General features: G+C 69.3%; 52 protein-coding genes and 2 tRNA genes (2 of these 54 running past the window's edge). 21 read left to right on the plus strand and 33 right to left on the minus strand.

Features of this window, described 5'->3' with window-relative positions; genetic code table 11:
- Both WQO_RS17085 and pknB read left to right on the plus strand, forming a co-directional pair.
- Positions 1 to 964, plus strand: partial view of a peptidoglycan D,D-transpeptidase FtsI family protein gene (locus WQO_RS17085; protein ID WP_010060372.1) — the 3' portion only. Its footprint begins 494 nt before the window's first position; the window shows 964 of its 1,458 coding nt (coding positions 495-1,458); its start codon lies off the left edge, out of view; the stop codon is at positions 962 to 964.
- Positions 965 to 1,135: 171 nt separating this feature from the next.
- Positions 1,136 to 3,112 carry a Stk1 family PASTA domain-containing Ser/Thr kinase gene (gene pknB, locus WQO_RS17090; protein WP_010060373.1) on the plus strand — a complete coding sequence of 659 codons (1,977 nt, stop codon included), beginning with the start codon at positions 1,136 to 1,138 and terminating at the stop codon, positions 3,110 to 3,112.
- Between the two features lie 92 nt (positions 3,113 to 3,204).
- On the opposite strand, the gene WQO_RS17095 is transcribed toward pknB, so the two are convergent.
- The 6 genes from WQO_RS17095 to WQO_RS17120 all read right to left on the minus strand — a co-directional run bounded on the left by WQO_RS17095 (position 3,205) and on the right by WQO_RS17120 (position 7,725).
- A complete protein-coding gene (locus WQO_RS17095; protein ID WP_010060374.1) occupies positions 3,205 to 3,942 on the minus strand; it encodes a class E sortase in 738 nt (245 codons plus the stop codon).
- A 25-nt stretch (positions 3,943 to 3,967) separates the two neighbouring features.
- A complete protein-coding gene (locus WQO_RS17100) occupies positions 3,968 to 5,287 on the minus strand; it encodes a class E sortase (RefSeq protein ID WP_010060375.1) in 1,320 nt (439 codons plus the stop codon).
- Entirely contained in the window at positions 5,284 to 5,922 is a 639-nt protein-coding gene (locus WQO_RS17105; protein WP_010060376.1) for an aminodeoxychorismate/anthranilate synthase component II, read from the minus strand. Before WQO_RS17105 ends, WQO_RS17100 begins: the two co-directional genes overlap by 4 nt.
- A complete protein-coding gene (locus tag WQO_RS17110) occupies positions 5,919 to 6,107 on the minus strand; it encodes a hypothetical protein (protein WP_010060377.1) in 189 nt (62 codons plus the stop codon). Before WQO_RS17110 ends, WQO_RS17105 begins: the two co-directional genes overlap by 4 nt.
- 112 nt (positions 6,108 to 6,219) lie before the next feature.
- On the minus strand, positions 6,220 to 6,915 hold the full coding sequence (locus WQO_RS17115; protein WP_010060379.1) for a class E sortase: 696 nt from the start codon (positions 6,913 to 6,915) through the stop codon (positions 6,220 to 6,222).
- A gap of 42 nt (positions 6,916 to 6,957) precedes the next feature.
- The gene (locus WQO_RS17120; protein ID WP_193407202.1) at positions 6,958 to 7,725 is read right to left on the minus strand and encodes a DUF881 domain-containing protein; all 768 of its coding nucleotides are present in this window, start codon (positions 7,723 to 7,725) and stop codon (positions 6,958 to 6,960) included.
- 141 nt (positions 7,726 to 7,866) lie between these two features.
- On the opposite strand from WQO_RS17120, the gene crgA reads away from it, so the two are divergent.
- Positions 7,867 to 8,121 (plus strand): cell division protein CrgA, encoded by a 255-nt coding sequence (gene crgA / locus WQO_RS17125; RefSeq protein ID WP_003967902.1) that lies wholly within the window; start codon positions 7,867 to 7,869, stop codon positions 8,119 to 8,121.
- 337 nt (positions 8,122 to 8,458) lie between these two features.
- On the opposite strand, the gene WQO_RS17130 is transcribed toward crgA, so the two are convergent.
- Together WQO_RS17130 and WQO_RS17135 are read right to left on the minus strand one after the other, a co-directional pair.
- Entirely contained in the window at positions 8,459 to 9,364 is a 906-nt protein-coding gene (locus tag WQO_RS17130; RefSeq protein ID WP_010060384.1) for a rhomboid family intramembrane serine protease, read from the minus strand.
- Positions 9,365 to 9,540: 176 nt separating this feature from the next.
- On the minus strand, positions 9,541 to 10,068 hold the full coding sequence (locus WQO_RS17135; RefSeq protein WP_010060386.1) for a peptidylprolyl isomerase: 528 nt from the start codon (positions 10,066 to 10,068) through the stop codon (positions 9,541 to 9,543).
- A 280-nt stretch (positions 10,069 to 10,348) separates the two neighbouring features.
- On the opposite strand from WQO_RS17135, the gene WQO_RS17140 reads away from it, so the two are divergent.
- Positions 10,349 to 11,059, plus strand: coding sequence for a DUF5324 family protein (locus tag WQO_RS17140; protein ID WP_010060389.1), 711 nt, complete (start codon positions 10,349 to 10,351; stop codon positions 11,057 to 11,059).
- Positions 11,060 to 11,168: 109 nt separating this feature from the next.
- Here the strand turns inward: WQO_RS17140 and WQO_RS17145 are convergent, their stop codons facing one another.
- Positions 11,169 to 11,753, minus strand: a complete 585-nt coding sequence (locus tag WQO_RS17145; RefSeq protein WP_010060390.1) for a TerD family protein — start codon at positions 11,751 to 11,753, stop codon at positions 11,169 to 11,171.
- Positions 11,754 to 11,869: 116 nt separating this feature from the next.
- Positions 11,870 to 11,942, minus strand: a tRNA-Ala gene (locus WQO_RS17150).
- Between the two features lie 135 nt (positions 11,943 to 12,077).
- Here WQO_RS17150 and WQO_RS17155 point away from each other — a divergent pair.
- Both WQO_RS17155 and WQO_RS17160 read left to right on the plus strand, forming a co-directional pair.
- Positions 12,078 to 12,626, plus strand: coding sequence for a helix-turn-helix domain-containing protein (locus WQO_RS17155; RefSeq protein ID WP_010060391.1), 549 nt, complete (start codon positions 12,078 to 12,080; stop codon positions 12,624 to 12,626).
- Between the two features lie 147 nt (positions 12,627 to 12,773).
- Positions 12,774 to 14,201 (plus strand): serine/threonine protein kinase, encoded by a 1,428-nt coding sequence (locus WQO_RS17160; RefSeq protein WP_058954015.1) that lies wholly within the window; start codon positions 12,774 to 12,776, stop codon positions 14,199 to 14,201.
- Positions 14,202 to 14,240: 39 nt separating this feature from the next.
- Here WQO_RS17160 and WQO_RS17165 read toward each other — a convergent pair whose 3' ends face one another.
- From WQO_RS17165 to WQO_RS36810, 3 genes are all read right to left on the minus strand, one after another.
- Complete coding sequence (locus tag WQO_RS17165; RefSeq protein WP_029182260.1) at positions 14,241 to 15,569, minus strand: hypothetical protein; 1,329 nt, start codon at positions 15,567 to 15,569, stop codon at positions 14,241 to 14,243.
- Between the two features lie 44 nt (positions 15,570 to 15,613).
- Positions 15,614 to 15,808: a hypothetical protein gene (locus WQO_RS36135; protein ID WP_158514066.1), complete on the minus strand. Its 195-nt coding sequence runs from the start codon at positions 15,806 to 15,808 to the stop codon at positions 15,614 to 15,616.
- A 163-nt stretch (positions 15,809 to 15,971) separates the two neighbouring features.
- Entirely contained in the window at positions 15,972 to 16,106 is a 135-nt protein-coding gene (locus tag WQO_RS36810; protein WP_003958712.1) for a DLW-39 family protein, read from the minus strand.
- Between the two features lie 291 nt (positions 16,107 to 16,397).
- Between WQO_RS36810 and WQO_RS17170 the strand changes: the two genes are divergently transcribed.
- Positions 16,398 to 16,775, plus strand: coding sequence for a DUF6344 domain-containing protein (locus tag WQO_RS17170; protein ID WP_010060402.1), 378 nt, complete (start codon positions 16,398 to 16,400; stop codon positions 16,773 to 16,775).
- A gap of 147 nt (positions 16,776 to 16,922) precedes the next feature.
- Positions 16,923 to 17,624: a hypothetical protein gene (locus WQO_RS17175; protein WP_010060403.1), complete on the plus strand. Its 702-nt coding sequence runs from the start codon at positions 16,923 to 16,925 to the stop codon at positions 17,622 to 17,624.
- A 57-nt stretch (positions 17,625 to 17,681) separates the two neighbouring features.
- Here the strand turns inward: WQO_RS17175 and WQO_RS17180 are convergent.
- The 9 genes from WQO_RS17180 to dnaA all read right to left on the minus strand — a co-directional run bounded on the left by WQO_RS17180 (position 17,682) and on the right by dnaA (position 30,705).
- Positions 17,682 to 17,758 (minus strand) — tRNA-Ile (locus WQO_RS17180).
- A gap of 78 nt (positions 17,759 to 17,836) precedes the next feature.
- Positions 17,837 to 18,454 carry a DUF3566 domain-containing protein gene (locus WQO_RS17185; protein WP_010060404.1) on the minus strand — a complete coding sequence of 206 codons (618 nt, stop codon included), beginning with the start codon at positions 18,452 to 18,454 and terminating at the stop codon, positions 17,837 to 17,839.
- A gap of 94 nt (positions 18,455 to 18,548) precedes the next feature.
- Positions 18,549 to 21,191 (minus strand): DNA gyrase subunit A, encoded by a 2,643-nt coding sequence (gene gyrA, locus WQO_RS17190; protein WP_010060405.1) that lies wholly within the window; start codon positions 21,189 to 21,191, stop codon positions 18,549 to 18,551.
- Positions 21,192 to 21,238: 47 nt separating this feature from the next.
- Positions 21,239 to 23,311, minus strand: a complete 2,073-nt coding sequence (gene gyrB, locus WQO_RS17195; protein WP_029182261.1) for a DNA topoisomerase (ATP-hydrolyzing) subunit B — start codon at positions 23,309 to 23,311, stop codon at positions 21,239 to 21,241.
- Positions 23,312 to 23,747: 436 nt separating this feature from the next.
- Positions 23,748 to 24,332, minus strand: coding sequence for a DciA family protein (locus WQO_RS17200; RefSeq protein WP_010060408.1), 585 nt, complete (start codon positions 24,330 to 24,332; stop codon positions 23,748 to 23,750).
- Positions 24,329 to 25,459, minus strand: coding sequence for a DNA replication/repair protein RecF (recF, locus tag WQO_RS17205; protein WP_010060410.1), 1,131 nt, complete (start codon positions 25,457 to 25,459; stop codon positions 24,329 to 24,331). Before recF ends, WQO_RS17200 begins: the two co-directional genes overlap by 4 nt.
- A gap of 89 nt (positions 25,460 to 25,548) precedes the next feature.
- Positions 25,549 to 26,433 (minus strand): phosphogluconate dehydrogenase (NAD(+)-dependent, decarboxylating), encoded by an 885-nt coding sequence (gene gnd / locus WQO_RS17210; RefSeq protein WP_010060412.1) that lies wholly within the window; start codon positions 26,431 to 26,433, stop codon positions 25,549 to 25,551.
- A 161-nt stretch (positions 26,434 to 26,594) separates the two neighbouring features.
- Entirely contained in the window at positions 26,595 to 27,725 is a 1,131-nt protein-coding gene (dnaN, locus tag WQO_RS17215; protein ID WP_003967886.1) for a DNA polymerase III subunit beta, read from the minus strand.
- 904 nt (positions 27,726 to 28,629) lie between these two features.
- The gene (dnaA, locus tag WQO_RS17220) at positions 28,630 to 30,705 is read right to left on the minus strand and encodes a chromosomal replication initiator protein DnaA (RefSeq protein ID WP_418082112.1); all 2,076 of its coding nucleotides are present in this window, start codon (positions 30,703 to 30,705) and stop codon (positions 28,630 to 28,632) included.
- A 233-nt stretch (positions 30,706 to 30,938) separates the two neighbouring features.
- On the opposite strand from dnaA, the gene rpmH reads away from it, so the two are divergent.
- The 9 genes from rpmH to WQO_RS17260 all read left to right on the plus strand — a co-directional run bounded on the left by rpmH (position 30,939) and on the right by WQO_RS17260 (position 37,857).
- Complete coding sequence (gene rpmH, locus WQO_RS17225) at positions 30,939 to 31,076, plus strand: 50S ribosomal protein L34 (protein ID WP_003967884.1); 138 nt, start codon at positions 30,939 to 30,941, stop codon at positions 31,074 to 31,076.
- A gap of 19 nt (positions 31,077 to 31,095) precedes the next feature.
- Positions 31,096 to 31,467: a ribonuclease P protein component gene (rnpA, locus tag WQO_RS35105; protein WP_006125985.1), complete on the plus strand. Its 372-nt coding sequence runs from the start codon at positions 31,096 to 31,098 to the stop codon at positions 31,465 to 31,467.
- Positions 31,464 to 31,823, plus strand: coding sequence for a membrane protein insertion efficiency factor YidD (gene yidD, locus WQO_RS35110; RefSeq protein WP_006125986.1), 360 nt, complete (start codon positions 31,464 to 31,466; stop codon positions 31,821 to 31,823). The genes rnpA and yidD overlap by 4 nt, the downstream gene beginning before the upstream one ends.
- 3 nt (positions 31,824 to 31,826) lie before the next feature.
- The gene (gene yidC, locus WQO_RS17235; RefSeq protein WP_010060418.1) at positions 31,827 to 33,092 is read left to right on the plus strand and encodes a membrane protein insertase YidC; all 1,266 of its coding nucleotides are present in this window, start codon (positions 31,827 to 31,829) and stop codon (positions 33,090 to 33,092) included.
- Between the two features lie 14 nt (positions 33,093 to 33,106).
- Complete coding sequence (locus WQO_RS17240; RefSeq protein ID WP_010060419.1) at positions 33,107 to 33,622, plus strand: Jag family protein; 516 nt, start codon at positions 33,107 to 33,109, stop codon at positions 33,620 to 33,622.
- A gap of 109 nt (positions 33,623 to 33,731) precedes the next feature.
- Complete coding sequence (rsmG, locus tag WQO_RS17245) at positions 33,732 to 34,448, plus strand: 16S rRNA (guanine(527)-N(7))-methyltransferase RsmG (RefSeq protein WP_029182264.1); 717 nt, start codon at positions 33,732 to 33,734, stop codon at positions 34,446 to 34,448.
- A 325-nt stretch (positions 34,449 to 34,773) separates the two neighbouring features.
- Positions 34,774 to 35,847 carry a ParA family protein gene (locus WQO_RS17250; RefSeq protein ID WP_073822371.1) on the plus strand — a complete coding sequence of 358 codons (1,074 nt, stop codon included), beginning with the start codon at positions 34,774 to 34,776 and terminating at the stop codon, positions 35,845 to 35,847.
- Complete coding sequence (locus WQO_RS17255; protein WP_029182265.1) at positions 35,844 to 36,935, plus strand: ParB/RepB/Spo0J family partition protein; 1,092 nt, start codon at positions 35,844 to 35,846, stop codon at positions 36,933 to 36,935. The genes WQO_RS17250 and WQO_RS17255 overlap by 4 nt, the downstream gene beginning before the upstream one ends.
- A 304-nt stretch (positions 36,936 to 37,239) precedes the next feature.
- Positions 37,240 to 37,857, plus strand: a complete 618-nt coding sequence (locus WQO_RS17260; RefSeq protein ID WP_010060425.1) for a GNAT family N-acetyltransferase — start codon at positions 37,240 to 37,242, stop codon at positions 37,855 to 37,857.
- 97 nt (positions 37,858 to 37,954) lie between these two features.
- Here the strand turns inward: WQO_RS17260 and trxA are convergent, their stop codons facing one another.
- From trxA to WQO_RS17295, 7 genes are all read right to left on the minus strand, one after another.
- Entirely contained in the window at positions 37,955 to 38,284 is a 330-nt protein-coding gene (trxA, locus tag WQO_RS17265) for a thioredoxin (RefSeq protein WP_010060427.1), read from the minus strand.
- Between the two features lie 44 nt (positions 38,285 to 38,328).
- On the minus strand, positions 38,329 to 39,300 hold the full coding sequence (gene trxB, locus WQO_RS17270) for a thioredoxin-disulfide reductase (RefSeq protein WP_010060430.1): 972 nt from the start codon (positions 39,298 to 39,300) through the stop codon (positions 38,329 to 38,331).
- A 125-nt stretch (positions 39,301 to 39,425) separates the two neighbouring features.
- The gene (locus WQO_RS17275; protein ID WP_010060431.1) at positions 39,426 to 40,394 is read right to left on the minus strand and encodes an anti-sigma factor family protein; all 969 of its coding nucleotides are present in this window, start codon (positions 40,392 to 40,394) and stop codon (positions 39,426 to 39,428) included.
- Complete coding sequence (gene sigM, locus WQO_RS17280) at positions 40,391 to 41,107, minus strand: RNA polymerase sigma factor SigM (protein ID WP_058954016.1); 717 nt, start codon at positions 41,105 to 41,107, stop codon at positions 40,391 to 40,393. The genes WQO_RS17275 and sigM overlap by 4 nt, the downstream gene beginning before the upstream one ends.
- A gap of 211 nt (positions 41,108 to 41,318) precedes the next feature.
- Positions 41,319 to 43,049: a protein kinase family protein gene (locus WQO_RS17285; protein ID WP_010060433.1), complete on the minus strand. Its 1,731-nt coding sequence runs from the start codon at positions 43,047 to 43,049 to the stop codon at positions 41,319 to 41,321.
- 129 nt (positions 43,050 to 43,178) lie between these two features.
- Positions 43,179 to 45,341, minus strand: coding sequence for a murein biosynthesis integral membrane protein MurJ (gene murJ, locus WQO_RS17290; RefSeq protein WP_010060434.1), 2,163 nt, complete (start codon positions 45,339 to 45,341; stop codon positions 43,179 to 43,181).
- A 50-nt stretch (positions 45,342 to 45,391) separates the two neighbouring features.
- Positions 45,392 to 47,686: a DUF6049 family protein gene (locus tag WQO_RS17295; protein ID WP_029182266.1), complete on the minus strand. Its 2,295-nt coding sequence runs from the start codon at positions 47,684 to 47,686 to the stop codon at positions 45,392 to 45,394.
- Positions 47,687 to 47,866: 180 nt separating this feature from the next.
- Here WQO_RS17295 and WQO_RS17300 point away from each other — a divergent pair, with 180 nt between their 5' ends.
- Complete coding sequence (locus WQO_RS17300) at positions 47,867 to 49,309, plus strand: CCA tRNA nucleotidyltransferase (RefSeq protein WP_029182267.1); 1,443 nt, start codon at positions 47,867 to 47,869, stop codon at positions 49,307 to 49,309.
- Between the two features lie 99 nt (positions 49,310 to 49,408).
- Here WQO_RS17300 and WQO_RS17305 read toward each other — a convergent pair whose 3' ends face one another.
- The 3 genes from WQO_RS17305 to WQO_RS17315 all read right to left on the minus strand — a co-directional run bounded on the left by WQO_RS17305 (position 49,409) and on the right by WQO_RS17315 (position 52,699).
- Complete coding sequence (locus WQO_RS17305; protein WP_010060439.1) at positions 49,409 to 50,677, minus strand: MFS transporter; 1,269 nt, start codon at positions 50,675 to 50,677, stop codon at positions 49,409 to 49,411.
- A gap of 172 nt (positions 50,678 to 50,849) precedes the next feature.
- Positions 50,850 to 51,932, minus strand: a complete 1,083-nt coding sequence (locus WQO_RS17310; RefSeq protein WP_010060441.1) for an inositol-3-phosphate synthase — start codon at positions 51,930 to 51,932, stop codon at positions 50,850 to 50,852.
- A gap of 59 nt (positions 51,933 to 51,991) precedes the next feature.
- Positions 51,992 to 52,699: a PadR family transcriptional regulator gene (locus WQO_RS17315; RefSeq protein WP_010060443.1), complete on the minus strand. Its 708-nt coding sequence runs from the start codon at positions 52,697 to 52,699 to the stop codon at positions 51,992 to 51,994.
- A gap of 551 nt (positions 52,700 to 53,250) precedes the next feature.
- Here WQO_RS17315 and WQO_RS36555 point away from each other — a divergent pair.
- From WQO_RS36555 to WQO_RS17325, 3 genes are all read left to right on the plus strand, one after another.
- Positions 53,251 to 53,439, plus strand: a complete 189-nt coding sequence (locus tag WQO_RS36555) for a hypothetical protein (protein ID WP_148660119.1) — start codon at positions 53,251 to 53,253, stop codon at positions 53,437 to 53,439.
- Entirely contained in the window at positions 53,436 to 55,859 is a 2,424-nt protein-coding gene (locus tag WQO_RS17320; protein WP_010060445.1) for a transglycosylase domain-containing protein, read from the plus strand. The genes WQO_RS36555 and WQO_RS17320 overlap by 4 nt, the downstream gene beginning before the upstream one ends.
- Before the next feature lie 159 nt (positions 55,860 to 56,018).
- Positions 56,019 to 57,530 carry a glycosyltransferase family 87 protein gene (locus WQO_RS17325; protein ID WP_167552040.1) on the plus strand — a complete coding sequence of 504 codons (1,512 nt, stop codon included), beginning with the start codon at positions 56,019 to 56,021 and terminating at the stop codon, positions 57,528 to 57,530.
- A gap of 27 nt (positions 57,531 to 57,557) precedes the next feature.
- Here WQO_RS17325 and WQO_RS17330 read toward each other — a convergent pair whose 3' ends face one another.
- Positions 57,558 to 57,671: the final stretch of an alanine racemase gene (locus WQO_RS17330; RefSeq protein ID WP_003967862.1), read on the minus strand. It continues 918 nt past the right edge of the window; the window shows 114 of its 1,032 coding nt (coding positions 919-1,032); its start codon lies off the right edge, out of view — the gene reads right to left on this strand; it ends in the stop codon at positions 57,558 to 57,560.

Raw genomic sequence — 57,671 nt, forward strand, 5'->3', positions numbered from 1 at the left:
CGGCGCCATCCTCGCCCTCGCGAGCACCCCGTCCTACGACCCGTCGGTCTTCGCCGGGAACTCCATGAAGGACTCGGACAACCGGCAGAAGCTCCTGAAGGACAAGGACAAGCCGATGCTCAACCGGGCATTGCGCGAGACCTACCCCCCGGGCTCCACCTTCAAGGTCGTCACCGCCGCCGCCGCCCTGGAGAACGGGCTCTACGACGACATCGACGCCAAGACGAACTCCCCGCTGCCCTGGACGCTTCCGCAGTCCACCACGGAGCTCAAGAACGAGGGCAGCATCCCCTGCAAGGACGCCTCCCTGCGGGAGGCCCTGCGCTGGTCGTGCAACACCGTCTTCGGGAAGATGAGCGACGACCTCGGCAACCGGAAGATGATCGAGCAGACGGACAAGTTCGGCTTCAACAAGGAAGTCTTCACGCCCGTCCGCGCCGACGCGAGCATCTACCCCGAGGACAACAAGCCGCAGAACGCCATGGCCGGCATCGGTCAGGCGTCGAACCGCACCACCCCGCTCCAGATGGCCATGGTGGCCTCCGCGATCGCCAACGACGGCAAGCTGATGCAGCCGTACATGGTCGCCGAGCGCCAGGCGCCCAACCTGGACCCGGTCTACACCGCCGAGCCCGAGGAGCTCAGCCGCGCGCTCTCCGGTGAGAACGCCCAGAAGCTCCAGCAGATGATGGAGACCGTGGTCAAGGACGGCACGGGAACCAACGCGCAGATCCCCGGCGTCACAGTGGGCGGCAAGACCGGTACCGCCCAGCACGGTCTGAACAACAGCGAGAAGCCCTACGCCTGGTTCATCTCGTACGCGAAGACCGACAACGGCTCCCCGGTCGCCGTCGCCGTCGTGGTCGAGGACGGCAACGCCAACCGGGACGACATCTCCGGTGGCGGCCTGGCCGCCCCCATCGCGCGCGATGTGATGAAGGCGGTCCTCGACAGCAAGAAGTGAGACCTGTCACGGCTGCCGTACGTCATACCGGACATCGCATACCGGTCGGATATCGGCTGACGGGTGCGGGCTGATCACGTAACCCGTGCCCGGTAGCGTATGCGCGAACAGCGCACCGCCGCGGACCACACACGGGTGCGGTCGGGACTGACGGAGAGGGCTGGAACAGTTATGGAAGAGCCGCGTCGCCTCGGCGGCCGGTACGAGCTGGGCTCGGTGCTCGGCCGTGGTGGCATGGCCGAGGTCTACCTCGCCCACGACACCCGGCTCGGCCGCACCGTAGCTGTGAAGACGCTGCGGGCCGATCTGGCCCGTGACCCGTCGTTCCAGGCCCGGTTCCGCCGAGAGGCCCAGTCGGCCGCCTCGCTCAACCACCCCGCGATCGTCGCCGTGTACGACACCGGCGAGGACTACGTCGACGGGGTCTCCATCCCGTACATCGTGATGGAGTACGTCGACGGGTCGACGCTGCGGGAACTGCTGCACTCCGGCCGCAGACTGCTCCCCGAGCGCACGCTGGAGATGACGGTCGGCATCCTCCAGGCACTGGAGTACTCGCACCGCGCCCAGATCGTCCACCGCGACATCAAGCCGGCGAACGTCATGCTGACGCGCACCGGCCAGGTCAAGGTCATGGACTTCGGCATCGCCCGCGCCATGGGCGACTCCGGAATGACCATGACGCAGACCGCCGCGGTCATCGGGACCGCCCAGTACCTCTCCCCGGAGCAGGCCAAGGGCGAGCAGGTCGACGCACGCTCCGACCTCTACTCCACCGGCTGTCTGCTCTACGAGCTGCTCGCCGTGCGGCCCCCGTTCGTCGGGGACTCACCCGTCGCGGTGGCCTACCAGCACGTCCGCGAGGAGCCGCAGCCGCCGAGCAACTTCGACCCCGAGATCACGCCCGAGATGGACGCGATCGTGTTGAAGGCGCTCACCAAGGACCCGGACTACCGCTACCAGTCCGCCGACGAGATGCGCGCCGACATCGAGGCCTGCCTCGACGGCCAGCCGGTCGCGGCCACGGCGGCGATGGGCGCCGCGGGGTACGGGGGCTACGACGGCTACAACCCCGACCAGCCCACCACCGCCCTGCGCCCGACCGACCCGAACAACGCGCAGACCTCGATGCTGCCGCCGGTCAACCCGGACGACGGCGGCTACGGCTACGACGACCGCCAGGGCCGCCGCCGCCAGCAGAAGAAGAGCAACACCTCGACGATCCTGCTGGTCGTCGCGGGCATCCTGGTGCTCATCGGCGCGATCCTGATCGGCCGGGTGATCTTCTCCGGCAACGGGGGCGACGACCAGGTCAAGGCCCCGAACCTGGTGGGCTCCACGCTCGAGGAAGCGCAGACGCTCGCGTCCAGAACCGGCGTCACCGTGACCAAGGGCGCCGAGGAGCCGTGCGAGCAGCAGGAGAAGGGCCAGATCTGCTCCCAGGATCCGTCGGCCGACGCGATGATGGACAAGGACGGCACCGTCACGGTCGTCGTCTCGTCCGGAGCGCCGAAGGTCGAGGTCCCCAACGTCCTGGAGAAGTCCGAGGACGGCGCCCGCGAGGAGCTGGAGAGCAAGGGCTTCTCGGTCAACGTCACCACGGCGGAGTCCGAGGCGGCCGAGGGGACGGTGATCAAGCAGAACCCCAAGGGCGGCCAGAAGGCCGACGAGGAGTCCGAGGTCACCATCACCATCGCCAAGAAGACGACCAACCCGATGCCCGACGTGCGGACCCGTCAGTACGACGCCGCCGTCGCCCAGCTGAACCAGCTCGGGTTCACCAACGTCTCGCGGACCGACGTCGACTCGGACAAGCCGGCCGGTGAGGTGATCGAGCAGACTCCCACAGGCCCGAGCAACCAGGCCAAGGACGTCCAGATCGTCCTGAAGGTCTCCAAGGGGCCGGCTGAGCCGGAGAAGGTCCAGATCCCCGGTGACCTCGGTGGCAAGTCGTACCAGGACGCGAAGGGCCAGCTGGAGGGGCTCGGCTTCGTGGTCCAGCTCGCCCAGGGGTCGGTCGACAAGCCGGACGCCCGGGTGATCACCAGCAACCCGGCGCCGAACACCGAGGCGGAGAAGGGCAGTACCGTCACCCTCATCACCATCGAGGGCGGCGGGGGCGGCCTCTTCGGCGGCCCGGGCGGCTGAGCCGCCGCCCGCCCCGCAGCGTACGGCGAAGGGCCCCGGTCACCACGATGGTGACCGGGGCCCTTCCCGTGTGCGGGGGCCGCGACGAGCGCTCAGCCCAGCAGCTCGACCGGCTTCGTGCGGTCCTTGTCGACCTTCTCCGTACGCTCCAGCTCGCCCCACACGATGTACCGGTACTTCGAGGTGTAGACCGGGGTGCAGGTCGTCAGCGTGATGTAGCGGCCGGGCTTCTTGACGCCCGACTCCTCCGGGACCGGCTGGATGACGTCGACGTTGAACTTCGAGGTCTCGGGGAGCGTCTTGTAGACCTTGTAGACGTACCAGGTGTCCTTGGTCTCGAAGACGACCGGATCGCCGTTCTTCAGCTTGTGGATGTTGTGGAACTTCGCGCCGTGCCCGTCGCGGTGCGCGGCCAGCGTGAAGTTGCCCTCGTCGTCCCAGGGGAGGGCCGACTTCACGGGGTCGGTGTAGTAGCCGGCGATGCCGTTGTTGAGGTTCTTGGGGTCGGTGCCCTTCTTGACCAGCACCTCGCCGTTCTTCATGGCGGGCACGTGCAGGAAGCCGATGCCGTCCTTGGTGTCCAGGGCGCCCGGGCCGTCCGCCCACTTGCTGCGGACCGTGTCGCCCTGCCGGTCGGCCTCGCGGTCGGCGAGCACGTTGGTCCACCACAGGGAGTAGACGACGAACAGCGCGAGCACCAGGCCCGCGGTGATGAGCAGTTCACCGAAGACGCTGACGGCCGACGCCACGCGGTCGCGGACGCGGCGGCGCGCCGGGGGCGGGGACGCGGACGTGTCGGTCCGCTCGTCGTGCTCGGTCCTCGCTGCCACCGCACCGTCCCTGTCGTGAGGATGTTCAGCCGACGAGCGCGTCGGGCTTTCCCTCGCTGCGTGGCCGTTCGTCGACCATCTTGCCCCAGACGATCAGCCGGTAGGTACTCGTGAATTCCGGCGTGCAGGTCGTCAGCGTGAGGTACCTGCCCGGCTTCGTGAACCCGGAACCGGCCGGGATCGGCTCGATCACCGAGATGTTCGACGGCGACGTCTGCGGGAGGATGCTGGCCATCTCGTAGGTGTAGTACGCGTCCCGGGTCTCGACCACGATCGGGTCGCCGGGCTTCAGCTTGTTGATGTAGCGGAACGGTTCACCGTGGGTGTTGCGGTGACCCGCAACGGAGAAGTTGCCCTGCTTGTCGGAGGGCATCGCCGTCTTGAGCTTGCCCTCGCCGTAGTGGCCGATCATCCCCCGGTCGAGGACCTTCTCCTTGTCGATGCCCTCGGCGATCGGGGCGACGACGTCCAGCTTGGGGATGTGCATGATCGCGAAGCCCTCGCCGGGCGCGAACACCCCTGGCGTGCGGTCGCCGTTGGCCCATTCGTCCTGGATCCGGTTCGTCTCCTTGCCGGCGATCTGGTCGGCCCGGATGTTGGTCCACCACAGCTGGTAGGTGACGAACAGCAGCATCAGGACGCCCAGCGTGATGAACACCTCGCCGACCGCCCGGCTGGCGATGACCGCCGGGCTGTCCTTCGCCGCCCGCGCCGCGCGCCGGGCCTCCACCCGGGACATCGGCACGGCGGCGACCGGGGCGGCCTTCTGCTCCGGTGCGGTCCCCGGGCGCCGGCGCCCGCGCCCCTTGGCCGCCCGACGCCGCTCGGCCCGCCCGCCGGGGGAAGGCGCGGGGTCGGGCTCCGTCTTTGACGGTATGCGGGCCAGCACTTCGGTACGCGGTTCGGCGTGGAGGTCCGGCGCGGCCGGAACCGGGACCGGCTCCTCGGCCGGAGCCACCGGGTCCGCCGGGGAGGCCAGGTCCGCCGGGGCCATGCGCGCAGACGGCTCCTGAGGCCCGTACCAGTCGCGTTGGTACCCGGCCGGGTCGTACCACTCGTTCGGGGCTCCCTGGGGCTGCTGAGGCCCTTGAGGAGGTGCTTGGCGGGGCGCGTACCCGGTCTCGTACGAGGACGGCGCCGCGGACTGCACAGCGTGGGGCGCCGCGGGTTCCGCCGGGACCGTGTCCGACCGGAACCACGGTGACGTGTGCCCGCCGGGCAGCGGATCGTTGAGCGGATCCGCGAGGCCGTCCACCGCCGCCACGAACGCGCCGTCGGTCCCGTACACCCCGTGCGCGTCGGGGCCTTCCGGTCCGGCGGTGCGCCCGGGGCGGCCTGCGGTCACGCGGCGGCCTTGCCCACCACCGGCGCGAGCCCCGCCGAGCGCGCGACGGCCCCCTGGTCTCCGCACTGCTCCAGCCAGTTGGCGAGCATCAGGTGGCCGTGTTCGGTGAGCACCGACTCGGGGTGGAACTGCACGCCCTCCACCGCCCGGTCGCGGTGGCGCAGCCCCATGATGATGCCGTCCGCCGTACGGGCGGTGACCTCCAGCTCGGGGGGCAGCCCGCCGGGTTCCGCGGCGAGCGAGTGGTAGCGCGTCGCGGTGAAGGGGGACGGCAGCCCGGCGAAGACGCCCTTGCCCTCGTGGGTCACGGGGGAGGTCTTGCCGTGCAGCAGTTCGGGGGCCCGGTCGACGACACCGCCGTACGCCACCGCCATCGACTGCATCCCCAGGCAGACGCCGAAGACCGGAACGCCGGTGTCCGCGCAGTGGCGCACCATCTCGACGCAGACGCCAGCCTGTTCGGGCGTACCGGGGCCCGGCGAGAGCAGGACTCCGTCGAAGCCGTCCTGGGCGTGGGCGGGGGTCACCTCGTCGTTGCGCAGCACTTCGCACTCGGCGCCGAGCTGGTACAGATACTGGACGAGGTTGAAGACGAAGCTGTCGTAGTTGTCCACGACGAGGATGCGTGCGGTCACTGGCCGGCTCCTGCTCCACCGGCGCTCGCGCCGTCGACGGTCACATCACCGAACGGGAGCAGCGGCTCCGCCCACGGGAACACGTACTGGAACAGTGCGTAGACGACCGCCAGAATCAGCGCGAGCGCGATGATGCTCCGCACCCATGCGTTGCCCGGCAGATGCCGCCAGATCCAGCCGTACATGCTGACCCCTCCATTCGGTACCCGCACCAGACTAGAGGGCCGCGGCAGAAGCATGGGTCCACTGGGGAAAACCACGGGTCGTGGTCCGCCAGAGGCCGGGGACCATCTCGGCTCAGTCGGCGAGCTCCGGCGGCTGCCCCTCGCTCACCGGCCGTGTCGCGTCCAGATGCGCCCAGGCGATCAGCCGGTGGCTGCTGCCCCATTCCGGTTCGCACGTGGTGAGGGTCAGATAGCGGCCCGCGCCCTCGAAGCCCGAGCCGCGGGGCACCGGGTCGACGACGGCGGTGTCGGTGGGCACGGTCCGGTAGGGCCTCTTCGCGATGCGGTAGGTGAACCAGGTCGTGCCGTCGTTGACGACGACCGCGTCCCCGGGGCGCAGCTTCGGGAAGTCCTTGAAGGGATCGCCGTACGTCCGCCGGTGCCCGGCGACCGCGAAGTTGCCCGTATCGCCGGGGCGGGCCGTTCCGCTGTAGTGCCCGAGCCCCTTCTTCAAGGTTTTGACCTCGGTGTTCTCCAGGACGGGCCACTCCCAGCCGGAGCCGAAGCGGGGGATGTGCATCGTCGCGAAGGGCTTTCCGTCGCGGTACGGGGCCGGGTCGGAGGGCTCAGCGGAAGTGGAAGGGGGCGGCGGGGCCGGAACCACGGGTTCGCGTGCCCACCGGCTCTGGAGGGTGTCGATCTCGCCCTCGGCCGCGTCGGCCGCTTTCACGCCGGTCCAGAACAGGAAGTAGACGACGAAGAGGACGATCAGAGCGCCCACGGTGATGCAGAGTTCGCTGAAGGTCCTGACGACGAGTCGCACCGACACCGGACCGGCCTCCCCGGGGTTCAGCTGGCGCTCGGCCAGGGGTCACTCCACAGGCTGTGCGTAGTGGAGATCCACTGTGCCCGAGTACCCGGGAAGAGTCACCGCCTCGTCCTCGTCGACTTTCCAGCCCAGCCCGTACGCCTTCACATACAGCAGGTAGTTCTGGATCGCGGTGGAGCTGTTGAGCGCCTGCTTGAGCTTTCCGGGGTCGCCGACCGCGGTGACCTTGTACGGCGGGGAGTAGACGCGGCCCTGGAGGATCAGGGTGTTGCCGACGCAGCGGACCGCGCTGGTGGAGATCAGCCGCTGGTCCATCACCTGGATTCCGCGCGCCCCGCCCTGCCACAGCGCGTTCACCACGGCCTGCAGGTCCTGCTGGTGGATGACCAGGTCGTTGGGCTGGGGCTCGGGGTAGCCGGGGTTGGCGGTGGCGTCGGGAGGCGCGTCGTCGAGCGTCACACTGACGGAGTCGCCGGTGACCTTCGTCGTGCCGGCCGCCTCCTCCAGCGCCTTCAGCTTGGCGTCCTCGGCCTCGGTGGAGCCGTCGTCGCGCTGGGCGAGGGCGTCGATCTGCGCGCGCACGGAGGCGGCCGAGTCATTCAGCTCGGCGTTCTTCTCGCTGCGCTCCCTGATCAGGTCGGAGAGCTTGAGAAGAGAGGAGTCACTGCGCAGATTGGTGCCCTTGGCCGTGTTGGCGCTGGTGACGAAGATGAGTCCGGCCAGGGCGAAAACCGCAGCGGTGAGCCCCCGGACCGCCCACACGGAGGTGCGCCGGGCCGGGCCTTCTGGGGAGTCGGCAGAATTGCTCAACGTACCCTTATCTCATCAGGCGCCAGGGAAGCACTACGCTAACGGACGCTCGGGGGAGGCAGTATTCCCCCTGGCACCCGCCCCCGGCGCCCGCCACAGATCCCTGCGCGGTCACGCAGCGCATCGACAGGAGAGTCCCTCGTGCCGAAGTCACGTATCCGCAAGAAGGCCGACTTCACGCCGCCCCCGGCGAAGCAGGCAACGGCCATCAAGCTGACCAACCGCAGCTGGGTCGCTCCGGTGATGCTGGCCCTGTTCCTCATCGGGCTGGCCTGGATCGTGGTGTTCTACGTGACCGAAGGCGATCTGCCGGTCGACGCCCTGGGCAACTGGAACATCGTGGTCGGCTTCGGCTTCATCGCCGGCGGCTTCGCCGTGTCGACCCAGTGGAAGTAGCGGGCCCCCCTTCCGCTCCCCCGCCCGCGGGCCCGTACGCGCACCCCTAGCTGGTCGACGCTCTCCCACGCAAGCCTTGCCCTGAGTTACCCACAGAGTTATCCACAGTCGGGGGAAAAGGTCAGACGATCTGTGGATAACCTCCACTGAAGTTGACGCCGGTGTGACTGCAGCCTCCCTCGCCGAGGGGGGCTGCAGCCCGTTGTCCGGGCGGAAAAACCCAGCTCAGCGACAAGGGGCACACCTGTTCCTCTTGCCATACACAAGAATCCGCGCACACTGTGGACAACTTCGGTCAGGCTGGGGGTGAAGAGCGCCTTCTCGCCGCCTCTTCCGCTCAGGTGAGCGCCAGCGTCCGGGCGACGATGATCCCGAGGGACGCCAGCAGGACGAGCGCACAGGTGCCGGTCTGCACCGCCGTACGCCGCTCGCGCGGGGCGTGCACCATGCCGATGGCGATGGCGACGCCCGCGATCAGACCACCGACGTGCGCCTGCCAGGCGATACCGTCCCGGTTGAAAAAGGTGAAGGCCAGGTTCACCGCCAGGAGAATGAGCACCGGGCGCATGTCGTAGTTCATGCGGCGCATCAGGACGGCGGTCGCGCCGAAGAGGCCGTAGACCGCGCCGGAGGCACCCAGCGAGGGCTGGTTCTGCGCGGCGAGCAGATAGGTCAGCGCGCTGCCGGCGAGGCCGGACAGCAGGTAGAGGGCGAGATAGCGGGACCGGCCGAGCGCCGCCTCCAGCTGTCCGCCGAGCCACCAGAGCCCCAGCATGTTGAACCCGAGGTGCACCACTTCCTGGTGCAGGAACATCGAGGTCACCAGGCGGTACCACTGCCCCTCGGCGACGCCTTCGACGGACCCCGGCGGCGGGCTCGGGTCCCACGCCCGGCCGAGCAGTGTCAGATCGCCCACCAGCCCGGGGCGGACGGTGACGAGGAGGAAGACGGCCAGATTGATGCCGAGGAGGATCTTGGTGACCAGGCGCGGATCGGCGGCCACCGAGCCGCCCGCCAGCGTGCGCGGCCGGCTGGCCGCCGGACGGTGCCCGGTGCCCGAACCCTGGCGTACGCAGTCGGGGCACTGGAAGCCGACCGAGGCGCTGACCATGCACTCGGGGCAGACCGGACGCTCGCAGCGCGTACAGCTGATGCCGGTCTCGCGGTCGGGATGGCGGTAGCAGGTCGGCGTCGGCCCACCGCTTCCCGCGGCGGCACGGTCTCCCGGTGGCTGCTGGTCCATCGGTCCTGGCCTGCCTCTCGGTCCTCGGTCCTCGTCCCTCATCGCTCGGGCGGCGGCACGGACAGGACCGCCCCGCTCGTCCGCTATGTATCACTACGGACGGGCGGGGCGGTTGGTTCCCACAGGGATCCCACAGGTACGCGGGGACACCCGCAGGGCCGGGTGCGTGCGGGCCGTCAGCGGGTCTCGACGACCACGGACTCGATGACCACGTCCTGGAGCGGGCGGTCCGTGCGCGGGTTGGTCGGGGTGGCCGCGATGGCGTCGACGACCTTGCGGCCCGCGTCGTCGGCCACCTCGCCGAAGATGGTGTGCTTGCCGGTCAGCCAGGCGGTCGGCGAGACGGTCAGGAAGAACTGCGAACCGTTGGTCCCCGGCCCCGCGTTGGCCATGGCCAGCAGATACGGCTGGGTGAACGCCAGCTCCGGGTGGAACTCGTCGGCGAACTTGTAGCCGGGCCCGCCGGTGCCGTTGCCCAGCGGATCGCCGCCCTGAATCATGAAACCGCTGATGACACGGTGGAAGACCGTGCCGTCGTACAGCGGATCCGTGGAAGTCTCACCGGTCTCCGGGTTGACCCACTCGCGCTGCCCGGTGGCCAGTTCCACGAAGTTCTTCACCGTCTTGGGGGCGTGGAACGGCAGCAGCCGGATCTCGATGTCGCCCCGGTTGGTCTTCAAGGTGGCGTAAAGCTGCTCGGCCACGATCTGTCTTCCTCTTCCCTCGCCTGCCGTCAAATCCTTCGCTGACGTCCGGCGATCCTCCCACGGACCGGGAAACGTACGGCCGGATGCCGGGCGAACCGGCGCGTTCACCACCGAACCATGGCATTGTCGTCGGCACACTTCACTTGAACCGTTTTGCCCGCACATGACGATCATGACCCGGATGCCCGCCCCGCATGCCGGGCACGGACTCAACAGGCATGATTTTGGACTGGGCGGACAGGCGGAGTACCTACCCGCCACCAAGGAGGAGGATCTCGTGACCCGCATCGACAGCGTGCGCGCCGCAACCGACTCGGCGAAGGACAGCGCGCAGCACGCCGCGGAAGTGGTGGCGCCCTACGCCGAAACAGCCAAGGACCAGGCGGCCCACCTCGCGCATGAGGCGCGCGTACGACTCGCGCCCAAGGTGACGAAGGCGGCCCAGCAGGCCCGTGTCCAGTACGCGTCCCACCTCGCGCCGCGCCTGGAGCAGGCCCGTACGCACGTGCCGCCCCGGGTCGACGAGGCCGCGCACCGCGCCGCGGTCTCGACCCGGAAGGCCGCGCGCAGCGCCGCCGACTACACCGCACCCCGCGTCGAGCACGCCCGCGCGGTGGCCCTGCCCGTCGCCGAGCAGGCGTCCGCCCGCAGCGCGGCCGCCCTGGCCGCGCTGCGGACCCAGGTGACGGCCAAGGAAATCCAGAAGCTGGCCCGGAAGCACCAGCGGCGGGCCAAGGCCGGCCGGGCCGCGAAGGGGTTCCTGGTGCTGGGCGTCCTGGCGGGCGGTGCCTATGCCGCCTGGCGCTGGTGGGACAAGCAGGCCAACCCGGACTGGCTGGTCGAGCCGCCCGTCGCCACCGAGGTGGGCGACGAGCGCTCGCCGCTCAGCTCGGTCGACGGCAGCCCGCGGGCCGATCTCGACCCGGAGGTCGAGGCCAAGCAGGCGGAGGCCGAGGGGGACACCCCGGGCCTCGACGACCGTCCCTGACAGCCCGGCAGGCTGACGGCACGGCATGACGAACGTGGCCGGGGAAACCGCTCAGGCGGTTTCCCCGGCCACGTTCGCGTGTGCCCACCGACGCATACGGAGGGGGCGGCTACCGGCTGACGGCGAACCGCATCAGGGCGTGCTCGTCGCCCTGCTTGATCTTCCCGGTCTCGTTGATCACCTGGAGCTTCCAGCCCGCGCCCTCACGGATCGCCTTGGCGACGGCGACGCCGTTGTCCTGGGTGAGCATGCTCGGCCAGATGTCGGCGACCTGCTGCGAGCTGCCGCCCGTCGCGTCGTACACCTTGAAGCTGATGTTGCGCGCGTTGCTGAACGAGCTGCGCTTCTTGTAGGCGGCCGCGATGAAGACGATCGACGTGATGTTCGAAGGGATCCTGGCGAACTCGACGGTCACCGTCTCGTCGTCGCCGTCACCGTGCCCCGTCTGGTTGTCCCCGCTGTGCACCAGCGAGCCGTTGCCCAGCGGGTCCAGGGAGTCCAGCCCGGCCAGCCGCACCGGGTCGCCGCCCTGCAGCGCGATGGCGATCAGGTCGAGGTCCGTACCGGCCTTCTGCCGGATCTTCCCCATCAGGCCGCCGCTGCTCCCGACGGTCGGGTCCCAGGACGCTCCGATGGTCAGGTGCGTCACTCCGCCCAGGTCCGCCGGGCCGTCTTCCTTCGTCAACGTGATCATGCCTGAGTCCTTTGTGGCTCGACTGTTTATGTATGAAGTGTGCCTGGTGCAGCGGCGGCGGAACGCAAAAGAACCCCTCCAACCACGTTTCCGCAGGTTGGAGGGGTTCAATCAAGTGGAGCCTAGGAGATTCGAACTCCTGACATCTGCCTTGCAAAGGCAGCGCTCTACCAACTGAGCTAAGGCCCCGGGTCACCGTCGGGAACAGAGTACCGGGTACCCCCCGGGTTCTTCCAAAAGGATAGGGACTCCCCGGGAACGACCACGCTCCGTAAGATGCTCGCAAGGTTCGCAGCAGCGAAGCCGCAGCGATGGGGAGACGCCATGGACGCAGCGCAACAAGAGGCGACGGCAAGAGCCAGAGAGCTTCAACGCAGTTGGTACGGAGAGCCGTTGGGGGCGCTCTTCCGTCGACTGATCGATGATCTCGGCCTGAACCAGGCCCGGCTGGCCGCCGTTCTCGGGCTCTCCGCCCCGATGCTCTCGCAGTTGATGAGCGGCCAGCGAGCCAAGATCGGGAACCCCGCCGTGGTCCAGCGCGTCCAGGCCCTTCAGGAGCTGGCGGGCCAGGTGGCCGACGGCAGTGTCAGCGCGGGCGAGGCCACCGACCGCATGGAGGAGATCAAGAAGTCGCAGGGCGGCTCCGTCCTCACCGCGACCGGCCAGACCACCTCCACCGGCGGCGCTCCCACCGTCCGCCGCGTGGTGCGCGAGATCCAGTCCCTGCTGCGGTCGGTCGCGGCGGCCGGCGACATCATCGATGCCGCGGACGCCCTCGCCCCGACCCACCCGGAGCTGGCAGAGTTCCTCAAGGTGTACGGCGCGGGACGCACCTCGGACGCGGTCGCCCACTACGAGGGGCACCAGAGCTAGTACGACCCGACGGAAGCACGACGGACCCAGGGCACGCGCACCGCGCAGCGCCCTGGTGCCAGCAGGACACGGGGCCGGACACCGGGACCGGACACGGGCCGCGGCGGACGCCGCGGCACCCTACGAACGGGGAGCGGGCGCAGCGCAATGGGTGAGGTCTTCGCCGGTCGGTACGAGCTGATCGATCCGATCGGACGCGGTGGGGTCGGCGCCGTCTGGCGGGCCTGGGACCACCGCCGCCGCCGGTACGTCGCGGCCAAGGTGCTCCAGCAGAGCGACGCGCACACGCTGCTGCGCTTCGTCCGCGAGCAGGCGCTGCGCATCGAGCACCCGCACGTGCTGGCCCCGGCCAGCTGGGCCGCCGACGACGACAAGGTCCTGTTCACCATGGACCTGGTGAGCGGTGGCTCGCTCGCCCATGTCATCGGCGACTACGGCCCGTTGCCGCCGCGCTTCGTCTGCCTGCTGCTGGACCAGCTGCTCTCCGGCCTCTCCACGGTGCACGCCGAAGGGGTGGTGCACCGCGACATCAAGCCCGCCAACATCCTGATGGAGGCGACCGGTTCGGGGCGGCCGCATCTGCGCCTGTCCGACTTCGGAATCTCGATGCGCAAGGGCGAACCCCGGCTGACCGAGACCAACTACGTGGTCGGTACGCCCGGTTACTTCGCCCCCGAGCAGATGATGGGCGCCGAGCCCGATTTCCCCGCGGACCTCTTCGCGGTCGGCCTGGTCGCGCTCTACCTCCTCCAGGGCCAGAAGCCGGACGCCCAGGCGCTGGTGGAGCACTTCGCCGCGCACGGCACCCCGGGGGCCCCCGAGGGCATTCCCGAGCCGCTGTGGCAGGTTCTCGCCGGTCTGCTCCAGCCCGACCCGCACGCCCGGTTCCGTACGGCCACGGGCGCGCGCAAGGCCCTGACCGCGGCGGTCGAGATGCTGCCCGAAGCCGGCCCGGACGACGAGCCAGTGGAGGTGTTCGACCAGATCGGGCCGCTGCCCGAGGGGTTCGGTCCCGACGGGCCCGTCACCGGCCCGCCGAAAGCCCCGCAGCAGCCGTCCGACCGGCAGGCCCCCGCCCCGCCCCCCGTCTCGATGTCGGAGACGGGCAGCTTCCACCTCGCGCCGCCTCCTGCGGCCACGCAGCCCCCAGCGGCCTCGCAGCCCTCCGCGGCCTCGCAGCCCTCCGCGGCCTCGCAGCCCTCTGCGGCCTCACCCGGTGCCGCATCGCCGCAGCAACAGCCCTACCCGCAGCCGGGATTGTCGCAGCCTGGGTTCCAGCAGCCGCCGTCCGCACCGTACGCCGCGGCCGCCCCGCCCGCGTACGCCGTCGGCGCACCGGACCCCTCCCAGGCGCCGACCTCCGGCGTAGCGCACGACCCCTCCGCCACCCGCCCCTACACCGCCCAACAGCACCAGCAGTTCCCGCCGGTGCCCGCCCCGCCGGTGCAGCACGCCGCGCCCCACCCGCCCGTACGGCGAACGCGCCCGGGACCGCCCCCGAAGGTGGCTGTCCCGGTGCTGGTGGTGGCGCTGATCTGCTTCGCGGTCGGGATCTGGGCCCTCACCCAGGTCTGACTGACCCGCACCGCCTGCGAAAGCCCCGCCGGCGTACGGCTACCAGCCCTGCGCCGGCGGCTGGTGGCCCCCGCCGGCCGGGTGACCGGCGGCCGACGCGCGGCGGCGGGCCAGCAGCGTCCAGACGCCCAGACCGAGCACCAGCACCGACCCCGTACCGATCCCGGCCGCGGCGACCACGGTCATCGGGCCGCTCTTCGCGGCCTGTTCGGCGTTCTGCCCCTTACGGGCCACTTCCCGGTCCTGGTCGGTGACGCCGAAGACCCCGGCGTCACCCTCGTACGGGGACTCCTCGGCCTGGTTCTTCACCTGGACCGACAGCTCGAACGGGATCGGCTCGGCGCCGTAGGACTCCTTCAGCTTCGGGCTGAGGGAGACCGACAGGTAGTACCAGCCCGCGAAGCGCATGGCGTTGACCTGGGACGAGGAGTCGAACCGGTTGCGGTAGGCCACCGGCGGCAGCGGCCGCAGGGACGCGGACGCGGGCCCTCCGGAGTACGAGAGCGTGGCGTCGGAGACCTGCCCCTGGGCGGGGTTGGCCAGCGACAGCGTGAGCGCGCTGCCGACGAACTCCTCGCCGTCACTTGTGGTGTTGGAGAGCCCGGCGGAGGCGTAGAGCTGCTGTCCCCAGTCGACCGGAACCCGGTAGAAGCGGGTCTGTCCGGGGGCGACGGTGTCCTGCCAACGGCCGTTCTCCAGGCTCGTGGCCTCCGAGAACCCGGACCCGCCGGACCGCTTCTGCTGCTTCCCGGTCAGCGGCTTCGCCGAAGCGGAGGGCCAGCTCTCGGGGGCCTCGGTCGGCATCGACGTACCGCTTTTGAGCTTCGGCTCCTGGAGGAAACGCAGCTCCAGGCCCCAGGGCTCCTGGCTGGAGCCGGCCTTGCTCTCGCGCTCGACGAGGACGTCGTACGGGCCGCCCTCCTGGCAGGTGCTGCCGTCCTCCCTGACGGTCCGGGAGGCGTACGCGGTGATGGGACGGGCGTACGCGCCGGAGCCGAAGTTCGCCTGCCCCGAGTCGCATCGGGTGTTGTCGGTCTCCCGGAGGCTGACGGTGATGCCGTCGCCGTAGGCGACGGCGCCGGCGTCGCCGGGCACCGCGACCGCCGAGACATAGGCGGCGGAGGCGTCGTCCAGGGTGACCCGGTAGTAGAGCTTCTCGCCCGGCTTGATCATGCTGCGGTACGGGACGCCCTCGTCCAGCGTGGACGCCTCGACGTTGGTCGCCGCGCCCTGCACGTTCTTCGCGTCGGGGTCGAACGCGTACACCCCGGGGCCCGCCGCGTGCGCCTGCCCCGGCAGGACCGCCGCCGCGCACATCGCCGCGAGTGCCGCGGCCGTCACCCGGCCCCTGTTGCGCTGCCTGTTCACGCGCTTCCCCTCGTCGTCCTCACCCACCAGTACCCCTCGGCCGCTCAGCCGCGGCGGCCACGGCTGCTGCGGCTGGTGCCGCTACGGCGGCGGGCGAGGAGGAACCCTCCCGCCCCGACGACCAGGACGCCCGCCCCGGAAGCGGCCGCGATGCCGGTCCATCCTGCCCCGCCCGCACCGCCGCTGTCTCCGGCCGCAGCCGGATTACCCCTCTTGTCCGCCTTCTTCCCGGACCCCACCAGGCTCTTCGCTCAAGCAATCCAGAGATTCGCTTGAGTGAACTCACGGTCGCTGCGCCACGGGGCCTTACCAGCGAAAAGGGGCCGACGCATCGGCGCCGGCCCCGGACAGCACGAAGCCCCGGCCGCTCAGCGACCGGGGCCCGTAACAGACTGCGTCGTCTCACACACCCGAACCTGCGGGCACGGAGTCGGTCGCCTCCGTCCACAGATCCTGCTCGGCGCGATCCGCCTGGATCTGGCGGTACACGAGGAGCCCACCGATGGCGGCCAGTGCGACCAGGAGAAGCTTCTTCACCGCGCGACCTCGTCTTTCCTTGGCGTAAGGGCCTTATGTCGCCGACTATACACACCGGCCGATACCGATCGGTGACCTGCCCGGACCCCTGTGACACCCCCTCCACGGCGTCCGGAACGACCTCCCGACACCCCCTCCTCACCGCCCGCGAGGGCCTGTCCAGCCCGGTTGCACCATACGAGTGGTGTTAATCCGAAGATCGGCGCAGAGCGGGCGTCGCTCCCCGGAATCGCGGCCCGGATCCACATGATCGGAGAAGTCAGCAACCGGACCGTCCGAAAGCGAGGGGCCATGAGCACCTTCCAGCCCAAGAACCTCTGGACCGCCTTCATCACCGCCTTCTTCGCCCTCCTGGCGTCGCTGGGCCTCGCCACCGCCGCCGCGAGCACGGCGAACGCCACGAACGCCACCGCGCAGCCGAGCACCACGACCCACGAGCACACGGGTGCCACCGCGGCAACCCCGATCGCTCCCTCGGTCCGATGGACCCTTCCGCGTGACCGGGCCCTTCCTCCCACGATGAAGCAGCGCATCCGGGCCGAGGCCCACGGCTCCTCCCCGGCCACCCGCCACCTGTCGCTCGACCCCGCGCAGACCGCCCGGACGACCGGTCAGAGCGGCTCCCACCCCACAGCCCCGGAAGGCGACTCCCCGGCCCCGCCCCCCTGATCCCGGCGGCCCACCGCACTCCGGGGCCCCTGGTCCGGTTCACACCGGCCGGGGGCCTTTTCGTGTGCCCGAAACCGTCCGACGAGCGCTGCCCGGCGGACCGGACGACCATGGAAAGGTCCTGCGTACCGCCGAAAGGACCGTCCGATGAGCTCTCGTGGCACCACCTTCGCGGCCCTCGGCGCCGCCTCCGCGCTCCTCGCACTCACCGCCTGCGGGACTACCGCCTCCTCCGGTACGGCGTCGGGCCCCGGCAACGCCGTACCGGCTGCGGCGACGACCACCGACCCCGACATCGGCGCACCGCCCGGCGCGGAGGTCCGGGGCCGGCCCGCCGTCGGGGAGCCGTTCAAGCTGACCATCGGTTCCTCCGACGAGGCACGGCCCGACGAGTTCGAGATCACCGTCGAGGACATCACCTGCGGCGAACCGCTGGACCCGAAGGTCCTGGCGCACGCGGCCGATTCCGTGGGCGAACCGACACAGAACCCGTCGCCCGAGGGCGGGAAGCAGTTCTGTGTGGTCGCCATGGAGGTGCTGAACGTCGGCAAGAGCGAGGCCATCTGGTCCGTCGACGACACGGTCACCCTCAACGTCGACGACACCGCGTACAGCCAGAGCCGGACCGACGTCGACTACGCGAGAGCCTACGGCGACTACTGGAGCGACAAGGGCGAGCTGGGACCGTCGTACGGCCTCAACCCCGGGAGCAAGGGCCCCGAGCACGCCGTCTTCCAGATCCCGGAAGCAGACGAGCCGACGACTCTCTGGTTCGCCTCCAGCGACTGGCTGGAGAGCTTCGACGGCCCCGAACCCGGCTACCTCGTCCAGCTGGACCCCGCAAGCTGACCGCCCCACCGCAACGCGAAAGGCCCCCCACCGTCTCCGGTGAGGGGCCTTCGTGTCTGGTGGGGCTAACAGGATTTGAACCTGTGGCCTCATCCTTATCAGGGATGCGCTCTAACCAACTGAGCTATAGCCCCGCCGCGCTGTGCTGCTCCGCGCTGACTTCTGAAGATTAGCGCACGTCGGGGCCAGTCCCAAAATCGATACCCGGCGCGCTACTCGTCCTCGGCCAGCGTGAGCTCCACGCCGCCCACGAAGCCCGCCGACAGGTTGTAGATGAAGGCGCCCAGCGTCGCCAGCGCGGTGGCCAGGACCACGTCGATCACGGCGATGACCGAGGTGAAGATGAGCACGCGCGGCAGCGACAGGAACGACTGCAGGTCGAAGCCGTTGCTCTCGTTCGAGCCGGTCGCCTCGCTGATCGTGCCGCCGACGGTCTCGAAGACGCCCATCGCGTCCATGACCATCCACAGCACCGCCGACGCCACCACCGTGCAGATGCCCAGCGCGATCGACAGCAGGAAGCTGACCTTCATCACCGACCACGGGTCGGCCTTGGCCACCCGCAGACGGGCCTTGCGGGTACGGGGCGTGGTCCGCGCCCCCGTGCGCGGCTTGCGCGTCGCCTGGGCGCCGCCCGCGCCCTGCGCACCGCCCAGCGTGCCCCCACCCTGTCCGGGGCGCTGCTGGCCGCCCTGGGTGCCGCCGGGCGCCTGGTACGCCTGGGGCGGGTGGTACGGCCCCGACGGCCCCGGTGCGGGCTCACGCTCGCCGGGCAGGGGCCCGGTCGCGTAACCCTCGTACTGGGGCTGAGGCCCTCGTGTGTCCGTCACAGTGCCCCCTTGGGAGTCCGTGGCAGGGCCACGGGCACCGTTCGCTCCAGCTCCGGAAGCGGCCGAACCGGCGCCCGTGGCTCCACTCACGCTCTTACTCCTCGTGCTCCCCGGTCGAAGGCTCCGTGCCCTCGACAGTGCCCTCTGCCGTGCCTACGGCGTGGGCCGCGGCCGTATCGCCCTCGGCATCATCGGTCCCATCGACCTCTTCCGCCTCACGGCCGGCCTCGGCGTTGCGCGCGATGCCGACGACGGCGTCGCGCTTGCCCAGATTGATCAGTTGGACGCCCATGGTGTCACGGCCCGTCTCCCTGACTTCATTGACTCGCGTACGAATCACACCACCGCCGAGCGTGATGGCGAGAATCTCGTCGGTCTCCTCGACCACCAGCGCACCGACGAGCGATCCGCGGTCCTCCACGATCTTGGCGGCCTTGATACCGAGGCCGCCGCGACCCTGGACGCGGTACTCGTCGACGGGGGTCCGCTTCGCGTACCCGCCGTCGGTAGCGGTGAAGACGAACGTACCGGGCCGGACGACATTCATCGAGAGGAGTTCGTCGCCCTCGCGGAAACTCATCCCCTTCACACCCGAGGTGGCACGGCCCATCGGGCGCAGCGCGTCGTCCGTCGCGGTGAACCGGATCGACTGGGCCTTCTTGCTGATGAGCAGCAGATCGTCCTCGGCCGAGACCAGCTCGGCGCCGATCAGCTCGTCGTCGCCGCCCTCCGGCATCTCGCGCAGGTTGATCGCGATGACACCGCCCGAGCGCGGGGAGTCGTAGTCCTTGAGCGCGGTCTTCTTCACGAGACCGCCCTTCGTCGCCAGGATCAGGTAGGGCACGGCCTCGTAGTCGCGGATCGCGAGGATCTGGGCGATCTTCTCGTCCGGCTGGAAGGCCAGCAGGTTGGCGACGTGCTGGCCGCGCGCGTCCCGGCCGGCGTCCGGGAGCTCGTACGCCTTGGCCCGGTAGACCCGGCCCTTGTTCGTGAAGAACAGCAGCCAGTGGTGCGTCGTCGAGACGAAGAAGTGGTCGACGATGTCGTCTTCCTTGAGCTTCGTCCCGCGCACGCCCTTGCCGCCGCGCTTCTGCGAGCGGTAGTCGTCCGTCTTCGTGCGCTTCACATAGCCGCTGCGGGAGATCGTGACGACGATGTCCTCCTCGGCGATCAGGTCCTCGATGGACATGTCACCGTCGAAGGGCACCAGCTGGGAGCGCCGGTCGTCGCCGAACTTCTCGACGATCGCCGCCAGCTCCTCGCTGACGATCTGGCGCTGCTTGGCAGGCGAGGCCAGGATCTCGTTGTACTCGTTGATCTTCGCCTGGAGCTCGTCGTGCTCGGCGGTGATCTTCTGGTGCTCCAGGGCGGCCAGCCGGCGCAGCTGCATCTCCAGGATCGCGTTCGCCTGGAGCTCGTCGATCTCCAGCAGGCCCATCAGGCCCTCGCGCGCGATCTCCACCGTGTTCGAGCGGCGGATGAGGGCGATGACCTCGTCGATGGCGTCCAGAGCCTTGAGGAGGCCGCGCAGGATGTGCGCCCGCTCCTCGGCCTTGCGCAGCCGGAACTTCGTCCGCCGGACGATGACCTCGATCTGGTGCGTCACCCAGTGGCGGATGAACGCGTCGATCGACAGCGTGCGCGGCACCCCGTCGACGAGCGCCAGCATGTTGGCGCCGAAGTTCGTCTGGAGGTCGGTGTGCTTGTACAGGTTGTTCAGGACGACCTTGGCGACCGCGTCCCGCTTGAGGACGACGACCAGGCGCTGCCCCGTACGCGAGGAGGTCTCGTCGCGGACGTCCGCGATACCGCCGACCCTGCCGTCCTTGACCAGGTCGGCGATCTTCTGCGCGAGGTTGTCGGGGTTGGTCTGGTACGGAAGCTCCGTGACGACCAGGCACTGGCGGCCCTGGATCTCCTCGACCGCGACGACCGCGCGCATCGTGATCGAGCCACGGCCGGTGCGGTACGCCTCCTCGATGCCCTTGCGGCCCACGACCAGCGCGCCGGTGGGGAAGTCGGGGCCCTTGATGCGCTCGATCAGCGCGTCCTGCAGCTCCTCGTGCGAGGCCTCGGGGTGATCCAGGTACCACTGGGCACCGGCGGCGACCTCGCGGAGGTTGTGCGGTGGGATGTTGGTCGCCATACCGACCGCGATCCCGGCGGAGCCGTTGACCAGCAGGTTCGGGAAACGGGCCGGCAGGACCGTCGGCTCCTGGTTGCGGCCGTCGTAGTTGTCCTGGAAGTCGACGGTCTCCTCGTCGATGTCCCGGACCATCTCCATGGACAGCGGCATCATCTTGCACTCGGTGTACCGCATGGCGGCGGCCGGGTCGTTGCCCGGGGAACCGAAGTTGCCGTTGGAGTCCACCAGCGGCATCCGCATCGACCAGTGCTGCGCCAGGCGCACCAGGGCGTCGTAGATGGAGGAGTCGCCGTGCGGGTGGTACGTGCCCATGACGTCGCCGACGACGCGGGCGCACTTGTAGAAGCCCTTCTCGGGGCGGTACCCGCCGTCGTACATCGCGTACAGCACCCGGCGGTGGACGGGCTTGAGGCCGTCCCGTACGTCGGGCAGCGCACGCGAGACGATGACGGACATCGCGTAGTCGAGATAGGAGCGCTGCATCTCCGTCTCGAGCTGGACGGGCTCGACACGCATCCCCACGCCGGGGATGGTGCCCTCCTCGTCGGGCGTCGCGGATTCGGGTGTCACAGGGGTGTTCTCGTCGGCCATTGCTGGTCAAAGTCCTTTCGAGCTGCGGCGTGGCTGGTGCGGCCGACTCAGATGTCGAGGAAGCGGACGTCCTTGGCGTTGCGCTGGATGAACGAGCGCCGTGCCTCGACGTCCTCACCCATGAGCACCGAGAACAGGTCGTCGGCCTGCGCCGCGTCGTCCAGCGTGACCTGGCCGAGGACCCGGTGGTCGACGTCCATGGTCGTGACGCGCAGCTCCTCGGCGTTCATCTCGCCGAGGCCCTTGAAGCGCTGGATCGAGTCTTCCTTGATCCGCTTGCCGTTCTGCTTGCCGAGCGCCACCAGGGCGTCGCGCTCCCGGTCCGAGTACGCGTACTCGAAGTCGTCCCGGCCCCACTTGATCTTGTAGAGCGGCGGGCGCGAAAGGTAGACGTGCCCGGCCTCGACCAGCGGCTTCATGAAGCGGAAGAGGAAGGTCAGCAGCAGGGTGTTGATGTGCTGGCCGTCGACGTCGGCGTCCGCCATCAGGATGATCTTGTGATAGCGGAGCTTCTCGATGTCGAAGTCTTCGTGGACCCCGGTGCCGAACGCCGAGATCAGCGCCTGGACCTCGGTGTTCTGGAGGATCTTGTCGACCCGGGCCTTCTCGACGTTCAGGATCTTGCCTCGGATGGGCAGGATCGCCTGGTACATCGGGTTGCGGCCGGACTTCGCCGAACCACCGGCGGAGTCACCCTCGACGATGAAGATCTCGCACTTGGTGGGGTCGTTCGACTGGCAGTCGCTGAGCTTGCCCGGCAGCGAGGCGCTCTCCAGGAGCCCCTTGCGCCGCGTCAGGTCACGCGCCTTGCGGGCCGCCACACGGGCGGTCGAGGCGGCGATGCCCTTACGGATGATGTCGGCGGCCTCGTTGGGATTCCGGTCGAACCAGTCCGTCAGCTGCTCGTGGACGACCTTCTGCACGAAGGTCTTCGCCTCCGTGTTGCCCAGCTTGGTCTTCGTCTGGCCCTCGAACTGCGGCTCACCCAGCTTCACCGAGATGATCGCGGTCAGACCCTCGCGGACGTCCTCACCCGTGAGGTTGTCGTCCTTGTCGCGCAGCAGCTTCTTGTCGCGCGCGTACCGGTTGACCAGCGAGGTCAGCGCCGCACGGAAGCCCTCCTCGTGCGTACCGCCCTCGTGCGTGTGGATCGCGTTGGCGAAGGAGTAGACGCCCTCGGTGTACTGCGTGTTCCACTGCATGGCGATCTCGACCGACAGGAGCCGGTCCTTGTCCTCGGCCTCGATGTCGATCACCGACTGGTGAATGACGTCGCCCTTGCGGGAGTTGAGGTACTTCACGAAATCGACGATGCCGTTTTCGTAGTGGTACGTGACCGAGCGGGCGGTCTCCTCCTCGGAGGGCTCGGCCGCGTCCACGCTGTCCGCGCCCGCCGTCGCCTTCGCCGACTCGCGCTCGTCGGTCAGCTTGAGCGTGAGGCCCTTGTTGAGGAACGCCATCTCCTGGAAGCGGCGCGAGAGGGTCTCGAAGCTGTACTCGGTGGTCTCGAAGATGTCCCCGTCGGCCCAGAAGGTGACCGTGGTGCCGGTCTCCTCGGTGGCCTCGTGCTTCGCCAGCGGGGCGGTCGGGACACCGAGCTTGTAGTCCTGGGTCCAGCGGTATCCGTCGGTCTTGACCTCGACGGATACCCGGGTGGACAGGGCGTTGACGACGGAGACGCCGACGCCGTGCAGACCGCCGGAGACGGCGTAGCCGCCACCGCCGAACTTGCCGCCCGCGTGCAGCACGGTCAGCACGACCTCGACGGCCGGCTTCCCTTCGGACGGCACGATGCCGACCGGGATGCCACGGCCGTTGTCGATGACCCGCACCCCGCCGTCGGGGAGGATCGTGACGTCGATGGTGTCCGCGTGGCCCGCCATCGCCTCGTCGACGGAGTTGTCGACGACCTCTTGCACGAGGTGGTGGAGGCCACGCTCACCGGTCGAGCCGATGTACATGCCAGGCCGCTTGCGGACCGCGTCCAGCCCTTCCAGCACGGTGATCGCGCTGGCGTCGTACGAGGTCTCGGAGACCTCGCCCGGCTCACCGGCCGTGGACGGAATGTTCTCGTTGGGGTTGCCGGAATCGGCCACGAAGCGCCCTTTCTGGCACAGCACAGGCCGTTCTCCGGACAGGCGGGAGCGGCTGCGTCGTTCGGCTTGTATCGACGACTCCCGCCTCAGCGGCGGGATTACTCACCAGTCTACCGGTAGCGCTGACATGAATGGGGGTTTGCCGGTACCTGAGTACGCATGTGCCGCCCTGAATGAGCGGCTGACGACTCCCCATATTCGGGAAGGGGCTCCAAGAGGCTCTGAAGGGCTTTGAGCGCTTCGGCCTGTCAACCCACCGCTACGGTGAGGGACGCTCCGGCCGTACCGTCCGGTTTCCTGTCGTGCGAACCCTGACGAACCCACCCGCAAGCTCGCCCGGTACACGACAATTTTACGCCGAAAGTGCAGCTCAGGGTTGCCATCGGCCAACAGTGCGACCACCTGCGGCCTCGGCCCGGCGGCCTGGCGGCGCGACCACCTCCGGCCGGCGCCCCGAGGCTCATCCGTAGGTGTCGCCCGGACCCTTGCTGCCGGGTGTCCGCAGCGGTCCGTACCGGCGCTCCGGTCCCCCCGGCCCGACCACCTTGATCATCCGTACGGTGCCCTGCCCCAGATCCGCGTTCAGCCGTGCCACCAGCTGCGGGGCCAGCAGCCGCAGCTGCGTCGCCCACGCCGTCGAGTCACAGCTCACGGTCAGCACCCGGGCGGCCGGATCGTCGTCGTACCGCAGAGGGACACAGTGCTTCGCCAGGTCGTCGCCGACGATCTGCGGCCACCGGCCCATCACCCCGCCGACCGCCGCGGGCGTCTCCCAGCCCCGCTCGGTGATCAGCCGGCTGATCGCGGAGCCCAGCGCCTGCGGGTCCCGGCCGTCCGACCGGGCACCCGAGCGCAGTCCGCCACCCCGCCGCGCCTGTTTCTTCTGCTGCGCCGCCGCACCTCGCGCCCTGGCCTGCTCCTTCGCGGCCCGCAACGCGACCCGGGCCAGATCGACCCCGGACACCTCGGGCGGCTTCGGGCTCCCGGCCTCCGGCGCACCGCCGACCGTGCCCGCCTCGCCCGGCTGCTCCTCCCGGCCGGTCATACGCGCTCCACCTCGCCCGCGGTCACCGCGTACCGCGTCCCCGCCAGCACGCCCGGCACGTCCTCCGCGACCGCGGCCGTCACCAGCACCTGCTCACCGGGGGCCACCAGCTCCGCCAGCCGCTCCCGGCGGCGGGCGTCCAGCTCGGCGAAGACATCGTCCAGGACCAGCACCGGCTCGTTGCCCTCGGAGCGCAGCAGTTCGTAACTGGCGAGACGCAGCGCCAGCGCATAACTCCAGGACTCGCCGTGACTCGCGTACCCCTTGGCCGGCATCCCGCGCAGCCCCAGCAGCAGATCGTCCCGGTGCGGGCCGACCAGCGTCACGCCCCGCTCGATCTCCTGCTTCCGGACCCCGGCGAGCGCCGCGATCAGTTGCTCGTACAGCTCGTCGCGGGTGCGCTCGGGACCCACGTCCTCACCGACCGAGCTGCGGTACTCCAGCGCGACCGGACCACCGCCCGGCGCGACGTCCCCGTACGCCTTGTCGGCCAGCGGCTGGAGTGTGGCGATCAGATCGAGGCGCTGCGCGAGCAGCTCGGCGCCCACCCGGCCCAGATGCTGGTCCCACACGTCCAGGGTCGACAGATCCATCGAACGGCCGCCGTGCCGCCGGGCCATCGCCGCGGACTTCAGCAGGGTGTTGCGCTGCTTGAGCACGCGTTCGTAGTCGGAGCGGACCCCGGCCATCCGGGGCGAGCGCGCGGTGACCAGCTCGTCCAGGAACCGCCGCCGCTCGCCGGGGTCGCCCTTGACCAGCGCCAGGTCCTCCGGTGCGAACAGCACGGTCCGCACGATGCCGAGCACGTCACGCGGCCTGACCTGCGAGGACCTGTTGATACGGGCCCGGTTCGCCCGGCCCGGGTTCAGCTCCAGCTCGACCAGCTGCGAGCGCTCGCCCTGGGTCACCGCCGCCCGGATCACCGCCCGCTCCGCGCCCATGCGCACCAGCGGGGCGTCCGAGGAGACCCGGTGGCTGCCGAGGGTGGCGAGATAGCCGACGGCCTCGACGAGATTCGTCTTGCCCTGCCCGTTGGGCCCCACGAACGCGGTGACGCCCGGGTCGAGAGGCACCTCGACCCGGGCGTACGAACGGAAGTCGGCCAGCGAGAGATGCGTGACGTGCATGGTGGCCACCCTCTCCCGTTGTTGTCGGTGCTTCCGCTTCGCGGTTCGTCACGTTGTGCCGCGCCGCCGGATCTCCGGCGGCGGGCCGGTCAGTTCTCGGTCTTGGACTCGACCGCGTGGCCGCCGAACTGGTTGCGCAGCGCGGCGATCATCTTCATCTGCGGCGAGTCGTCCTGCCGCGAGGCGAACCGCGCGAACAGCGACGCCGTGATCGCGGGCAGCGGCACCGCGTTGTCGATGGCGGCCTCCACCGTCCAGCGGCCCTCACCCGAGTCGGCGGCGAAGCCCCGGAGCTTGTCCAGGTGCTCGTCGTCGTCCAGCGCGTTGACCGCGAGGTCGAGCAGCCAGGAACGGATGACCGTGCCCTCCTGCCAGGAGCGGAAGACCTCGCGCACATCGGTGACGGAGTCGACCTTCTCCAGCAGCTCCCAGCCCTCGGCGTAGGCCTGCATCATGGCGTACTCGATGCCGTTGTGGACCATCTTCGCGAAGTGGCCGGCGCCGACCTTGCCCGCGTGGACCGAGCCGAAGTCGCCCTCGGGCTTCAGCGCGTCGAAGACCGGCTGGACCTTCGCCACGTTCTCGGCGTCGCCGCCGTACATCAGGGCGTAGCCGTTCTCCAGGCCCCAGACACCGCCGGAGACGCCGCAGTCGACGAAGCCGATGCCCTTGATGCCCAGCTCGACGGCGTGCTTCTCGTCGTCGGTCCAGCGCGAGTTGCCGCCGTCGACGACGACGTCGCCGGGCGAGAGCAGCTCGGCCAGCTCGTCGATCGTGGACTGGGTCGCGGCACCGGCCGGGACCATCACCCAGACGACCCGCGGGCCCTTCAGCTTGCCCACAAGCTCTTCGAGACTGTGGACATCGGCGACATCCGGGTTGCGGTCGTAACCGATGACGGTGTGGCCTGCGCGGCGGATGCGCTCGCGCATGTTGCCGCCCATCTTGCCGAGGCCGACGAGACCGAGCTCCATCAGAGATTCCTTAAGCGTCGTGGCGATAAGCGTCGGGGCGTTTGCACCCACGACCGAGCCTACGCCCGGCCGGGGACAGCGCGGCGGGCCCGCTCCGCGCCGAGCGGGCCCGCCGGAAACTGCCGCGGAAAACGTCCCCCGATCGGGCGGGGGAGGCGGGATCAGCCGGAGAGGCGCACCGGCATGATCAGGTACTTGTACGCGTCGTCCGCCTCGGCGTCGACGGCCGGGCGGCCGCTGAGCAGGGCGGGCTTGGTGGACGTGGTGAACGAGAGCTGGGCGACCGGGGAGTCGATCGCGCTCAGCCCGTCCAGCAGGAACGTCGGGTTGAAGGCGATCGAGATGTCGTCGCCCTCCAGCACCGCGTCGACCCTCTCCACAGCCTGTGCGTCGTCGCTGGAACCGGCCTCCAGGATGAGGACGCCCTGCTCGAAGCTGAGCCGTACGGGGGTGTTGCGCTCGGCGACCAGGGCCACGCGCTTGACGGCCTCGACGAAGGGGGCCGTCTCGATCACCGCGACGGAGTTGAACTCGGTCGGGAACAGCGTGCGGTACTTCGGCAGGTCGCCTTCGAGCAGCCGCGTGGTCGTGCGGCGACCGGCGCCCTCGAAACCGATCAGGCCCTCGCCCGCGCCGGAGCCGGAGAGCGCCAGGGTGACCGTGTCACCGCTGGTGAGCGCCTTGGCGGTGTCCAGGAGCGTCTTGGCGGGCACCAGGGCGACCGCGGAGGCGTCGGCGTTCTCCGGCTTCCACAGGAACTCACGGACCGCGAAGCGGTAGCGGTCGGTGGAGGCGAGGGTGACCGTGTCGCCCTCGATCTCGATCCGCACACCGGTGAGCACGGGCAGCGTGTCGTCGCGCCCGGCGGCGATGGCGACCTGGGCGGCGGCCGAGGCGAAGACCTCACCGGGGACGGTTCCCGTGGCGGTCGGCATCTGCGGCAGCGCGGGGTACTCCTCCACAGGCAGTGTGTGGAGGGTGAAGCGGGAGGAGCCGCAGACGACCGTGGCCCGCACACCGTCGGTGGAGATCTCCACCGGGCGGTTGGGAAGGGCGCGGCAGATGTCGGCGAGCAGCCGGCCGGAGACGAGCACCGTGCCGTCCTCGTCGATCTCCGCGTCGACGGAGACCCGCGCGGAGACCTCGTAGTCGAAGCTGGAGAAGCTGAGAGCTCCGTCCTCGGCCTTCAGCAGAAGGCCCGCGAGAACGGGCGCCGGCGGACGGGCCGGGAGGCTGCGGGCCACCCAGGCCACCGCCTCCGCGAGTACATCGCGCTCCACCCGGATCTTCACCGGAACCGCCTCCTGCTGTTGCTCGCTCGCCCTGCTGGCCTTCGTCGTCTGGACCGGAGTCCGCTGCCGAGACGGCGGAGGCTCCGGGGTCCAGTCTGACGTACGGCACCGACAGCCGTTGCTGCTCGGGGTCAAGTCGGGCCAAGAGGTTCGCGGCGGTCGACGGTCGAGTTGTACACAGGCCCCACTTCGAAGCGGATTCCTGGCTAACTCTGGTTGGTAGTAGTAGTAGGCCTTGTGGATACCGTGGATAACGTCGTTTGCGCAGGTCAGCGACTGTTTTTTGTCCACCGGTCCTGTGGGTGGCGCCCGTGGACAACCCGGGCCTTCTGTGGACGGACGGAAGTTCTGCACACCCGATGCACAGGAGGGGGCCACTTCTCCCCAGACCTGTCCCCAGCTTTACCCCTGTTCCCCACAGCCCAACCCAGCCCCTTGGTGTGACGCCTTTCACTCCGGGCGGTGAGAGCGTGTGTTGCGTTGCCGAACAGTGGACAGGGGTGTGGAGAAGCAGGGCTTGGCTGGGGACAACACCCTCCTGCCTGTGGGCGGCCGGTGGACAACGTCGACGACCTCCTGTGGACGGAGATTCTGTCCACAGGCTGTGGATCATCGTTGGCCACAAATCCCCAACCACATGACCTGGCCTGATGGAGTATCGGCAGCGCGCCCTGTGGACGCAATATGGACAACTTCCCAGTCCCCAGGCTGTGGACGGAAGATTTCTCGCACATCTGTGGAGAAGGGCCTCTGAGCTGCTCGTATTCGAACAGCAGGGGTCCTGCGCAGACCGCTGCGACGGCTCCCGGGACTCCTCAGGAACGGCAGAAGGCGCCTCGCGCGGACCCTGGGAGGTCGGTGCGAGGCGCCTTTCGAGGCCTTGGGAGGGCTTGGGCGGGCTTCGTCAGCCGTTCTTGATGCGGTTGGTCAGCTCGGTGACCTGGTTGTAGATGGAGCGGCGCTCCGCCATCAGCGCCCGGATCTTCCGGTCCGCGTGCATCACCGTCGTATGGTCGCGGCCGCCGAACTGCGCGCCGATCTTCGGCAACGAGAGGTCGGTGAGCTCGCGGCACAGATACATGGCGATCTGGCGTGCCGTCACCAGGACCCGGCTGCGCGAGGATCCGCAGAGGTCGTCCACGGTGAGCCCGAAGTAGTCCGCGGTGGCCGCCATGATGGCCGGCGCCGTGATCTCCGGGGCCGACTCCTCGCCGCCCGGGATCAGATCCTTGAGGACGATCTCGGTCAGCCCGAGGTCCACCGGCTGCCGGTTCAGCGAGGCGAAGGCGGTCACCCGGATCAGGGCGCCCTCCAGCTCACGGATGTTGCGCGAGATCCGCGAGGCGATGAACTCCAGCACCTCCGGCGGGGCGTTGAGCTGCTCCTGCACCGCCTTTTTACGGAGGATCGCGATCCGGGTCTCCAGCTCGGGCGGCTGGACGTCGGTCGTCAGACCCCACTCGAAGCGGTTGCGCAGCCGGTCCTCCAGCGTCACCAGCTGCTTGGGCGGCCGGTCCGAGGAGAGCACGATCTGCTTGTTCGCGTTGTGCAGCGTATTGAAGGTGTGGAAGAACTCCTCCTGCGTCGACTCCTTGCTCGCCAGGAACTGGATGTCGTCGACCAGCAGGATGTCCACGTCGCGGTAGCGCTTGCGGAAGGTGTCGCCTTTCCCGTCGCGGATCGAGTTGATGAACTCGTTGGTGAACTCCTCCGAGCTCACGTACCGCACCCGGGTCCCCGGGTAGAGGCTCCGCGCGTAGTGCCCGATGGCGTGCAGCAGGTGGGTCTTGCCGAGCCCCGACTCCCCGTAGATGAACAGGGGGTTGTACGCCTTCGCGGGCGCCTCGGCGACGGCGACGGCCGCGGCGTGCGCGAACCGGTTGGACGCCCCGATGACGAAGGTGTCGAAGAGGTACTTCGGGTTCAGCCGGGCGTGCGGTTCGCCGGGACCCGGCGCGGGGGCCGGCTGGGCGCCCATCGGACCGGGGACCGAACCGCCGGTCCGCCCGGGTCCGTGGCCCGGACCGCCCTGACGGTGCTGCGGCTGCTGCTGGTCCTGCCGGTCGGGGCGCTGCTGCTCGTACCCCTGGCGCTCGGGCGGCTGCGACCGGTAGTCGTGGCCCGGCTGCTGCGGCCGCCCGGTGCCGTACGGCTCGCGCCACTGCTCGGCGGGCTGGTCGCGGTACGGCTCGGAGGACTGGTCGCGGTACTGCTCGTTCTCCCGGTACGTGTCGTTCTCGCGGTACGCCTCGCTCTCCCGGTACGGCTCGCCGGCGGGCTGCTCGCGGTCCTGGTACCCGCTGTGCCGCGGCTGCTGCCAGGAGAGGTCCTCCTGGGTACGCGGCCAGGCGCCGGGCTCCGGACGCTGCTGCTGGTAGTCGGGGTAGGCCGGCCGGGCCGTCGGCATACCGTCGTCGGAGGGCCGGTGGCCGTATCCGTCGTACGCGTCGCCCCGAGGAGCGTCGTCGCGCGGCTGCCCCGGGTAGCGGTGGTCCTGCTGGCTCCCGTGCTGCTGGTGCGACGGGTGCATCGGGGGCGCCGGCGGGGCGGGGGGCTCGCCCGCGGAGTCGTCGACGGTGATCGCGATCCGGATGGGGCGGCCGCACTCCCGGGTCAGCGTCTCGCTGATGAGCGGCGCGAGCCGGCCCTCCAGGACGCGCTTGCCCCATTCATTGGGGACGGCCAGCAGTGCGGTGTCGGCGACGAGTGCCAGCGGCTGGCAGCGCTCGATCCACTGCTTGTCCTTCGGCTCGATGCCCTGCTGGCCCTCCCCGAGGAGTTGTTCCAGCACTCGCGGCCACACTGCGGCAAGATCGGCAGGTACGTCAGCCACAAGGCACGCTCTCTCGCATGTCCCACGAATGTGTGGTTCTCGGGACGGGATGGGTCGGGTCGGGTGAGCCCGGCAGTCGGGAAGGAAAAGAACCGGAGTTCCGTCACGGTAGTCAGGCCGACCCGCACGGTTCAAGTTGTTGTCCACAGGCTGTGCACAATGGGGGGTCGCACGGAGCCGGTTTGACCGGATGGCGTAGCCGCGCGTACCGTGACCAGGTCGAGTTGTCGATGGCTGCTGCCGCCTGCCTCCGATGGGCAAAGATCACGATCTGTGATTGTGAAGCGGTGCACTAAGGCGTTTACGCGAGTTCCTCGTGGGCGCACGGTGACAGCCAGGCGATGTCCCGCCAAGACACGAATCATTTCTGGAGCCCCCGAGTGAGCAAGCGCACCTTCCAGCCGAACAACCGCCGTCGCGCCAAGACCCACGGCTTCCGTCTGCGCATGCGTACCCGTGCCGGCCGTGCGATCCTCGCGAACCGCCGCGGCAAGGGCCGCAGCAGCCTGTCCGCCTGATCGCTCACAGGTCCATGCCGTGCTGCCTACCGAGAATCGGCTGAGGCGGCGCGAGGACTTCGCGACCGCGGTACGACGAGGACGTCGAGCCGGACGTCCGCTGCTCGTCGTCCATCTACGCAGCGGTGAAACGGACCCGCACGTGACAGGGGAGACTGTTCCCCCGCCGCGTGCGGGTTTCGTTGTCAGCAAGGCCGTGGGAGGCGCCGTCGTCCGGACCGCGGTGAAGCGGAAGCTTCGCCACCTGGTCCGCGACCGGCTGGCTCAGCTGCCCCCCGGTAGCCTTGTTGTCGTACGGGCGCTGCCCGGTGCGGGCGACGCCGACCATGCACAGCTGGCCCGAGACCTGGATGCCGCTCTTCAGCGGCTGCTGGGAGGGGGCGCGCGATGAAGTACCCGCTGCTTGCTCTCATCAAGCTGTACCAGTGGACGATCAGTCCACTCCTCGGGCCTGTCTGCCGTTATTACCCGTCGTGTTCCCACTATGGATATACGTCGATCGACAGGCACGGTGCGATCAAGGGAACAGCGCTGACCGCTTGGCGCATCCTGCGGTGCAATCCGTGGTCACCCGGCGGTGTGGACCATGTCCCGCCTCGTAAGCGTCCGCGGTGGCACGAGCTGCTGCGCAATGCCCTGCGCGGCGAAAAGGGCGGGGAGTCCGCCGCTGATGTGCCGTCCGGGGGGTCGGTCTCCGAACCTCCGAGCCCGGCCGCAGAGACCTCGCCCAATGCTCAAGGAGCCTGATTAGTGGACACGATTGCCAGCCTGTTCAGCTTTATCACCACACCTGTCTCATGGGTCATCGTCCAGTTCCACAAGGTCTACGGAGCGCTCTTCGGCGATGACTCCGGATGGGCCTGGGGTCTGTCGATCGTCTCCCTGGTGGTGCTGATCCGGATCTGCCTGATCCCGCTCTTCGTGAAGCAGATCAAGTCGACCCGCAACATGCAGGTGCTCCAGCCGAAGATGAAGGCGATCCAGGAGCGCTACAAGAACGACAAGCAGCGTCAGTCCGAAGAGATGATGAAGCTGTACAAGGAGACGGGCACCAACCCGCTCTCCTCGTGCCTTCCCATCCTGGCGCAGTCCCCGTTCTTCTTCGCCCTGTACCACGTGCTGTCGTCCATCGCCTCGGGCAAGAAGATCGGCGCGATCAACCAGGACCTGTTGGACAGCGCCCGCCAGGCCCACATCTTCGGCGCCCCGCTCGCGGCCAAGTTCACGGACAGCGTCGAGAAGGTCACCTCGCTCGACGCTTCCCTGACGGACGTCCGGATCGTCACCGCGATCATGATCGTGCTCATGTCGGCGTCGCAGTTCTTCACCCAGCGCCAGCTGATGACGAAGAACGTCGACCTGACGGTGAAGACCCCGTACATGCAGCAGCAGAAGATGCTGATGTACATCTTCCCGGTCATCTTCGCCGTGATGGGCATCAACTTCCCCGTCGGTGTCCTCGTCTACTGGCTGACCACCAACGTCTGGACCATGGGTCAGCAGATGTACGTGATCAACCAGAACCCGACGCCGGGCAGCAAGGCGCAGGACGCCTACCTCCAGCGGGTGCTCAAGAGCGTGACCTCCCACGGCGAGGTGCGAGGCCGTACCCGGCGCAAGATGGTCAAGGCGATCGTCGCCAAGGGCTCCGACCGCAACGACATCGAGCGCAAGTTCATCACCGGTCTCGGCAAGCTGGGTCTCGCGGCCCAGGAGGACGGCACGGTGGCGAAGAGCGAGACCGCCGCGGCCGACGCTGAGGGCGGCCAGGCGCACAAGCGCCAGCAGCCCAAGCGCCAGACCAAGGCGAAGCGCCAGACGACCGGTCACCCGACGGCGGGAGCCAAGGACACGGAGTCCGCGGACGCCGGTTCCAGGACCTCGCTCGAGAAGCAGGACGCACCGCAGGACAGCAAGCCGAAGTCGGCGGGCAAGCCCGCCACCGGCTCCTCACGCCAAGCCAAGTCCGGGCAGCGCAAGGGTCCGCAGCGGCCCAAGCACCCGTCCAAGAAGTAAGAAGGAGTCCATCCGTGACGGAAGGCACCACCTCCACGGCCGCCGCTGAGGCGGGCAGCGACACCCTGACCCGCCTGGAGCAGGAGGGCGAGATCGCGGCCGACTACCTCGAGGGACTGCTCGACATCGCCGATCTCGACGGCGACATCGACATGGACGTCGAGGCGGACCGGGCCGCGGTGTCGATCATCAGCGAATCGGCACGTGACCTCCAGAAGCTCGTGGGCCGCGACGGTGAGGTCCTGGAGGCGCTCCAGGAGCTGACGCGGCTGGCCGTCCACCGGGAGACCGGCGACCGCAGCCGTCTGATGCTGGACATCGGCGGCTTCCGGGCCAAGAAGCGCGCGGTCCTCGCAGAGCTGGGTGCCAAGGCCGCGAACGAGGTCAAGAGCACGGGCGAGCCGGTGAAGCTGGACCCGATGACGCCGTTCGAGCGCAAGGTCGTGCACGACGCGATCGCCGCGGCCGGTCTCCGGAGCGAGTCGGAGGGCGAGGAGCCGCAGCGCTTCGTCGTCGTTCTCCCGGCCTGACCGGATCCTTGTACTGTCGGCCCCGTCTGTACGCAGGCGGGGCCGATCTTTGTCAGCCTGATAGTCAGCCACCCACAGTGCGCGAGTGCGGTACGGAAGGACGGTCCCCGTGACGGAGGCAGCAGAGCTCCCCCAGGCACCTGCGGAGGCGCGGACGGTGTTCGGAGAGCTCTTCCCGGAGGCTGTCCGGTACGCGGAGCTTCTGGCGGATGCCGGTGTCAAGCGCGGCCTGATCGGCCCGCGTGAGGTCCCCCGGCTGTGGGAGCGGCACCTGCTGAACTGTGCGGTGCTCTCCGAGGTCGTGCCCGAGGGTGTCACCGTCTGCGATGTGGGCTCGGGCGCGGGTCTGCCCGGCATCCCGCTGGCTCTGGTGCGCCCCGACCTCAAGATCACCCTGCTGGAACCGCTGCTCCGGCGGACGAACTTCCTCCAGGAGGTCGTCGAGCTGCTCGGCCTGGACCATGTCACGGTCGTACGCGGCCGGGCCGAGGAGGTTCTGGGGACACTGCAGCCCGTTCAGGTGGTGACCGCCCGGGCGGTGGCGCCGCTGGACCGGCTTGCGGGCTGGGGCGTTCCCCTGCTGAAGCCGTACGGGGAGATGCTCGCGCTCAAGGGCGACACCGCGGAGGAGGAGATCGCCGGCGCCCGGGCCGCGCTCAGCAAGCTCGGCGTGGTGGAGACCGAGGTGCTCCACGTCGGCGAGGGCGTCGTCGACCCGCTCTCCACGGTGGTCCGTGTCGTGGTGGGAGAGAGCCCGGGCGGTGTGAGGTTCGCCGCAAAGAGGGCCAAGGCCGCTCGCACGGGGCGCACGCGCAGGCGTCGCTGAGGCTTCTCTGAGGCGGCGATATTCTCCGGCCGGGAGGACCTGGGAGTGTGCGTTATGCGAACTCTGCTGCCTCTCGGGTTGCTTAGCAGCGTTTCGGCCGGAAAGTAGCGATACCTCACCGCTGCGGAGTGTCGTGGCCTGGTAGTTGCTCCGCAGGGGCATCGTGTTTCACGTGAAACGTCGCTCTCTGCTGCAGGGAATCATCAGCCGCGGTCGTGCGGCTGCCACGCCGCGCGACCGCAAGCCCGGACGGGTGGCCGAGTTGTCCACACGCCCGGATTCATCCACAGAACAGCGGGCCTCGCTGGTTCACGACCCCGAAAGCATGGCAGGCTCTGTTCATTGCGAGCCTGAAGTCGAGGAGAGTGAATCCTTGCGGTCCGACGCCAACATCGCGGGACCGATGACCGACCCGGTCCCCGGTCCCCGAACCGAGTCCGTGGGTGAGGGTGTTTCACGTGAAACACCGCCGCCGATGGACGACACACCCATCGGCCGTGCCGCTCAGCTGGCGGTCGAGGCCCTCGGCCGCGCCGGCGAAGGGCTGCCCCGTCCTGACCGCACCCGCGTCATGGTGGTGGCCAACCAGAAGGGCGGGGTCGGTAAGACGACCACGACGGTCAACCTTGCCGCTTCGCTGGCCCTGCACGGTGCGCGCGTTCTGGTGGTCGACCTCGACCCGCAGGGCAACGCCTCCACGGCTCTGGGCATCGATCACCATGCCGATGTCCCCTCGATCTACGACGTCCTGGTGGACAGCCGCCCCCTCTCCGAGGTGGTCCAGCCCGTACCGGACGTCGAGGGTCTCTTCTGTGCCCCCGCGACCATCGATCTCGCCGGTGCGGAGATCGAGCTGGTCTCGCTGGTGGCGCGGGAGAGCCGGCTTCAGCGGGCGATCCAGGCCTACGAGCAGCCGCTGGACTACATCCTCATCGACTGCCCGCCCTCGCTGGGACTGCTGACGGTCAACGCGTTGGTGGCAGGTGCCGAGGTGCTGATCCCCATCCAGTGCGAGTACTACGCGCTGGAAGGCCTGGGACAGCTCCTGCGAAACGTCGACCTGGTGCGGGGCCATCTGAACCCGGATCTGCATGTCTCGACGATCCTGCTGACGATGTACGACGGCCGGACGCGGCTCGCCTCCCAGGTCGCCGAGGAGGTCCGCACCCACTTCGGCAAGGAAGTGCTGCGGACGAGCATCCCGCGGTCGGTGCGCATCTCGGAGGCGCCGAGCTACGGGCAGACCGTACTGACCTACGACCCGGGATCCAGCGGCTCGCTCTCGTATCTCGAAGCCGCCCGGGAGATCGCCCTGCGGGGCGTCGGTGTGCACTACGAGGCTCAGCACGCCCACACGAGCATTCAGAACAGCCAGCAGAACGCGGAGGGCCTTCAGTGAGTGAGCGTCGTAGAGGACTGGGGCGTGGGCTCGGTGCGCTGATCCCCGCCGCTCCTCAGGAGAAGCAGGTGCAGACGCCCGGCAGTGGTGCGGCGTCCGGCACGGGTCCGGTGCTGACCGCGGAACGCGGGGTGGCCGCGGCGAAGGTGACCGCGCTGCCGTCCTCCCCGGTGGTGCCGGAGCCGGCGTCCGCCCCGGAGGACCGGTCCGAGCAGGGCGTCGGTACGTCGGGTGCGTACTTCGCCGAGCTCCCGATCGGGGCGATCACCCCGAACCCGCGTCAGCCCCGTGAGGTCTTCGACGAGGACGCGCTGGCAGAGCTGGTCGTCTCCATCAAGGAGGTCGGCCTTCTCCAGCCGGTCGTCGTCCGCAAGGTGAGCCCGGACAGCTACGAGCTCATCATGGGTGAGCGCCGCTGGAGGGCGTGCCGCGAAGCGGGCCTGGAGCGGATTCCCACGATCGTCCGCGCCACGGACGACGAGAAGCTGCTGCTGGACGCGCTGCTGGAGAATCTCCACCGGGCTCAGCTGAACCCGCTGGAAGAGGCCGCTGCGTATGACCAGCTGCTCAAGGACTTCAAGTGCACCCATGACCAGCTGGCCGACCGGATCGGCCGCTCCCGCCCGCAGGTGTCGAACACGCTGAGGCTTCTGCGGCTGTCCCCTCCGGTGCAGCGCCGGGTCGCCGCGGGCGTTCTCTCCGCCGGTCATGCCCGGGCCCTGCTGTCCGTGGACGACTCCGAGGAGCAGGACCGGCTGGCCCACCGCATCGTGGCCGAGGGGCTGTCGGTGCGGGCCGTCGAGGAGATCGTGACGCTGATGGGCTCGCGTCCCACGAACTCTCCGAAGTCGAAGGGGCCGAGGGCCGGCGGGCGTCTGTCCCCCGCCCTGACCGACCTGGCGACGCGCCTGTCCGACCGCTTCGAGACCCGGGTGAAGGTCGACCTGGGGCAGAAGAAGGGCAAGATCGTCGTCGAGTTCGCCTCGATGGAGGACCTGGACCGCATCCTCGGCAGCCTCGCCCCGGGCGAGGGCCGGGTGCTGGAGCGCCGGCTCGCCGAGACGCCCGAGGACGACGACGAGGGCTGAGCCTCAAAGCTTCATCGAAGGGCGGGCCGTGCGCCGGGGCATACCGGAACACGGCCCGCCCTTTGCCCTCTCTCGGTATCGGCATCACCTCTGGGTGGATACGATGCGTTCTGGGACGGCGCATCCACGGTGAACGACCTCGGAGGAGGGCGGAGACCTTGCGAAGAGTGAGCCGCAGTCGGCTCGTCACGGTCGCTCTCGGCCTGGGCGCCGTCGGGGGATTCGTCGGCGGCCTGTTCCGTGAACGGAGCGCGCTGGCGGCCGCACGTGGTGCGGCGGGCGAAGGAAGTGAGGAATCGCCGTCATGGGGCGTCGGCTCGTACCACTCACCCTGGACAACCTTCCGGATCTCCCCGAGCGTTGCCGCTCGTGCGTCTTCTGGGAGCTTGACCCGGTCAGTGGGGAAGCCGCGGTAAAGGCGGGCAAGCCGGAGCTGGAGAAGGAAGCCTGGATCTCCGCGGTCCTGCTGGAGTGGGGCTCCTGCGGCCGGGTGGTCTATGTGGACGACGTGCCGGTTGGCTTCGTGCTCTATGCCCCGCCCGCGTACGTCCCCCGCTCGACAGCGTTCCCGACCAGCCCGGTCTCCCCCGATGCCGTTCAGCTCATCACCGGTCTGATCGTTCCCGAGTACCAGGGCCAGGGGCTCGGCCGTGTCATGGTGCAGACGGTGGCCAAGGATGTTCTGCGCCGGGGCTTCAAGGCGATCGAGGCGTTCGGAGACGCGCGGTCCGAACAGACCACCTGCGTCCTTCCCGCGGACCATCTGCTGGCCGTCGGCTTCAAGACCGTGCGGCCGCATCCCGTGCACCCGCGGCTGAGGCTGGAGCTGCGGACGACGCTCTCCTGGAAGGAAGATGTGGAGATGGCGCTCGACCGGCTGCTGGGAGCGGTCCAGAAGGAACCGGTGTTGAGGCCGTTGTGAGGCCGGTCCGCGTGCGGACTGCGATACGAAACGGGCCCACCCTCGCGAGGGTGGGCCCGTTTCACGTGAAACATTGCGCCGGGGCGCCGCTGCGCGGTCAGGCGCTGATGAAGCCTTCGAGGTCGCGGAGGATCGCGGCCTTCGGCTTGGCGCCGACGATGGTCTTGGCGACCTCGCCGCCCTGGTAGACGTTCAGGGTCGGGATGGACATTACGCCGTACTTCGCGGCGGTGGCCGGGTTCTCGTCGATGTTGAGCTTGACGATCTCGATCTGTTCGCCGTGCTCTGCCGCGATCGCCTCCAGGGAGGGCGCGATCTGGCGGCACGGGCCGCACCAGGCAGCCCAGAAGTCGACCAGAACGGGCTTGTCGCTCTTGAGGACGACCTCGTCGAAGGTGTCATCCGTAACGTGCTTCAGGTCGGCCACGGCGGCCTCCTTAGTCTCGGGGTGGTGGGGTGTGGTGCGGACGTTCAGACGGCCGGGGTCTTCTCCGGCTCGGCGGGCTCGGCGTCGGCCAGGGCCGCGAGGAAGCGCTCGGCGTCCAGGGCGGCGGAGCAGCCGGTGCCCGCTGCCGTGATGGCCTGACGGTAGGTGTGGTCGACCACGTCGCCGGCGCCGAAGACGCCGGTGAGGTTGGTACGGGTGGAGGGCGCCTCGACCTTCAGGTAACCCTCGTCGTCGAGCTCCAGCTGGCCCTTGAAGAGCTCGGTACGCGGGTCGTGGCCGACGGCGATGAAGAGCCCGGTCACGGGGAGGTCGGAGGTCTCGCCGGTCTTGGTGTTGCGCAGGGTCAGACCGGAGAGCTTCTGGTCGCCCTTGATCTCGGCGACCTCGCTGTCCCAGGCGAACTTGATCTTCGGGTCGGCGAAGGCACGGTCCTGCATGGCCTTGGAGGCGCGCAGGGTGTCACGGCGGTGGACGATCGTGACGGACTTGGCGAAGCGGGAGAGGAAGGTCGCCTCCTCCATCGCGGTGTCGCCGCCGCCGATCACGGCGATGTCGTGGTCCTTGAAGAAGAAGCCGTCGCAGGTGGCGCACCAGGAGACGCCGCGTCCGGAGAGGGCGTCCTCGTTGGGCAGTCCGAGCTTGCGGTGCTGGGAACCGGTGGTGACGATGACCGACTTGGCACGGTGGACGGTGCCCGCGGTGTCGGTGACGGTCTTGATGTCACCGGTGAGGTCGACCGCGACGACGTCGTCGGGGATCAGCTCGGCGCCGAAGCGCTCGGCCTGGGCTCGCATGTTGTCCATGAGCTCGGGGCCCATGATGCCGTCCTGGAAACCGGGGAAGTTCTCCACGTCAGTGGTGTTCATCAGCGCACCACCTGCCGTGACGGCGCCCTCGAAGACCAACGGGTTCAGCGAGGCACGGGCGGTGTACAGCGCGGCGGTGTACCCGGCCGGTCCGGAGCCGATGATGATCACATTACGGACGTCGCTCACGGGTTTCTTCCTCGTTTCTGCAGACTGCCTAACTGCCTACGGGGTCGGTCAACGACTCACACCCCACCCAACGGATCCTACGGCTGATGCATTCCCGAACACGCCGCGGCGGTCGCGGACGGCTTTCAGGGGCGGTTGTAGGAGCGTGTGAGCAGCAGCTGACCGGGGGACTCCAGGGCGGTGTCCACGCAGGAGGAGGCCACGACGTAGGCCTGGACGCGTGAGGAGTCACTCGTGTGCGGAAGGACGACGAGATAGGCGTCCGTTCCCCGGTACGTCCCCTCGTCGAGGGCGAGGGCCGGCGTGGTGCGGCCGGTGGCTTTCTGGACGCAGGGCGGCACGGCAACGACGGGAGCCTTCATAGGGTTCCTGGACGGCTCGGCTTCAGGAGTGAGAGCTTCGCTCGACGACTTGGTGTCGGCCTCCGGCGGCACCTTCTTGACGCCCGGGCTCTGCTGACTCGCCTTGTCGCCGAGGAGGTCCCGTACCTGGGCTTCGAGAGTGCCGTCGGCGTAAGCGGGCGCGCTGCTGTCCGCGGCACTGACTCCGCCGTCGGTGTCCGACTTGGACGCGTCGCCGGACGGGCTGAGGGACTGGAGGAAGAAGACGCTCATCCCGATGACCGCGGCGCCGAAGGCGGTGCCGAGGACCACGGTGCGCCGACGGCGGCGGCCGGGACGGCGGCCCGGTCCGGTCGCGGCGGACGAACGGCCCGCAGGGCGGTCCGGGGCAGTGGCGCTGCCGGTCACGGAAGCGGAACCGGTCGCCGTCCTGCTGCTCGGCCCACCTTCACCAGTCGTTGTTTCACGTGAAACAACGACTGGTTCGTTCTCGGTGGACGGGGTGGGGTGGGCTTCCGCCGCGAGAGCCGCGTCGATGCGGGCGGCGATGTCCTCAGGCATCGGCTCGGGGTCGGGCATCGTCCCGAGCAGTCCGCGGATCTCCTCCAGGGAGTCCCGGACCTCGGCGCAGAGGTCGCACTCCGCGAGGTGCTGCTGGACTTCCGTGGTCCGGGAAGGGGTGAGCAGTCCCTCGGTGAGATCGGAGATCTCGGAGACCTCCGGGTGCTGAGCCGTGTCGGCCGTGGGTGTCACGGGCGCCCACCTCCTCCCTTCGTAGCGGCAGGATCGCTTGCTCCTGCGTCTCTGGGGCCTGACGCAGGTGGGACGGATGCTTCGTGCGTCTGGTTCCTTCCGCCCGCGCCGTTCTCCTCGCCGGGGGTCTGTCCCCCGGTTTCCGCGCGCAGATGGCGGACCAGGGGGGCCAGTCTCGCCCGGCCCCGGGCGCACCGGCTCTTCACGGTGCCGGCCGGCACCTCCAGGATGCTGGCGGCCTCCGCCACGGGGTAGCCCTGCATGTCGACGAGGACCAGGGCCGCCCGCTGTTCGGCGGGGAGCGTGTCCAGGGCTTTCTGGAGCTGGCGGTGGAGGTCCTGCCGCACGGCGGGCGCCTCGGCGGATTCGTGGGGCTCCAGGAGCTGATCGAGACGTTCTGCGTCGTCCACGGGGGACGTCCTGCGGGAGGCGGCCTTGCGTACCCGGTCGAGACAGGCGTTGACGGTGATGCGGTGGAGCCAGGTGGTGACGGCGGACTGACCGCGGAAGGTGTGGGCGGCGCGGAAGGCTTTGACGAGGGCGTCCTGGACGGCGTCGGCCGCTTCCTCCCTGTCCCCCAGGGTCCGCAGCGCCACGGCCCAGAGCCGGTCGCGGTGTCGGCGTACGAGTTCACCGAAGGCGTCGGGGTCACCCGCCACATGCTGGGCGAGCAGATCCGAGTCGCTCGGTGCCTCTGGTGGAACGGAATCCACCGTGCTCCCCCTCCGAACCGGATCCGATGTCACATATGGGCCGCGCCCGGTGAAGCGGTGCGACGGGAGCAGCCTGCCGTCACGGGTGTGACGGCCGCAACCCTTGTCGCCGCGGGTGCTCGGCGGGGCGGGACGGTCCGCCCCACAGTAGCGGTCGGGTGGGGGCGGTGATCACGGGCCGGTACGCGGGATCACGCGTACCGGCCCGTGATCAGCCGAGGACGGAGATGTCGGTGATGCCGCCGCGGTATCCGCCCGTGCCGTCCGACGGGAGTTCCGTGATGTGGATGAGGACGTAGCGCGTGCGGACGGGCTCATCGAGCGTTTCCTTGAGCGTCGACCCGGCGACCGTCCGCTTGACGATCTGCTGGTCGAAGTCGGCTGTCGTGGAGGGGGACGTGGCGTCCGGGGACGCGGCGGAGACGGTCGCCGTCTGCCCGCTGCGGTACATGGACACATCGACTCCGGAGACGTCCCGCACCTTGCCGAGGTCGACGATGATGCCGCTGCCCTGCTTGCGCTGGGGGAGGTTGCCGAAGTTGGCGAAGCCCTCGTACCGCGGGGTGACCCAGTGCGTTCCCTGGTTGCCGTCCACGGTGTTCGCCACCTCACCCTGCTTGATTCCGGAGCCGTCGGGCGTGAACTCCGTGGCCCCCGCGATGTCCAGGGGTTCGGCGGACGGTGCGGGCTTGTCGTCCTTGTTCTTGTCGTCCTCGTTCGGCTCGGTGACGCCGGTGTCGTCGGAGCCCTTGGTCCGGTCGAGCAGCGCCTCCGCGAGCTGCCAGCTGCCGAGGCCCAGGGCGGCGATGAGGAGAGCGGACACGGTCCACTTGAGCACGCGGCCGGTACGGCTCTGCAGGGGTGCCGGAGGGGCCGGCATCACGGGCTGCGTGACGGCGGACGGGTGGGAGGACGGGCGCCCGTACGTGCCCTGCTGATAGGTCGTGCGCTGGTAGGCCGGCGGCGCGGTGAACGTGGGCTCCGGCGGAAGGATGCGCGGCATCGCCGCCACGGCCTTGGCCAGCTCGTCCGGGGTGGTGCAGGGCGGCTCCTGGCGGGAGGCGGTGGCACCGTCGTTGGCGAGCGCCCGCATGGCGAGCTCGGAGAGCCCGCGGTGGACGCCGGCCCGTACCTGGTCGGGGGCGATGAGCCCCAGGCCCTTGGGCAGCCCGGCGAGTCCGTGGGCGTCGTCCCCGTACGGCCAGCGGTGGGTCAGGGCGGCGTACAGAAGGGCGCCGATGGCCTCGGTGTCCGTCCGGAGGGGGCGCTCGGCGGTGATGCCCCGCAGGGCGGCGTTCACGGCGAGGCCGCGGATGCGGTACTGCCCGGTGGAGCTGCGCAGGACCGCGCCGGGGGTGAGGCGCAGATGGGAGAGGCCCTCGCGGTGGGCGGCGGCCATCGCCTGGGAGAGCTGGCTGACGAGCTGGTAGGCGTCGTGGGCCTCCATCGGCCCGGCGGCCAGCAGAGCGGTGAGCTCGGTGGCGTCCGGCAGCCATTCGTGGACCACGTAGACGAGGTCGTTCTCCTCGACGGCGTCCAGGACCTGGACGAAGCGAGGGTCCCCGAGCAGGGCCGAGGAGCGGGCGGCGGCCAGCACCGAGCGGGCCCGCGGGTGGTCGGCGGGAAGCAGATGGACGCCCACCGCCCTGCGGAGCTTCTCGTCGACCGCGCGCCAGCTGCTGAAGCCGTCCAGACGGGTGACGCACTCCTCCAGGCGGTAGCGCCCGGCGAGTTTGTGACCGCTGTGCAGATCGGGTGACGCCGGAACGGCCCCGGAACGCTTCTGCCCACCGTCCGTGTTCTCGGTGTCCTCCGGGCTCGCGCCCTGGGTGTCCTCAGCTTCCGCCGTCCCGTCGGTCGTGGCCTCGTCCGCCTTGGCGGTGAGCGGCTTGCCGCCGCTGTTGTCGGCCACGTCGACGGCAGCCGTGCTACGTTCCGCCACCGTCGTTCCTGCCTCCCCATCCGTTGCGCGATGCCAGCCAGCTCTGCACAGTCACGCCAATTGTGCCCACACTCCGGCGCTATGCACGACACGCGGAGTGCGGCGATGGTTGTGCGGGCGGGTGCTCATTCAGCGTCCGAGTCGTCCACGGACCATGCCGACCAGGCCGTTGACCTCTTCGATACGCATCTTCTTCGCCGCGACGAAGAAGATGCCCAGGAGGAGGACACCGCCGCAGATCAGTGCGGCCAGGGAGCCCAGGGCGCCGGTGCCGACCAGTTCCAGGATCCCGAATCCGACGGCGCCGCCGACCAGCGCGGCGGGTACCGCGGCCATGCAGAGGCGGGCGTAGGTCCGCACGATGTGCGCGCCGTCCAGGTCGCCGCCCAGCCGGTTGCGCAGCCGGCGCCAGGCGACACCGACGCCGACGGCGTAGGCCAGACCGTAGGAGAAGGCCATGCCGACGACCGCCCAGCGGGCGGGCAGGACGACGTAACAGAGAGCGGAGGCCGCGGCGTTCACGGCGGCCACGATGACCGTGTTGTAGAAGGGGGTGCGGGTGTCCTCGTAGGCGTAGAACCCGCGCAGCACGACGTACTGCACGGAGTACGGGATCAGGCCGAGCGCGAAGGCCATGAGGATGAAGCCCATGGAGCGGGCGGCCTCGGTGCCGCTGGAGGCGTACAGCAGGGTGCACATCGGCAGGCCGAGCGCGAGGAAGGTGAAGGCCACCGGCACGATCGCGACAGCCGAGTTGCGCAGCCCCTGCGAGATGTCGTCGCGGACCGCTCCGGGGTCGTTGTCGTGGGCGGCACGGGAGATGCGGGGCAGCAGCGCGGCCATGACGGAGACGGTGATGATGGCCTGCGGCATGCCCCAGATCAGCTGGGCGTTGGAGTAGGCCAGGAAACCGGTGCCGTCCCTGCCCGAGAGCTTGCCCGCCGCCGTGGCGAGCTGGGTGACGACCAGGACGCCCGCCTGGTTGGCCAGGACGAACAGCACGGTCCACTTGGCCAGCTTGACGGTCTTGCCGAGGCCGTGGCCCTTCCAGTCGAAGCGGGGGCGGAAGCGGAAGCCCGTCTCGCGCAGGTAGGGGATCATCGCCAGCGACTGGACGACGAGGCCGAGCAGGGTGCCGATGCCGAGCAGACGGACGCCCTCCGGCGGGATGGTGTCGACACCCATCTGCGATTCGGCGGAGGTGCCGTAGACCCAGATGAACAGCCCGAAAGTGATGATCATGACGATGTTGTTGAGGACCGGGGTCCACATCATCGCGCCGAACTTGCCGCGGGCGTTCAGGATCTGACCCATCACCACGTGCACACCCATGAAGAAGATGGTGGGCAGGCAGTACCGGGCGAAGGTGACGGCGACGCTGTTGGCGGCCACGTCGTCGGCGATCGTGCTGGACATCAGCTGGATCAGCACCGGCGCGACGAGGACCGCGGCGGCGACGATGAGGCCGAGCGCGACCATCACCAGGGTCAGCAGCCGATTGGCGAAGGCCTCGCCGCCGTCCTCGTCGTCCTTCATGGCGCGGACGAGCTGGGGGACGAAGACCGAGTTCAGACCGCCGCCGACGGTGAGGATGTAGATCATCGTCGGCAGGGTGTACGCGATGGTGAAGCTGTCGCCGAGCATCGCGGCGCCGAGTGCGGCGGTGATCACCAGGGACCGGACGAATCCGGTGAGCCGGGAGACGAGGGTGCCGGCGGCCATGACCGCGCTGGACTTGAGGAGCCCGGAGACCTTGCCGCCACCGCCCTTGGCGGGCACGGGTGCGGGCGCCGGTTCGGGCTGGGGCGGCACCGGAGGCTTCCCCGAACCTTCCTGGTCCCGGAAGAGGTGCGCGAAGGCGTCCGGCTCCTGCCGGTCGTCCGAGGCCCGGGTCACCAGGTCGTCGACCCCGACGAACTGCGTGGTCGCCGGGCGGTCCCCGTACGGCAGGTGCCGGGAGGGCCCCGCCGGCTCGGGGGGCGGGGTCTGGGCCCAGATGCGCGGGTCCGGGGCGTACGGGGCGGGGGGCGGCTGCTGGTAGAGCGGCGCCGGCTCCTGGTAGGTGCCGGGGGGCGGCGGGGGGTGGGCGGCGCGGTCGTAGAGCGCCTCGTCCACCGGGTCCTGGGCGGTCAGGTCCTGCGCCCGGTAGGGATCGTCGTCGTAGGCGTGCTGGAGGTACGGGTCCGGCGGCACGGAGCCGTCCTGTCCCGCGTCCGGAGGAACCGGAGGCCCGCCCGGAGACGCTGCTCCGCCCGCGCCCTGCCCGCGGTCACCGTCGTACGGCGCGTTCATCGAAACCCCTACCTCATCGTCCCCGGCCGACCGGCCACGACAGACATCGCTCAACGGTCCACTTTCTCACCCGTTCCCGACGGGGCCCCGCTTTCCGGTCCGGTGTCCGGAGCCGGGTCACTCGGCTGCTCGGGTCCGTCGCCGTTGCCGGCCGCCGTGTCGCTTGCCACGGCGCGCTTGCGGTGGCTGTACATCCTGATGCCGGCCAGCACCAGGAGCAGCAGTCCGCCGGCGATGACGAGCAGCACGGTGGGCGTCACCTCGGAGACCTTCACGGTGAAGGTCATTTCCTTCCCGTACGGCGTGCCGTCCTCCGTGAACAGCCGGGCGGTCACCTGGGCCCGGCCGTTGGCGCTGGTCGCCGTGTCGAACTTCACGGACTGGCTGTGCCCGCCCGCGATGCTGATCGGCAGTCTGGCCGTGGTCCCGTCGTCGTTGAACTTGAGCCGGATGTTGTCCGAGGTCAGCTGGAGATGCAGCCGGTCCACGCCCTGTACCAGCTTGTTCTGCACGGTGACCGGGATGGTCGCGCTGCGCCCGGAGAGGGTGACGTCGGACTTCTCGATGAGCTGCACCTCGGAGGTGAGGCTCTGCAGGTAGTCGCGGACCGCGTCCCGGTACTGCTGCGCCTCCAGGGACCGCCCGCGCCAGGACGTCGACATCGAGCGGTTGACGGCGTTACCGAAGGGCGTCACCACGCGCTCGGGCAGCGTCAGGATCGTCTCGAAGCTGTCGAGGGACCCCTGGGTCGTACGGATGTCCTGGAACGCCTGTGTGGGCAGTTCCTGGGAGCGGAGCTTCTTCGGGTAGGCGGACGCGCGGGGGACCTTGGTGGTGGCCCTCGGGTCGGGCTTCACCTCGGCTGCGGCCACCAGGTCGAGGGGCTGTGTCCACCGGTTGCCGGACAGCCCCTCCAGGGCGCGGGCCATCGTCTGGGCCTGAGCGGCGGTGGGCATCCGCGGCGGGGCCACGACGATGCTGCGCTCGTTGTCCGGCGCCTGCGCGGTCAGCGCGAGGGTCTGGGCGAGGAACTTCTGCACCGCGAGGGTGGAGGCGCCCGCCCTCGACATGTCGCCGTCGAACAGGGTCGACAGCCGGGCGTCCGCGACGACCGCGGTGGTTCCCCCGCCGATCGGCCGCGCCGCGCTCGGCGTGTACGGAAGCGCCGCGGTCTCCCGGAAGCTGTCGCTGCGGGCGATCACGTTGTGGGCGCCCGCCGACGTCGCCACATCGACGATGGAGGAGTCCACGGCGCCGTTCACGGGCCAGGCGAAGTCGGTGGACGGTTTCACATGAAGGATGGTCTCCACGGTGGTCGCGGCCACCGCGGAGGCGTTCTGCAGATGACTGAGCGTCCCGGAGACGGCCTTGCCGCGGTGGGCGATGGAGGCCAGATCCGGGTCGGCGAACGGCAGCGCGATCACCTTGCCGTCCTCGACCACCTTCTCCAGAGCGGTGAGCCACTGCTTGGCGAGCGCCTGGTTCTTGCCGGGGACGGTCGTGTCACCCGACTTGACCTCGTACTTCCCGGCCATCGCCGCGACGCTCGCCAGGAGGTCCGGGTCGATGACCCAGGTCACGGGCAGCCGGCTGCCCAGGGCCACCATCTGCTCCAGCCGGCCGCCGGGCGCCAGCTCCTTGGCCAGGTCGTCGTCGGTGAACACGGGCGTCTGCTGCTCGTCCGAGCGGGTCTCCGCCGTCACATGGGGAGACGCGATCAGCGGCCAGAGGAAGGTGAGCTTCGTCCTCTTGTCGCTCGCCTCGGGCTGCCAGGGCAGGAACGAGCGCTCGATGCCCAGCACCTGCTCGTAAGGGGCGGTGGTCGTCCGGCCGGAGACCGAGACGCCGAGCTGGTAGACGCCTGGGTCGTTCAGGCCCAGCTTGTCGACGGGGACGGTGAGCGTGAAGTCCTGGCTGATGCCCCTGACGAGCTTGGGGAACTTCACCGTGTACTTGTCCCCGACGGTGACCGGGTCGGCGCCGGGAACGTACGTGGAGCGCTTCGCGGCGTCGTCGACCTCTCCGCGCCCGGTGAGCTGCGGTCCGACCCGGAGATCGACCTCGGCGCTGCTGATCGTCTCCTTGCCCCTGTTGGTGAGCGTTCCGGAGACGGTCAGGGTGTCGTCCTCCGACGGGACGCTCGGGGCGAGCGTGTCCAGCGACACATCGACCGTGCGGGAGCCTGTGGGGGCCTTGGCAGGCTCGCCGGCCGGGGCGGCGCCGGCGGCCGGAACGGCCAGGAGACCGGCCAGCAGCGGCGCTCCGAGCACCGCCGAGGCCGTGCGCCGGAGCCACCGGCGGGCAGGAGAGGGACGAGTCCCCTGGAAGTCTGCCGCCTCGGCCACGCGCCTACCCGTCCCTCATCGTCGTCAGCTGCTGTCGGTCGTTCGGTCCTGCGTCCCCGCATGGTAACGAGATGCGGCGGGCCGAAGTGCTGGGGTCCATCGCACATGATCGCGGGTAGCGCGCAGGGCCGCCGTAAACGATGACGTCGCGCCCGGCCCGTGCACGTACCCTTTTCTGTTGTGCCGAACGCCAACGAAGAGAACGCCAGTGCACTGAGCCAGGTGCAGCACCGCGCGGTGAGTGAGCTGCTGCGGGTGTCCCCGGTCGCCGACGACCTCGCCCGCCGATTCCAGGAGGCCGGATTCGGTCTCGCGCTGGTCGGCGGATCGGTCCGCGATGCGCTGCTGGGCCGGCTCGGGAACGACCTGGACTTCACCACCGATGCCCGCCCCGAGGACGTGCTCAAGATCGTCCGCCCCTGGGCCGACTCGGTGTGGGAGGTCGGGATCGCCTTCGGCACCGTCGGCTCCCAGAAGGACGGCTACCAGATCGAGGTCACGACCTACCGGTCGGAGGCCTATGACCGGACCTCGCGCAAGCCCGAGGTCTCCTACGGCGACTCCATCGAGGACGACCTCGTGCGCCGCGACTTCACGGTCAACGCGATGGCCGTGGCGCTGCCGGAGAAGGAGTTCGTCGATCCGTACGGAGGACTGAAGGACCTCGCCGACCGGGTGCTGCGCACTCCCGGCACGCCCGAGGCGTCCTTCTCCGACGACCCGCTGCGCATGCTGCGCGCGGCCCGCTTCGCCGCGCAGCTCGACTTCGAGGTCGCCCCCGAGGTCGTCACCGCCATGACCGACATGGCCGCGCGGATCGACATCGTCTCCGCCGAGCGGGTCCGCGACGAGCTCAACAAGCTTCTGCTCTCCCAGCATCCGCGCAAGGGCCTGGGGCTCCTGGTCGACACAGGGCTGGCCGCCCATGTGCTGCCCGAGCTTCCCGCGCTGCGTCTGGAGAGTGACGAGCATCACCGCCACAAGGACGTCTACGAGCACTCGCTGACCGTCCTGGAGCAGGCCATCGACCTGGAGGAGGACGGTCCCGACCTCGTCCTGCGGCTGGCCGCGCTCCTCCATGACATCGGCAAGCCGCGCACCCGCCGCTTCGAGAAGGACGGCCGGGTCTCCTTCCACCACCACGAGGTGGTGGGCGCGAAGATGACGAAGAAGCGGATGACCGAGCTCAAGTACTCCAACGAGCTGGTCAAGGACGTGTCGAAACTGGTGGAGCTGCACCTGCGCTTCCACGGGTACGGAGACGGCGAGTGGACCGACTCCGCGGTGCGCCGGTATGTGCGCGACGCGGGGCCGCTGCTGGAGCGGCTCCACAAGCTGACGCGTTCGGACTGCACGACCCGGAACAAGCGGAAGGCCAACGCACTCTCCCGTACTTACGACGGCCTGGAGGAGCGCATCGCTCTGCTGCAGGAGCAGGAGGAGCTGGATTCGATCCGCCCCGATCTGGACGGCAACGAGATCATGCAGATCCTCGGGGTCGGGCCGGGGCCGGTGATCGGTAAGGCGTACGGCTTCCTGCTGGAGCAGCGTCTGGAGCACGGGCCCATGGAGCGGGACGCCGCGGTGGCGGCGCTCAAGGAGTGGTGGGCGCAGCAGGACTGAGCCGGACAAGGTGATGTTTCACGTGAAACATCACCGACGGGATGTGCCGAGGGGCGTTGTTTCACGTGAAACAACGCCCCTCGGCGTATCTATGACCGGCTACTGGCGGGCGTCGGTGCGGCGCCAGCGGAACATCGTCACCGCGACCACCGCGTACAGCACCGAAACGACCGCCAGGACGGTCACTGATCTGCCGTCCGGGGGGAGCATCAGGGCCGCCACCCCTGCGGCGCTCACGAACGCGACGTTGAAGAGCACGTCGTAGAGCGAGAAGACCCGGCCGCGGAAGGAATCGTCGACCGAGGTCTGGACGACCGTGTCGGTCGCGATCTTCGACCCCTGCGTCACGACGCCGAGCACGAACGCGGCGATCAGCATCGGGACGGGGGCGAAGGAGAGGCCCAGGGCGGGCACCAGGACCGCCGCCGCCCCGGCGCAGCCCACGATCCACCCGTACCGGCCGAGCCGCCCCACCGCCCACGGGGTGAGAACGGCGGCGATGAAGAATCCCGCGCCGGACACCGCGACCGCCAGGCCGAGCAGGGCCAGCCCGTCGGACTCGGTGTCGGACCAGGCGTGGCGGCACAGCATGAGCACCATCACGGTGAGGGCGCCGTAACAGAAGCGGATCACGGTCATCGCGGCCAGCGCCTTCGCCGCGTGGCTCCGCTGCGCCAGATGGCGCAGCCCGGCGACGAGCCCGCGGGCAGTGACGGCGAGAGCTGCCCGCACTCGCATCGGGCTCTCGTCGATGTCCGGGCCCAGCAGTGTGCGGGGGAGGCTCAGAGAGGCTAGCGCGGAGAGCAGGTAGAGCACCGCCCCCAGCAGGACGACCGCCGCGTCGGACTCGTCGGCGAGCAGCCGTACGACGAAGGCGAGGCCACCTCCCGCGGTGGCCGCCAGGGTGCCGGCGGTCGGCGAGAGGGAGTTGGCGACGACGAGGCGGTCGGTGTCGACGACCCGGGGCAGGGCGGCGGACAGACCGGCCAGCACGAAGCGGTTGACGGCGGTGACGCAGAGGGCCGAGGCATAGAAGAGCCAGTCGGGCACCGAGGCGAGAATCAGCAGGGCCGTGGAGCAGGCCAGGGCGGCCCGCAGGAGGTTCCCGTAGAGAAAGACCTGCCGTCGGGGCCAGCGGTCCAGCAGCACTCCTGCGAAGGGCCCGATCAGGGAGTAGGGCAGGAGGAGCACGGCCATGGCGGAGGCGATGGCAGCGGCTGACGTCTGCTTCTCCGGGGAGAAGACGACGTACGCGGCGAGGGCGACCTGGTAGACGCCGTCGGCGGACTGGGACAGGAGCCGCACGGTGAGCAGGCGGCGGAAGTTCCGCAGGCGCAGCAGGGTGCGCAGATCACGCGCGACAGACATGGGAGCAAGCGTCACACACGTCGGGGGTCCGCGGGCGGATTGCCCGGGGACCCCCGACGTGCGGCAGGAAGAGATGAGCGTCTTCGCTCGGTACTCCCGGTGGAGCGGTCAGCTCCGTACTCCGGGTGAAGCGGTCAGCGCTTCGGTGGAGCTGTCAGCTGAGAGGGCCGGTTCAGCGCTCCGTCTCGCCCTTGATGAACTTCTCGACGTTCTCGCGGGCCTCGTCGTCGAAGTACTGCACGGGCGGGCTCTTCATGAAGTAGCTGCTCGCGGAGAGGATGGGGCCACCGATGCCGCGGTCCTTGGCGATCTTCGCCGCACGGACGGCGTCGATGATGACACCGGCCGAGTTCGGGGAGTCCCACACCTCGAGCTTGTACTCCAGGTTCAGCGGAACGTCGCCGAACGCGCGGCCCTCGAGGCGCACGTACGCCCACTTGCGGTCGTCCAGCCAGGCCACGTAGTCCGAGGGGCCGATGTGGACGTTGCCCTCGCCGAGCTCGCGGTCACGGATCTGCGAGGTGACGGCCTGCGTCTTCGAGATCTTCTTGGACTCCAGGCGCTCACGCTCGAGCATGTTCTTGAAGTCCATGTTGCCGCCGACGTTCAGCTGCATGGTGCGGTCCAGGATGACACCGCGGTCCTCGAAGAGCTTCGCCATCACGCGGTGCGTGATGGTGGCGCCCACCTGGGACTTGATGTCGTCGCCGACGATCGGGACACCGGCCTCGGTGAACTTGTCCGCCCACTCCTTGGTGCCGGCGATGAAGACCGGGAGGGCGTTGACGAAGGCGACCTTGGCGTCGATGGCGCACTGCGCGTAGAACTTCGCGGCGACCTCGGAACCGACGGGCAGGTAGCAGACGAGAACGTCGACCTGCTTGTCCTTGAGGACCTGGACGACGTCGACCGGGGCGTCCGTGGACTCCTCGATCGTCTCGCGGTAGTACTTGCCGAGACCGTCGTGGGTGTGGCCGCGCTGGACGGTCACGCCCGTGTTCGGCACGTCCGCGATCTTGATGGTGTTGTTCTCGCTGGCGCCGATGGCGTCCGCGAGGTCGAGGCCGACCTTCTTCGCGTCGACGTCGAAGGCGGCGACGAACTCGACGTCGCTGACGTGGTAATCGCCGAACTGGACGTGCATCAGACCGGGCACCTTGCCGGCCGGATCGGCGTCCTTGTAGTACTCGACGCCCTGCACCAGCGAGGCGGCGCAGTTGCCCACGCCTACGATGGCTACGCGAACCGAACCCATTCCGGTTGCTCCCTGTGTAATCGGTGTTTCCGATGAAGTCGCCGCGGAGTGCGATGACTTCACTTGGCGGTGTCGTCGGACGGATCCGGCGGGGTGTTGTCCCGGTGCCGGGGCAGGCCGCCCGTCTCTCCAGGTGTGTCCTGCTGAGCAGAGCCCTCGGGCGAGGATCGTCGCCGATCCCGCCCCGACCGCTCGCTCTCGATGAGCTCGTTCAGCCAGCGCACTTCGCGCTCCACGGACTCCATGCCGTGCCGCTGCAGCTCAAGTGTGTAGTCGTCGAGTCGTTCACGGGTGCGGGCGAGAGAGGCGCGCATCTTCTCCAGGCGCTCCTCCAGCCGGCTGCGCCGGCCTTCGAGCACCCGCATCCGCACATCGCGTTCGGTCTGGCCGAAGAAGGCGAAGCGCGCTGCGAAGTGCTCGTCCTCCCAGGCGTCGGGACCGGTGTGCGACAGCAGCTCCTCGAAGTGCTCCTTACCTTCTGCCGTCAGCCGGTAGACGATCTTCGCCCGGCGTCCGGTCAGCGAGGAGGAGGAAGCGGTCGAGCGTCCGGTGACCGGCGCGGTGTCCGCCGGGTCACCGACGGGCTCCTCGATCAACCAGCCGCTGGCAACCAGCGTCTTGAGGCAGGGGTAGAGGGTCCCGTAACTGAACGCACGGAAGATCCCCAGCGAGGTGTTGAGGCGTTTGCGCAGCTCATAGCCGTGCATCGGCGATTCGCGGAGCAGGCCGAGAACGGCGAACTCGAGGATGCCGGAGCGTCGGCTCACCGGTGCCTCCTCCTTCTCCCGCTGCTTCGGTCGGCACGGTCCACCGGAATCACCGGCGTACTTATGCCGTGCTGATGTATCGACTCGATACATCAGCACGATAGATCGGCCGGTCCTGTTCGACAAGGGTCACCTTCGTGAGCGGCGTCACATCGGTAATTCCCAGGGTTCGACTTGCGTTGTTTGGGGTGAAGTTCGGCCCTAGGCGGGTTTTGACCGTGCGTAGTCTGTGCGGCATGCAGACCACCGGGAACCGCGAGACGCTGACGCGCGTCAGTCATCGCGGACTGCCGGATGTACTGCGGATGAGCCTTCCGCAGCGGCTTGTCCGTAATTCGGGGGGACCGGATCTCAACTGCCGCTTCCAGGCGCTCTCGCCTGCCCGAGGAGTAGTCGTTCCATGAGCGAGCACCGTCGCAAATCGCCGCAGCCACAGGGTGGCGGGCGTGCCGCGGCCAGACGAGCCGCCCAGCAGTCGACCGGACGCCGAGCCGCGCCGTCACGCAGAGCCACTTCCGCGTCACCTTCCGAATCGCCGTCCGAGTCGTACGGTGAAGAGCGCCAGTACGGCAGTCGCGCCGAGGCCCGCCGCGCGGCGCAGCGCGGCCGACGCCGGGGCGCCGACGCCGGGGGCCATGGCGCGGGCGGCGGTGGCGGCCGACGGCGCGGTGGCGGCGGCGGTCCCGACGGCCCGGGAGGTCGTGGGCGCGACGACGGCGGCCCCGGCAAGAAGCGGATGATCGACTACCCGCGCTGCGGCAAGTACGGGTTCCGCCGCTGGGTGCCCTCCTGGAAGCTGGTCTCGGGGCTCTGTCTGGGGTTCCTCGCACTGCTGATGGGCGTGGCGGGTATCTCGTACGCCCTGGTGTCCAAGCCGAACATCAATGATGCGGCCAAGGCCCAGAACAACGTCTACTACTGGGCCGACGAAACGCCGATGGTCGCAACCGGTGGTGCGGTGAACCGCCAGATTCTCAAGTACGAGCAGATCCCGGAGGCGATGCGCAACGCCGTGATCTCCGCCGAGAACAAGAGCTTCGAGTCGGACCGCGGCATCGACCCGATGGGCATCGGGCGCGCATTGTTCAACATGGCCACGGGTGGTGAGACCCAGGGTGGGTCGACCATCACCCAGCAGTACGTCAAGAACTCCAGGCTTTCGCAGGACCAGACGTTCACCCGGAAGTTCAAGGAACTCTTCATCACGCTCAAGGTGGCCGGTGAGGAGCCCAAGGAAGAGGTGATGGCCGGATACCTCAACGTCTCGTACTACGGACGTGGAGCTTCCGGTCTCCAGGCAGCCGCCCGCACCTATTACGACAAGGACGCCGCCGAGCTGGACCCGAGTGAGTGCGCCTTCCTGGCCACCCTGCTCAAGGGCGCGAGCTACTACGACCCCGCTGGTGCGACCGACATCGACCAGGACAACGCGACCCCCGAGAAAAACACCGAGCGCGCCAAGGACCGTTGGAAGTGGATTCTTGACGAGCAGGTCAAGGACGGTCGGATGACGGCGGCAGAGCGTGCCAAGTACACGAAGTTCCCGATGCCGAAGGAGAAGGCGCAGGACACCAAGCTGAGCGGCCAGACCGGCTACCTGGTGGACCTCGCCAAGAAGTACTTCCTCGCCAACAACGACAAGGGCATCACCGCCAAGCAACTCGAACTGGGCGGCTTCGAGATCCACACCACCTTCCAGAGGAAGCGGGTGGAGCAGCTCCAAGCGGCGGTGAAGAAGGTCTACGACGCCAAGATCCGGCCCAAGGAGCGCCCCAAGACGGACACGCACGTCGAGTTCGGCGGGGCGTCCGTGGACGCGAGGACCGGCGCCATCATCGCCACGTACGGCGGTCAGAACGCCACCACGCACTTCACGAACAACGCCGACGCCACCGGCGCCCAGGTCGGTTCGACCTGGAAGCCCTTCGTGTTGGCGGCGGCCATGCAGTACGGCGTCCGCGATCCGGCCGGACCTCCGGAGCAGAGCGAGTCCCAGCGCACCCAGATCTCGCCGAAGAGCATCTACAACGGTGACGACGGCCTGCGGATCAGGGACTACACGGGCAAGATCTGGCTGAACGAGGACGATGAGGAATGGCGTCAGACCAACGACGGCAACTACGACTACGGTGAGATCGACCTGCGGAAGGCCATGGAGCAGTCCGCCAACTCCCCGTTCGTGCAGCTCGGCATGGATGTCGGGACGGACAAGGTCAAGGACGTCGCCGTCGCCGCCGGTCTGAAGGACGACACCTTCATGGCGGACGCGTCCGTTCCCTCGTTCTCCATCGGCACCTCGTCGCCCAGCGCCATCCGTATGGCGGGCGCTTACTCCACCTTCGCCACGAGCGGTAAGCAGAACGACACCTATTCGGTCACTGAGGTGAAGCGAGAGGGTGAGGTCGTCTTCCAGCACAAGAAGCAGTCCAAGCGCGCCTTCAGCCCGATGATCGCCGACAACGTCACGGACGTCCTGAAGAACGTCGTGGAGAACGGGACGGGCAAGCCCGCACGTCTGGAGGGCCGTGAGGCCGCAGGCAAGACCGGTACGACCGACGGCAACCGGTCCGCCTGGTTCGTCGGGTACACCCCGCAGATCTCGACCGCCATCAGCATGTTCCGGCTCGACGACGACGAGACGAACAAGACGCGCGAGTTCGAGAAGATGTTCGGCACGGGTGGCGAGGAGAAAATCCACGGAAACTCGTTCCCGGCCTCCATCTGGCACGACTACATGACCGGGGCGATGAAGGGCAAGAAGGCCATCCCCTTCCCCGAGCCGCAGGACCCGGGCGAGGTCGTGTGGGGCGGCGGCGCGGTCAGCCCCAGCCCGACCCCCAGCCCCACGCCCTCGGAGGAGCCCTCCGAGGAGCCGAGCCCGACGCCGACCCCCACCCAGACCACCCCGAGCCCGACCCCGACGCCGACCAAGACCTGCGGCATCTTCGACCCGAACTGCCAGGAGGCCAACGGCGGGGCGAACGCGGGGGCGGACGGCGGAGGCCAGAACGGAGGGGCTGACGGCGGCGCTGACAACGGCGGAGCCGACGGTGGTGGTGGCGACAACACCGGTACGACCGACGGTACGGACAACGGCGGAGCCCAGGGAGCCAACGGCAACCCGGGCGGAACCGGCTCCATCTGGGGCAATTCCGGATAGCCGGACCGCCGGCCGCGCCCCTCAGGGTCCGGCTCAGCAGAGCGGCGAGGGCCGCCGTACCCACCCGGTACGGCGGCCCTCGCCGCGTTCCGGCGTCCCGCGCACTCCTCCCGTGTCCCCCGGGCGGTCCTTGCCCCGGACACAGCCCCGTACGGCAGGATGTGCGGCATGCCAAGCCCCAGCGCAGAAGACACGAGCGTGCACCAGGAACCGCCCGTCGTGCGGCCCACCGATCAGGACGAGGTCGCGGCGGCCGGCAGCGAGCTGTTCGGTGGCCGGGTGGGGCGCTGGGCACGGCTGGGCGACGGTCCGCTCACACCCGTACGCGTCGTCGCGCTGGTCATGATCGGGATGTTCGCCCTCGGCATGGTGCAGAAGATCCCCTGCTACGAGTGGGCCTGGTTCCGCGGTGCCACCTCGCAGTACACGCACGCCTGCTACTCCGACATTCCGCACCTCTTTCTGGGGCGCGGGTTCGCCGACGGCCTCGTGCCGTACTTCGACCGGCTGAGCGGCGATATGCAGTACCTGGAGTACCCCGTGCTGACCGGGGTGTTCATGCAGGTCGCGGCCTGGCTGACGCTGACGCCCGACAGCGACCCCATCCAGCAGCGCGAGCAGATGTACTGGATGGTCAACGCGGGCATGCTGATGATCTGCGCGGTGGTCATCGCCGTGTGCACCGTCCGAACCCAGCGGCGCCGCCCCTGGGACGGTCTGATGGTCGCGCTGGCACCCGCATTCGTCCTCACCGCGACCATCAACTGGGACCTGCTGGCCGTGGCCCTGACGGCCGCGGCGATGCTCATGTGGTCCCGGGGCCGGGTGCTCGCCTTCGGGATCCTCATCGGCCTGGCCACGGCTGCCAAGCTCTACCCCGTCCTCCTGCTCGGCCCGCTCCTGGTGCTCTGCTGGCGGGCGGGCCGGTGGCGTGAGTTCGGAACAGCCTTGCTGGGCGCGGGCGCGGCCTGGCTGGTGGTGAACCTGCCGGTGATGATCTTCGCCCCGGAGGGATGGCGGAAGTTCTACACCTTCAGTCAGGAGAGGCCGATCGACTTCGGTTCGTTCTGGCTGATCATCACGCAGCGCACCGGCAGGCCCATCGACGTGGAGACGGTCAACACCGCCTCGGTCGTCCTCATGGTCGTCTTCTGCGCGGGCATCGCCGGTCTGGCGCTCTCCGCGGCCCGCAGGCCGCGCTTCGCCCAGCTGGCGTTCCTGGTGGTGGCCGCGTTCATCCTGACGAACAAGGTCTACTCACCGCAGTACGTGCTCTGGCTGATCCCGCTGGCCGTCCTGGCCCGGCCGCGCTGGCGCGACTTCCTCATCTGGCAGGCCTGCGAGGTCATGTACTTCCTCGGGATCTGGTCCTACCTCGCCTACACCAGCGGCGGGGACAAGCACCAGGGGCTGCCGCAGGAGGGCTACCAGGTCGCGATCGCCCTGCACCTGCTGGGCACGCTGTACCTGTGCGCGCTGATCGTCCGGGACATCCTGCAGCCGGCCAAGGACCCGGTGCGCGCGGACGGGTCGGACGACCCTTCTGGCGGCGTGCTCGACGGAGCCCCGGACGCGTTCGTGCTCGCGCCTGAGGCCCGCCAGTCCGGGCACGCGGCTCGGACGGACGGGCCTCAGGTGGAGTGGGACGCTACGCCCACCCGGAACGGCTGAACCGGAGGGCTTTGCGGAGCAGGCGTCTCAGCGGTCGACGAGCCGGTCGTACTGGGTGGTCGTGTGGCGCAGATGGGCGACCAGTTCGTCGCCGACCCGCGGCTCCTGGGCGTCCGAGGGGACGAACAGGATCGACACCTG

Source organism: Streptomyces globisporus C-1027 (assembly GCF_000261345.2).
Taxonomy (GTDB): Bacteria; Actinomycetota; Actinomycetes; order Streptomycetales; family Streptomycetaceae; genus Streptomyces; species Streptomyces pakalii.

Bases quoted from the DNA above. Each gene is read 5' to 3' on its own strand.
- pknB (WP_010060373.1), top strand. From the start codon at position 1,136: ATGGAAGAGCCGCGTCGCCTCGGCGGCCGGTACGAGCTGGGCTCGGTG.
- WQO_RS17110 (WP_010060377.1), bottom strand. From the start codon at position 6,107: ATGTACGGCTGGATCTGGCGGCATCTGCCGGGCAACGCATGGGTGCGG.
- WQO_RS17130 (WP_010060384.1), bottom strand. From the start codon at position 9,364: ATGGACCAGCAGCCACCGGGAGACCGTGCCGCCGCGGGAAGCGGTGGG.
- WQO_RS17145 (WP_010060390.1), bottom strand. From the start codon at position 11,753: ATGATCACGTTGACGAAGGAAGACGGCCCGGCGGACCTGGGCGGAGTG.
- WQO_RS17155 (WP_010060391.1), top strand. From the start codon at position 12,078: ATGGACGCAGCGCAACAAGAGGCGACGGCAAGAGCCAGAGAGCTTCAA.
- WQO_RS17160 (WP_058954015.1), top strand. From the start codon at position 12,774: ATGGGTGAGGTCTTCGCCGGTCGGTACGAGCTGATCGATCCGATCGGA.
- WQO_RS17170 (WP_010060402.1), top strand. From the start codon at position 16,398: ATGAGCACCTTCCAGCCCAAGAACCTCTGGACCGCCTTCATCACCGCC.
- WQO_RS17175 (WP_010060403.1), top strand. From the start codon at position 16,923: ATGAGCTCTCGTGGCACCACCTTCGCGGCCCTCGGCGCCGCCTCCGCG.
- gyrA (WP_010060405.1), bottom strand. From the start codon at position 21,191: ATGGCCGACGAGAACACCCCTGTGACACCCGAATCCGCGACGCCCGAC.
- WQO_RS17200 (WP_010060408.1), bottom strand. From the start codon at position 24,332: ATGACCGGCCGGGAGGAGCAGCCGGGCGAGGCGGGCACGGTCGGCGGT.
- recF (WP_010060410.1), bottom strand. From the start codon at position 25,459: ATGCACGTCACGCATCTCTCGCTGGCCGACTTCCGTTCGTACGCCCGG.
- gnd (WP_010060412.1), bottom strand. From the start codon at position 26,433: ATGGAGCTCGGTCTCGTCGGCCTCGGCAAGATGGGCGGCAACATGCGC.
- yidD (WP_006125986.1), top strand. From the start codon at position 31,464: ATGAAGTACCCGCTGCTTGCTCTCATCAAGCTGTACCAGTGGACGATC.
- WQO_RS17250 (WP_073822371.1), top strand. From the start codon at position 34,774: ATGGCAGGCTCTGTTCATTGCGAGCCTGAAGTCGAGGAGAGTGAATCC.
- WQO_RS17260 (WP_010060425.1), top strand. From the start codon at position 37,240: ATGGGGCGTCGGCTCGTACCACTCACCCTGGACAACCTTCCGGATCTC.
- murJ (WP_010060434.1), bottom strand. From the start codon at position 45,341: ATGAACGCGCCGTACGACGGTGACCGCGGGCAGGGCGCGGGCGGAGCA.
- WQO_RS17305 (WP_010060439.1), bottom strand. From the start codon at position 50,677: ATGTCTGTCGCGCGTGATCTGCGCACCCTGCTGCGCCTGCGGAACTTC.
- WQO_RS17310 (WP_010060441.1), bottom strand. From the start codon at position 51,932: ATGGGTTCGGTTCGCGTAGCCATCGTAGGCGTGGGCAACTGCGCCGCC.
- WQO_RS17320 (WP_010060445.1), top strand. From the start codon at position 53,436: ATGATCGACTACCCGCGCTGCGGCAAGTACGGGTTCCGCCGCTGGGTG.
- WQO_RS17325 (WP_167552040.1), top strand. From the start codon at position 56,019: ATGTGCGGCATGCCAAGCCCCAGCGCAGAAGACACGAGCGTGCACCAG.